The organism is Paenisporosarcina sp. OV554 (assembly GCF_003058165.1).
Lineage (GTDB): Bacteria > Bacillota > Bacilli > Bacillales_A > Planococcaceae > Paenisporosarcina.
Genome location: NZ_QBUC01000013.1, coordinates 1 through 57,671, shown reverse-complemented (window position 1 = coordinate 57,671; position 57,671 = coordinate 1). Strand labels below are relative to the sequence as shown.

Below are 57,671 nucleotides of genomic sequence, written 5' to 3'. Positions count from 1 at the left end.
GACGGTAGGGTCTGTCTGTAGTTTTGAGCAGTTTGATGATGTTCTGATTCACGAATAGCAGCATCAACATGTTCAAAATCCGCTAGGTCTCGGTATGCCCACATTGCCATAATTTCCGTTCTGCTTTCATTTACCCAACGGCCGACAAGGCTTGCACCATGTGTCAGTTGATTTGGTAATAGAAAGGTGTGAAAAAAATGGTTAAACGTATCGTACATGTCCGGATTTATAGTGTAGGATTTTCTTCGAAATAACATTAATTCTCCACCTTCATTTTCAATAAATGTTCTATTATGTAGCGTTAGTCTTTTTTGGATGTTGATTCTTCATCTTCTATTTCGTGTTTTGTATCATGGAGAAGTGTAGTTTTGCTTTCCTCTTTTTTCCCTTTAAAATCATCCTCAACTTGCGAGAAATAATCTAAAGGCAATCGACGATTAGTAGCTAATCGCCACAACGACCAAATAATAACAACCACTAATAACATAAAAATGATTTTACCCAAATCATATTCACTCCTTTTCTTTAATTGTACCTTAAGCCGTGTTAGAAAGTAGTTGGCGCATAGTTATTGCTATCTTTTACCTTTCTCTAATCCATTTTGAAAACCCTTTATTTCATTTGCCCATCTTTACCAGTATTTATTCCCATTCAGTTTGATTTATTCCTTTTCACGAGGGGTTTAATCCCGTTCGCGACTGTTTTATTCCTATTCATCCCCGTTTATTCCTTTTCAATCGATGTTTTTTCCCGTTCACCCAATTTCCCCATAAAAAAGCCGTCATCTCACAAGTTTTCACTCGGAAAAATGACGGCTTTTCGTAACTCTTAGTTTGAATTTGCTTGAATTTCTTTATTCTCTTCAGCCGTGAAGGCGCGCGATCTGGTTAAGAATCGTTTACCTTCTACACCTTCTAAAGAAAACATACCGCCACGACCGTCTATCACGTCGATAATCAGTTGTGTATGTTTCCAATAGTCATATTGGCTTTTGTGCATATAGAAAGGACTGTCGCCGATTGAACCGAGCAGCACATCTTGATCCCCAACCATCAAATCGCCTTCTGGGTAGCACATTGGTGCAGACCCGTCACAGCAACCTCCTGATTGGTGGAACATGACAGGACCGTGCTTGCTTTTCAATAACTCGATCAGTTCAAGCGTGGCGTCCGTTGCAGTAACGCGTTCAATCATTGGTCCATTCCCCTTTCGATCAAAAGAATCCTAATTTGTTTTCGTTGTAACTAACAAGTAGGTTTTTAGTTTGTTGGTAGTGATTCAACATCATTAAGTGGTTTTCGCGACCGATACCTGACATTTTGTATCCACCGAACGCAGCATGTGCTGGGTAAGCATGGTAACAGTTTGTCCAAACGCGACCAGCATGAATCGCACGCCCGAAACGGTATGCTGTATTCATGTTACGTGACCATACACCTGCTCCAAGTCCATATAAAGTATCATTGGCAATTTCAAGTGCCTCTTCTTGAGTTTTGAACGTTGTTACTGAGACAACTGGACCAAAGATTTCTTCTTGGAAAATACGCATTTTGTTATTCCCTTTGAAGACAGTCGGTTTCACATAATATCCTCCCGCGAAATCGCCGTCAATATTATTACGTTCTCCACCAATTAAGCATTCTGCTCCCTCTTGTTTCCCGATATCCAGGTAAGACAAGATTTTTTCTAATTGTTCGTTAGAAGCTTGAGCACCCATCATCGTATTTGGATCAAGAGGGTTTCCAGTTATAATTGCTTCAACGCGTGCTAATACTTTTTCCATAAATTTATCGTAAATAGACTCTTGAACTAATGCACGTGAAGGGCATGTACATACTTCCCCTTGGTTCAATGCAAATAATACAAATCCTTCAACTGCTTTATCTAAGAACGCATCATCATGATCCATTACATCTTCGAAGAAAATGTTTGGTGACTTGCCGCCTAATTCTAAAGTAACTGGAATTAAGTTTTGAGAAGCGTATTGCATAATCATACGACCTGTAGTCGTTTCACCAGTGAAGGCAATTTTTCCGATACGCGGGTTCGATGCAAGTGGCTTCCCGGCTTCTAATCCAAAACCATTGACAATGTTCAACACACCTGGTGGTAATAAATCTCCAACTAGTTCAGCAAATACTAGAATACTAGCTGGTGTTTGCTCAGCAGGTTTTAACACTACACAGTTTCCTGCAGCTAGGGCTGGAGCAAGCTTCCATACCGCCATTAATAGTGGGAAGTTCCAAGGAATGATTTGTCCTACTACTCCAATAGGTTCATGGAAATGATAAGCAACTGTATCATCATCAATTTGACTTAATGAGCCTTCTTGCGCACGGATAGCCCCTGCAAAGTAGCGGAAGTGGTCGATAGCAAGAGGTAAATCTGCATTTAATGTTTCACGTACTGCTTTCCCGTTATCCCAAGTTTCTGCAACAGCTAACATTTCTAAGTTTTCTTCCATACGATCAGCAATTTTATTTAAAATATTAGCACGTGCAGCTACAGACGTTTTTCCCCAATCGTCTTTTGCTGCATGGGCTGCATCAAGAGCTAGTTCAATGTCTTCTGAAGTTGAGCGAGCAATTTGAGTGAAATTTTGACCCGTTACAGGTGTTACGTTATCAAAATATTGACCATTTACTGGAGCAGTCCACTCACCATTAATATAATTATCATATTTTTCTTTAAAAGTTATGATAGAACCATCTGTGTTTGGAAATGCATATACCATTCTCAAGTTCCTCCTATTTGTACAAGTAGTAATTTCCATTGTATGCGCTTTTATCTATTAAAATGATAGAATCCTAAACTTTGGAAATCCTTCTATTTTATATTGTCAGATTACATCGAAAATTACAATATATTTGTTGTTAGAATATGCTAATAGATTTGTTGGCAGAAATTAAATAATCGTTTAAGGTAATTATAGAGAGGAGGTGTGATTTTGAACCTTATCGACTTAAATCAATCGGTGCCATCCCATATTTTCAAACGTGGTAAATCTTATTTTCAAAATGGGCAAGTCCAACATATAAAGCTAAGTAAAAGCAATACTTCTACTTTTCACGCAGAAGTGTTGGGGACAGAGCTATATTTAGTTCAGCTGGAAGTGAATGATCAACATGACATTCTTTCCTCCAACTGTGACTGTCCATATACAATAACAGATTTTTGCAAACATCAAGTTGCACTGTGTCTGGCTATTCTTGATACTGTTACCGCTCTTCCGACTCAAGCTGAATCGAAGGTATCTTCTATCCACATAGTTCGTTACGAAGATGTGCTGGATAACAATGAACTGAGCCAATCCAAAATCATTGTCCAGTCTTCAATTAATTGTGCTAAACAGAGGGGATTTATTACTTACAGTCAGTCATTTATGGCACTCCATGGAGCAGAAAAGTTAATACTTCTTATTGATCAGTACATCGAAACGAGTCGTTATCAGATGGCCGTTAAGACAGGACTTCAAACGTTGCAACCCGTCGTCAAAGCACTACAGTTCACCGACGATTCATCTGGGAATTTTGGTGATGTGATTCAACAATTGCAATCTCAAATTCACTATGCTATTTCCAATGGCGTCTTCTCATGGTCAAGTCAAGAGAAGACCTCGATGCTTAAACAAATTATAAAAGCTTCTGAAAATAAAATTTACACGGATTGGTCCGATTGGAAATTCGAATTGCTTAGGGCTGGGATGACGCTATGTGAAGATGAGAAATTGTTCAACTTAATGTCACTTCATTTGCAATTTCTTGAAACTTTTATCCAATCCGAATCCGGCTATAGGAGCAGATATGAGCTCAGTCAATTGAAAATTCTCCAATTCAACTTGTTGTCCATTCGACAAGATGATCAAGCTATTGAAAATTTTTTACAAAATAATAGACATCTAGATGACATTAAAGAAATAGCCATTGAACGGGCCATTGCTTTACAGAATTTGGACGATGCTATGGATATCGCATTAGCAGGTGAATTCGAGCATTCTGAATATCCAGGATTGGTAAATAAATGGCGAATTCACCAATATAAGTTGCATAAAATGCAAAATCACTTGGCACATCAGAAAGAACTTGCTTTTCAACTAGTTTCACATGGTAATATCGAATTTTTCAACGATTTAAAAGAGCTTTATAGCCTAGACGAATGGCCTGATGTGCTTGATAAACTTTTATCAATCTTGAACTCCAAACATCAGTACTCAGTAGTGTATACAACCATTTTGAAACAAGAGAATTTATTTAGCCAGCTGCTTCACTATTGTCAGGTGAATTTGTATAATCTACCTGAACACGTACAATGGCTTAAGGCAGAGTATCCGCAAGAAACAAAAGAATTGTACCTTCTATGGTTGTATGAAAAAGCAAGTAGTGCATCCAACCGCTCGAATTATCGTCAAGTATGTCGGGAAATCAAGGCGTTTAAGAAATTGTTCGGCGAGGAGGTCACCGCATTACTAGTGGATGCCTTACAAAAAAAATATCCTTTGCGCACTGCATTCCTAGATGAGCTCGATAAAATGAACACTAAAAAAGGTTTGTAGCGAAAACTCTCGCCACAAACCTTTTTTGTTTCAATTATTCATCTAAACTATTTAAATCAATTATCATACCCGTCACCAAAGTAATGACGACGAATAAACAAATTAACATTAAGACTACCATTTTACTCAACTCCTACCATGTTTTAAAACCTTCTGAACCTGGAGGTGCATGGTGAATCATACCGCTTAATGGAATCGCATATGCGATGATAATGAGGACGAAGGCGATACCAATCCAAATCCACCAGTTTTCCAAGAATTTCGGTGTGTTCTCAACATCACTTTCAGCCATTGGGAAGTCAACAAAATCTCTTTCCTTAACGGCTTTTGGAGAAATGAACATGGTCATAACAACAATATATATTAGTATCATTGCTGATAAAAATAATATACTTCCGCCGATTGCCATGGTTACATGATTGCTTAAAATTCCATCAAACCATTCCATTGCGGATGGGTGATTATTGTAACCAGAATACGCAGTACGTCTTGGTGCGCCAAGCAAACCTAAAATGTGCTGTGATGTCGACATTAACAACATCCCGATAGCCCATGTAATAATTTGGATGAACCCTAATTTTTGCATAGATTTTGAAAATTTACGACCCGTTAAATAAGGAATGATCCAGAATGTCAGCCCCATAAATGTCATAGCTACAGGTGTTCCGACTGTAATGTGGAAATGTCCAACGATCCATAATGTATTGTGAACTATCTCATTTAATTGGAAACTAGCATTAATAATCCCGCCCGCTCCACCAGGGATGAAGAACGCCATCGCTACAAATATGGATGTAAAACGCACATCTTTCCAAGGAAGTTTTGTAAACCATCCGAAAAGTCCTTTGCCGCCTTTTTTACGACCTGCAATTTCAAAAGTTGCAAACATCGAGAATGCAGTCATCAATGATGGAATGATTACCATAAACGTTAAAACAACTTGAAGGAATTTCCAAAAATTAGAGATCCCAGGTTCAGTTAACTGATGGTGGAATCCAACTGGGATAGAAAAGAGAATAAATAATACAAATGATAAACGTGCAAGGGAATCACTAAATACTTTTGTTCCAATTAACTTCGGTACAATGACATACCATGCCATGTATGCAGGTAGTAGCCAGAAATATACCAAAGGATGCCCGAAATACCAGAATAATGAGCGGCTTAATTCAACATTTATCGTATCAACCCAACCAAATGCCCAAGGAATAAATTGGAATAATACGGTTGCCACAACGCCTAAACACGCTATAATCCACATGACAATTGTCGCAATCGTCATGAATGCAAATAATGGACTTAATTGACCTTTATGCTTTTTTCGCCAAATCATATAGTGACCGACTAAAGCAAAACTACTAATCCATGTACCTACTACGAATAAAGCAAGACCTACGTAATACCAACCGCTCGCTTTCAATGGAGCATAGAACGTATATAAAACCGAAGCTTCTCCCGAAACAATCATGGCGGTAGCTAATACGGTTCCTATTGTTGTTACCAGAAAACCAATCCAAGAGAATAGATAGACTTTCGGACCGAAACTTCCAAGACTTTTACTCATACCTGTAATAAAGAAACCAAAAATAAAGAATGTAGTAAAAATAAGTGCAAGCAGCACGCCATGTGCCGTTAATATTTGATAATAATCTAACCAACTCGGTAATTTGAGTGCATCATTTCGAATAAATACTTGTAATAATCCGCATAACGTACCAATTAAGAAGGCGATGTATGCTACTCCAATATTCCATAATGCTAACTTACGATCTCTTATAGCGATCATGACTAGTACACCTCAATTTCTGTAGACATTAAGTGGTGGCCAGATCCGCAATATTCATTACAAAGAATTAAATACTTTCCGGGTTTGTCGAATGTGTATGACTTAGTTGTAATTTGACCAGGGACGACCATCATGTTGACTTTTGTGTTATCAATTGTAAAACTATGAACGACATCTGTACTTGTTAGTTTAAAAATGATTTCTTTTCCAACCGGAACTTTTAAATCTGGTGCAGTGTAACCAAACGCCATTGCTACAATTGCCACTTGGTAAGTGTCATCATTTATTTGGGTGACGCCTGGCTTGTCAAACGGCGCGGTTTCATTTACTTTCTTCGGATCAATTGTCGTCATTCCCCCAGCCGGTGTATGACCATGAGAAAATGCACTAACTCCTACGATACTTAAAAATACAACTAGTGAAACGAGTCCAAATATGAGCCAAATTTTTTCGTATTTATGTAAATGCATTGTAATCCTCTCCTTTTATCTTGCTACGTACATTAAATAAACAGCTAACCACATGACGATGATAAGAATTCCAACGATAAAAACACTAACCAATGTTCCTTTTAAATTTACTTCTGGATTGTGTTTTGGTTTGCTCACTTATTCTCACTCCTTAAATGTAATTAGGTTACGTTCAGCGTAATGCATTCTCCTGTTAAACACTGTGACTTTTATCACACTTGGAGATTTATTAACAAAGAATTCACCTATTTGTCGATAAATATATATTTGCTTTTCTTTCAGCTACGCTCTGGATTTATTCAGCTTTGTCACCCGGATATTCCACACAACCGTGTCCATTTGGTTTCACCTGATTTTTCCCACAAAAAAAGGCCACCCTATTAATGGGTAACCATTTAATCAGTCAATTCTACAAAAGGCTATCGGGCAGTCTTCGCATTTTATTTCATTCTTTAAGTGAGCTAAATCATGAATGATGATTTTGCCTTCCCACATAGAAATATGGCCTTCTTTTTTTAATTCACCTAGCAAACGGTTGACTACTTCCCTAGCCATACCACAAAAGTTTGCGAGCTCTTGATTCGTGAATAATTGATCGATGAGAATGCCATTTGCATGCTCAACTCCATAACTATTGGACATTCGAATTAGCGTAGAATACAGTGCTCCTCTTTTCCCATGCAAAAGGAGGTCACGGAATCGAGTTTGTGTTTTCTGGTGATTGAGCCCCATCCATTTCATCAAGGTAATCGCTAACTCTGGTTTATAAGGGAGTGCATCTTCTATTGCTTCAGCGGTGATTTTGACGCATTGTACTGTTTCAAGTGCTTTGGCATCCAACATGTATTTTGCGGTCGGTGAAAAAAGAGTAATTTCTCCCACGAGCTGATGCGGACCACAAATCCGAAGCGTTAGTTCCCTGCCATCTGGCGTTACTTTACCAATTTGAACTTTGCCAGACTGTACAAGATAAATACCTTTGATTGTATCTCCTTCTCTAAACAAGTAAGCATTTTTCTCGTATTCTTTTATCGTATGTTGAATCGTTAGCAATTCCTTCAAATCAGATGACAATTCATTTATATTGCTCATTTCGTTCCCTCCTTTTCTTCATGGATGTCCGAATGATTATTATAGTAAGATTAACATAATTTAATCTTAGACTGCATTGATGTTGCGAACTCCTTCAAATACTTATCACCACGCATTTTGCGTTATAATAGAGGTATTAAATAAAGCAGGTGATGATATGCGTATTAATAAATTTCTAAGTGAAGCTGGCATTGTCTCAAGACGCGGTGCTGATAAATGGATTGAAGATGGACGGATTACAATTAACGGAGTAAAAGCAGAACTAGGAAGTAAAGTAGCACCTGGTGACGATGTGCGTGCGGATGGAAACCCGGTAAAACATGAAGATCCATATGTTTATATCGCTCTCAACAAACCAGTTGGAATAACGAGTACAACTGAACGTCATATAAAAGGAAATATTGTGGATTACATTAATCATCCACTCCGCATTTTCCATATTGGTCGATTAGATAAAGACTCTCACGGGCTTATTTTATTAACAAATGATGGGGATATTGTGAATGAAATTTTGCGAGCTGAAAATGAGCATGAAAAGGAATATATCGTTAAAGTAAACCAACCAATTACAGAAGATTTTATTAAAGACATGTCCGAAGGTGTAGAAATTTTAGATACGAAGACGTTACCTTGTAAGGTAGAGCAACTCTCAACTCATATCTTTAAAATCACCTTAACGCAAGGATTAAATCGTCAAATACGCCGCATGTGTTCTGCACTTGGTTATGAAATTAAGAGCTTGCAACGAGTTCGTATTATGAATATTCAAGTTGATGGCTTACCTGTCGGAGAATGGCGTGATTTATCTAAATCTGAGTTAGACGTATTATTTAAAAAGCTTAACTATACGCCAAAAAGGAAATAGAGTATTAGGAGACGATAACATGTTATCAATTACTCATACTGAAAATTTTTACAGGCGCGCTAATTAGTGGAGACTTTTGGGATTTAGATGAAATTAACCATGCTATTTTTATTTATACAATCACTGGCGATGAAAATAAGTATTATGACTGGGAAGGTTCGCGTAAACGAATACTAAGCGTCCTTTCTGAAATTAAGAATGCCTCGAAAGCGAACCGTCATGTCAGATTTCATGTCAATAGAACACCATGATCAATTAATGAATTTATTGAGTGAAAACAAAACGAATGTCCAAGAGTATGCTATTCAATTTATTGATGTTCTTAATTTAAATCATATTAACGCGACGAAAGAACAACTTGAAAAAAGTCTAGGAATGATTGCATTAACACTAGCCATTCAAGACAAAGTCTACTATCTATTTCGAAATCAAGTCCTCAAATCTGCCAATGAAACGAAAAGTGACATTCATGATTTATCGATTACAAAGGACAATCCTAAAGAAATTGAATGGTAATAAAAAGCGCCTCAAGAGTACAAACATATAAAAACAAACGATAAGGGACTACAAACCTAACTTGTTAGGGTCCCTATTTTCATTGTTATGTCAAATTAACCTGACCCGTAAGCGCAATCAGAAAAAAATTTTCACTCCGCTTCATATACCAACCATTCGGAAATTTTCCCACCCATTTTATTGTATAACGCAAAGATGGCTCCACTTTCTGTTTAACTTTGCCGAAAACAACCTAAGAAGCGAACCTACTCAGTAGGATCGCTTTTTTTCATCATCATGACATCTTCAGTTTGCTCGGTAAAACCTAGTCTCTCTAATGAATCTTTTAGAGGTACATGTAATGAGGCAATACTGACTAATTTTACGTCTCTTTTTTTACATTCTCCAATGACTATCTCAACCATATTAGAAAAGTTCTGTGCGTTTGGATGACAAGCTACAGCTAGTATTTCAGCATATCCTGTATCTTGTCGAATCGTCACTCCGACATACCCTCCGCCAGCAAATGCTATAGAGAAATCGAAATCAACTGAACCGTAGTATTCACGCATCATGGCAAATTGTTCATCAGATGTATCATCATATTTTTTCACATTTGTCTTCCAGACGTCAAAATCAAAACCTTCTTCTACTTCTACATCATGCGTTTTAACCTTTTTGCCAAGACTGCTTGCAAGTAAAGCTGAACGTCTTGTAACAGTAAATCCTTTTGATAAGAAATACTCAATTTGTTGTGTCCAGTCAAATCGCTGGGCAAACATCTTTGCTCCAAATGTTTCGCTTACAGCGAAACCATAGATCCGATTGTAAAGTTCATCTTGAACCTTACCTTCATATCCTGATATAACCCACGGATAACCTAATGACACGAACTCACTACTCCCCGTGAAGCTCATATAACCGATGAGTTGATCACCGTCAAAAGCAAAGCATCTGGACTTCGGGTGAAATTGTTGCTGTTCAATAAATTGATTTGGTGACAATGTTGGCTTCCAAGCAAAAGGAAGTTTTTTGGTGGCTGTAATCCAGAAGTTGATTTGACTTTGTAAGTCTTCAGGTCCCTCATAAAAACGATAGGTAATCGTCATAGGTGAGTTTCTCCCACTATTTTTTGATAAGCCATTTTCCCAATCATTTCTTTATGTTGAGGATATGATTTTACCAGTTCCTCTTGTGTAAACAATTCGAAGTCTTCGAAATCAAATCCTGGGGAAACCATACATCCTACAAGTAAAAATGACCCTTCTTGATCAACTGACGTCCCGAAAATAGCTCCTTTTGGAACAAGTACTTGTGGTGATTCCCCTTTTTCGAAATTCAACCCTAATTGATGTGCCTTATACTCCCCATTAGGATGAATCACATGAACAGTCAATGAACTCCCATCATGAAAAAACCACAATTCATCTGATTGTAGCCGGTGTAAATGAGAAACCTCTTCACTCTTTAAACAAAAGTAGATTGTCGTATAGAGGTTTCTGATTTTATTCTCTGAAGTATTCATTTTTTCTTCCGAATAAAAACTGCGTGTAAAGTGTCCACCTTCTGGGTGTGGTTCCATGTTTAAATGGTCTATGTAGTAAGCAGCGTCCCGATTTTTTCAAATTGAAACCTCCTTCTATTTAAACTTATCTTCCACTATATAAGAGTAGGATTCAATGCTTTCCGACAAAATGTGCCACGTGAAACATTTTTATGCTGAAATGTGACAATATATTTGACTTCGAAAAGAAGTTTTACGTGCTTCAGATGTGAGGTATGGACTTGGGAGATCATACGGAGAATCGATATTACAAATTTTCTCAATTACTAAGACGACTTTTGTAACGATATTAAGTTGATTTTTGTTTGACAACATTCGATTAAGAGAGAAGAGATAATTTTTTTCATTATTAAAGTCATTAGGTCTTGCCCATACGTCTTGGAAGACTTGTCGTAAGATTTCCTCACAGATAGCATTATCAGCAACAGTTCGGTACGAAATTTCCACAAAAGCAAATAGTAGCGGTCATATAACTCCACCAAAGACTGTTGTTCCTGGTTACACAGTCTGATAATCAAACGCTCATCTGTAGTCATCTTGTCACACTCCTCTTCCTCAAGTTACCCGACAAAAATTTAACGAAACATTTGAATGTGCTAATTCTAGTTTTTTTTATATGTTTGAAACTTTGCATAGAAAATGTTGTCTTTCTCAAGAGGAATGGTGTCCTTCTCCAAGCGAATGGTTGAAAACTCATGATAAGTGGTCGGAAACCTAAGTTGAATGGTCGGAAATCCAATCTATAATAAAAAAAGACTTGAGTGAGACACCTCAAGTCCTTTAGCATGTTAATTATTTTGAATATATTAATGTTTTTTTCTGTATTATCGTAAAAAATCCAGTTCCTAACATTATTAAAGCCGACAAATAAAAGGCGCTCGTAATCCCATATGTTTCAGCGATCCAACCAAAAAGAAACGTCGCAATGCCGAAAGCTCCCATTACTAAAACAGATTGAACGGAAAATACATGGCCCAGTTGTTCGGTTTCCGTATGTGTTTGCAAAATAGTCAATTGAGCAATCAATTGTATTTGACCAAATATACCAAGAAAAAGCGAGATAACTAGAGCCACAACTGCTGCATGAGGGTAAATAAACCACACCGTTAAAAGACTCGTGACAAAACAACCAACCATTATCATATGTTGACCAGAAATTTTTAAGAGTTTCGCAAATAAGTAACCACCAATAATAAATCCACCTGAATAAAAGGCGTTAATGTATCCCCACCAAGCTTCGTTTTTATCAAGGACTTCGTCGACGTACACATATAAAATGGCGGAAATCCATACGGCACCTGCAAATGCCGTTAACATATCTAATATAAGTACATTGCGAATGGATTTATTAGAAAAACTATACCTCCATCCTCCTGAAAGTTGTTCCTTCAAAGGGGGTATTTCTTTTCTCACAAATACGATGGACTTAATTCCATATGTCAGTAACCATCCTAATATATACAAAAATATTGTTACTAAAATAAGCAACCCACCATCAAATTGAGCTACAAAAAAAGCTCCTAGGGGCCAGCTAACTAAGTTCACAGTGTTATCGGATATGGCTACTAAACTATTGGCTTGTGGCAATGCAGATTTACCTACTAATTCAGGAAGCATGGCTTGTCTGGTTGGAGTTGACCAACCATCTAAAAAGGCAATGATACTGACTAGCAATAGAATCCACAAGATGGCTTCGTCTTTAAGTAAAAAAACCGCACTTAGTACAACGATTTTACTAAACATCGAAAACAATAAGATTCGACGCAATGGAAAGCGGTGCAAAAGGAGCGGTGTTAAAAAACTCCCAATCAAACGGGAAAACGTAATCGTCAACGGAATGAGAGTTAGTGTTAATACAGAACCACTGGATAAATAAACAAGTTGAATAAGCCCTACAATGTACAAGACATCCCCTGCGTTTGCTATCATTTGGCTAACCCAGAGAAAATAAAAAGAACGACGATCGTTCATGTTATACCACTCCTTCACTCTATTCAGTTCATAAAATATAAAGAGGAATGATTACACTCGTTTCGTCCTTTCTTCCATTTAATTTTAATTACACCCTATTGTAAGGTAACAAAAACCCATCTGCAATAAATGATTTGAAAAGCCGTTTCCAAACCCTCTTAATCCGCATTTATTAATAGATATAGACTGGAGGTGAATTTATTATGTATCGTCATATGAAACATTCAAAATGTCAATGCTCGAATAATCAACCTATTGCGTATCCTGCTGCTCAACCCAATGCGTATCCTGCTGCTCAACCTAATGCGCGCCCTGCTGTCCAACCTATCGCACAGCCAGGTATTCCACCAATTGTCTGCCCACCTTTGTGCCGTTATACGGACTCTTATGTCAAACGGGAAGTTCCTTATATTCAACCTTTGATTACATGTAACAGACAACACATTATCGATGTACCTAGAACTTATTACAGAGAAATCACTCAAAACGTTGTTGTTCCGCCGACACGCATGCCTTATGGACGTAGATATTAAAAACTTCCTTTTGTTCATTTTATTTTCAGACTATTCCCTTTATAATAGCCACATTGTAAAATGAATTTCCTCTCAAATGATTCACAAAAAACCCCAATGTCAGTTATCAACTGACATCGGGGTTTTCTATGTTAGTCAACTAACTTAATAAATTGCTTCGTTCGTTCATGACTTGGATTTTGAAAGAATGTAACTGGATCCGCAGACTCAATGATTCGTCCTTCGTCCAACATGATTACTCGATCCGCTACTTCACGTGCGAATTTCATTTCATGCGTCACCACAACCATTGTCATGCCCTCTTGTGCGAGTTGTTGCATGACGCTTAGGACTTCTCCTACAAGCTCAGGATCAAGTGCTGATGTTGGTTCATCAAACAAAAGCACTTTAGGTTCCATCGCTAGTGAACGAGCAATTGCAACACGCTGTTTTTGTCCACCAGACAATTTGCTTGGATATACATCCGCTTTGTCAGACAAACCTACTTTTTCAAGTAAGCCTTTTGCCAATGCAACAGCGTCTTCTTTTTTCATTTTCTTTACAGTCATTGGTGCTTCAATAACATTTTCAAGCACTGTCATATGCGGGAAAAGGTTGAAATGTTGAAATACCATACCTACTTCGGCACGGATATTTGATAATTTATGTTTCTTGGAATCCACTACTTGTCCATCCACTTCAATGGTCCCTTTATTGATACGTTCAAGAAAATTAAAACAACGTAAAAGCGTACTTTTACCGGATCCACTGACCCCGACCAGGACGACCACTTCCGAAGGAGCGACTTCCAGATCAATGCCTTTCAACACTTCCAAATCGCCGAACGATTTATGGATATTTGTTCCTTTTAACATATGATCCCCTCCTTCTTATTTGTCGACATTAAGTTTATTTTCATTAAGTTTCAGTAATTAGGTAAAGATCATAACCAAAACCAGGTAGTAAACCCCAACCACTAGAAATGTTTCCAGGGATTGATGGGACTGTGCTGCTTCTCGGTTAGCCATGGCGAATAGTTCTGGCACGCTGATGATATAGACCAATGAAGAGTCTTTCAACGTGATGATGAATTGATTGCAAAGGGGCGGAATTGAGCGTTTCAATGTCTGAGGGAAAATGATGCGACGCATGCTTTGCGCCCTGGTCATCCCAAGGGAGCTACTAGCATCGCGTTGCCCACGATCAATTTCTTGAATGGAGCCACGGAATATTTCCGCAATGTATGCACCATTATGAATAGCTAGTGCTATGGCTCCTGCCCAAAAACCAGAAAGGACAATTAGTTGAGTAATCCCGAAATACAAGAACATGATTTGTACAATCAAAGGCTTACCTCGAATGATGGTAATGTAGAGATTAGCAATTGTTTGCAAAATTTTTGAGCGTGATATTTTCATCAGTGCAAAAACCAATCCCAAGTTCGTCCAAGATAAGTGCGACAACCGTGATTTTCAAGGTCATGAGCGTCGCTTCAAGGAAGCCGATTAATCGAACTTTTTAACAAGTTAATCATAACTATATGCAGGTTTTCCTGCAAGTTACTGTAACATTTACGCAATAATTGATAAAATTGTGTTCAAAGTATAATTTCGGCTGAAAATATGGTAGTTCACAGTTCAAAACGGAGTAGAAGCCGAAATGGCATCTTCTGCTGCTTGTCTCTGTTGTAAATAGAGATTTGTCATGTCTATGCGCGCATTCGTGTCGTCTATGAGCGGATCTTTGTCGTCTATGAGCGAAACTATAAAAAACAGCCTCAAAGTTTATTCTTATCTTTCAAAAAAGCCCACTTACCAAATTAGGTAAGTGGGCTTTCGTTATAAGTTATCGTAAGATTTTAATTTTCACTGTTTTACGTCCCCATTTTAAAGCACTTGAATGGTTTGGCATAAAGACATCAATTTTATTTCCTTTTATCGCACTACCAGTATCACCAGCGATGGCATATCCGTAACCTTCTACATATACTTTTGAGCCAAGTTTAATTACGCTTGGATCAACAGCAATTACTTTTAAGTTTGGATTCTTTCTTAAATTGATTCCTGTTTTCGTAATGCCTGAACAACCGCGACAATAAGCAGTGTATGCTGTGGTAGATACCATCAATTCTTTGACCACTTTGTCATTAGATCGAGATACTGATTTTTTAGCGGATTTTTTAGAAACTTTTTTTACTGTAGCTTTACCTTTTAATTGAAGTTTTTGTTTCGGTTTAATTAAATCTGACTTTAAATGGTTTATAGATTTAATAGTTGAGACAGAGACATGGTACTGTTTTGATATTTTATATAATGTGTCACCATTTTTAACTGTGTGGACAGAAGCAGCGGCTTCCGAGTCATTGGCAAATGCGACGAGGAAAATTAGTACGAAACTTAACACGAAACTGAATTTTTTCAAGTTGTTTTCTCCTTTATTTCTCGTTTGTAGAAATAAAAATAACACTTAAACATTACAGTTCCGTGACAAAACATAAGATTTTTCTTTACAATTTGGGGTTTTTTATATTACGCGATAGAAATAAGTACCATTTTAAGAAAGCGCAGGAAGCTAAAAAAGCTTATTTTTCACTTCCTAATATGCCTTCATGTATTAATTCGACATTAACAGCCATTGCCGTTTTCACTCCACATGCAGCAGCGATAATCAATTGAGCAGGATACACATTTGATGCTTCTCCCGCGACAAAAAGTCCTGTTATCTTAGTTTTTCCCACTTCATCAGAGTGATGGCCCCCCGTTTCGTTTAATTTAACTCCTAGCAAGGTCCCAAGATCAGATGCTTGTACGAGTTCAGGCGTGACGAATCCCCCTACTCTTTCAATCACAAGACCATTTTCAAGTTCAACTTTTTGTAGCATTCCATCCTTACCAGTGAGGAGACGTATCCCACTCGTCTCTACTCTTATGTCGAGTTTTTTCATTTTTTTCTCATGGCTTATTGTTAGTTCTTTTCCATTTGTGAAGATCACTAAATCTAGCGACCAGTTCCGCACTATTTCTGCTGTATGGAACGTATAATCAACCTCACCAAATAAAGCTAAAGGTTTATCTCTAAGTTCCCAACCATCACAATATGGGCAGTTAAAAATACTTTTCCCATAAAAGTTTCGTAAGTTTGGTATATTCGGGAATTTCTCTTTCACACCGGTTGCAAGAATTACTTTTCTCGTCGCCCATTCTCTCCCCATTTCTGTTCTGATAGTAAATCCATCAGCTTTTTTTATAATTTCAACGACTTTGTCTTCCAACGTGGAAATCGAAGGGTATTGACTGAATTCTTGATGCGCAAACTCTCGAAATTCTGATGGTGTAATTCCATCTCGTGTAATGAATCCGTGAGAGGCAGATGTCACTTTATTACGAGCTTCATTGCTATCCACCAAGATGACATTTCTTCTCGCCCTTCCTAATACCAAGGTTGCATTTAATCCTGCAGGACCTCCCCCTATAACCGTGCAATCTTTCATCTTATTTCCTCCTATTGACCCTTACTAGCGTCTTCTATGCCAATAACTTAGTATGTATGATTAGTTGTATAAAAGTACTCTTTCCTTCTTTAGATCCATTCAAACGAGAAGATTACTTATTTGCTAGAACGGGTAGTTTTACTGTTAAGACCATAAAGGAGGAAAAGTGTGATGAGTTTTACTTACAAACTATTTATGTTCGAAGACGATGGCACCATTCCAAACAATCCGGATTTGCCAGCTATTTTATATCCTGGTGTCTTCAAAAAACATCCACATGAAATTGAAGCAACTTTCAAATTGAATAATTGGCGAAATAGTTGGGTGAATGGTGTACTAGATTATCACCATTACCATAGCATTACGCATGAAGTCCTAGGGGTTCGAGCAGGCTCAGCTAAATTAATACTTGGCGGTACAAAAGGAGAAACGATTGAGGTCAATACAGGTGATGTGCTTGTATTGCCTGCCGGAACTGGCCATAAAAAATTAACAAGTAGTCCGGATTTCGAAATTGTAGGAGCCTATCCTGATGGCAAAGACTACAATATTCAAACTGGGAATCAAATTGAAAGACCTCAAGCACTTGCAGACATCAAACAAGTTAAAGTTCCTACTACAGACCCTGTTTATGGAAATCGTGGACAAGTAGTCGATCGATGGCGATAATCATCCTTTACTTGACTGCACATAAAAACGCATTCTTCACGATGATTGAACGTGATGAATGCGTTTTTATTTTTATTCGTTCATGTTACTTCTTAAAGCGATAAGGTACTGTAGTAACAACCACATCTCTTCGGTAAAGCAAGATCGCTCTAATTAATAAACTGGACTGGTTATGAAGAATGTTTTGCCAGCCTTTTTTAGGAATAAATTGAGGGATTAAGACGGTTACACGATAGTTAGATTCATTCGCCTTATTTTCTACCTTACTAATAAATTTCGATAAAGGGTGAGTGATACTTCTATATTGTGAATGTAAAGTTACCAGTCGAATATCAGGCTGCCATTTATTCCACTTTTCTTCGAAAGTATGTTCATCTTTTCTCTCAAAAGCTACATATACAGCAATGATTTGTTGTGGATTTAGCGATTTAGCATAGTTCAAAGAGTTCTCTACTACATGCGTAATACCTGCGACAGGTACAATAATCACGTTCCCTTCGATTTTCATACAAGGTTCACTAGTAGATATACTTAATTGTTCACCAACAGCCACATAATGACTTTTTATTTTATGGAAAATAAAAACGAGTAATGGCAAAAAGATGAGAACGGCCCATACTTGCCCAAATTTTGTAATAAAGAAAATCATCATAACCGTAAAACTAATGAATGCCCCAATAAAGTTAATAATGAGTTTGGTCATCCAACCTTTCGGCTTTTCTCTCATCCATTTTACGAGCATCCCTGTCTGAGATAACGTGAATGGGATAAATACACCAACTGCGTATAGGGGGATAAGTTGTTCCGTTTGCCCGTTAAAGATGATAATGAGAAGGATAGATGTAAAACCAAGTGTAATGATTCCATTAGAGTATCCCAATCGATCTCCTCTCATTTTAAACATACTCGGGATGTATTTATCATTTGAAAGGCTAAATGCTAGCAGTGGAAATGCCGAATATCCTGTATTCGCTGCGAGAACAAGAATCAAAGCCGTCGTTCCTTGTATGAAATAATACATATAGTTTCGTCCGAAAATTTCTGATCCAATTTGGGAAATAACTGTTTCTTCTACTTTAGGTGTAATTCCATAGAAGTAAGCCAACCCAACTACGCCCACAAATAACACAGCAAGCAAAGAACCCATAATCGTTAAGGTTTTAGCGGCATTTTTAGCAGCAGGATATTTAAAGTTAGGGATTGAATTAGAAATAGCTTCAACTCCCGTTAATGCAGAACTACCTGAAGCGAAAGCTCTAAGTAATAAAAACAAGCTGATACCAGCCACTGGAGTACCAAGTGGTGTATGCAAATCAGGTGAAACATTTCCAGTTAAAATATTGAAAAACCCAACGCCAATTAAGATAAATAACGCCAGTACGAATAAATAGACTGGATAAGCTAAAATGGAAGCAGACTCAGTTATTCCTCTTAAATTTAAAATAGTAATCAATATAACCAGAACACTTGCAATGGCCACATTATGATCGTGTAGGGTCGGCACCGCAGAAGTGATGGCATCAGTACCAGCCGAGACACTAACTGCAACGGTCAGAATGTAATCTACTAATAATGAACCTCCTGCAATCAATCCTGCATTTTCTCCAAGGTTTTCTTTCGCAACAATATAAGCACCACCTCCACGTGGATAGGCAAATATAATTTGTCTATAAGACAAAATAAGTGCTGATAACAGGATAAGGACACCTACTGCAATAGGAATTGAGTACCAAAAAGCGATTGTACCTAACGTAATTAAAACCAGTAAAATTTGCTCCGGTCCATATGCAACCGAAGATAATGCATCTGAAGAAAGAATAGCTAAAGCTTTTGTTTTATTAAGCTTTTGTTCACCTAATTCAGATGACTTTAATGGACGACCGATTAAAAACCTTTTCACTGCCGATAACATTTTTTCCACTTCTTTCTTTATTGAGTCATCTTTCCTCATTCCGAAAAGATAACCCTTAATACAGTGATTAACGACAAAAAAGCCCACAAGGCATAGGGAAATAGCCTAGTGGACATTATTTCATTCTCACTAGCTCCAATTCCTCTCTCATAACGCTTACGGGGTTAGCTGTCGGGTTTGGGCTAAAAGAGTAGCCCTACCTAAATTCGTAGGATTCACCCCACGCGGCTGTAAAAGCCACGATAAAATGGTTCCCCCGTTCCAAATGGATTAAGCGATTTAGAAATATGAAACTGCACACAATACTACTCCTATGTTTTCAACATGTAAACATAAATTTTGATGCATTATGAAACGACATTACGTGACCTATTATTAGTAGTTTATGCACTATAAGAATCATGCACATTGATATTAGTCTACTTTCACTTTAAATAATTGAAGTCTTTCTTTTTTCTATCTTTAACAACAAGTTCGGGCCTACTATAGAAATATGTATTGTGAAGCCTTTTCAACATAAAAACAACCAGATCCGAAGACCTGGTCCCTTTTTTAATGGCTTGCCGTATTATGTTGGATGTTAGATGGTGCATAAGAATTCACAATGGCCATTGTATCTTGCTGTGCGAGCTGTGGCACTTGATAATAATGATGTTTGTTTTGATAAATAGAAACTTCATATGCCATTTCAATACAGTTTGGAACTGAATCTGCTAGCACACGTCGTACAACTGGATTCGTTGTTTCGAGTGCAGACATAGCTTTAAGAGATGCTCCAGACTTATGCACACCAAGCATAAACCCTGAAATGATTTCATCTGTTAATTCAGCAGCTGACTGAATTGGCTTTTTCGGTTGTGAAGGTTTTAATCCAAAAACGAAATCATTATCTTGTTTCATCATATATTTTTGTGTTGGTTTTGAAGGGTCTAAACCTGTACTAAAACATTCTACTGTAATGTTATATTCTTCCTGCATAAATCGGAACTGACGATCCAACATAGTAAGTAATTCTTGATCTTTGACATGTGGACGTAATAAAGTGTACTGGTTTAATCCCCCAACAGAAGCTGATAACACTTCATGAACGTCGAATAATTCATGGCCACCATGGTTCATTTGTGGTGGTACAGGACCTGTATGCATATTTTCGTGCATTTGACCTTGTGGGTTTTGCGTCATATAATATTTTCCTCCTCTTCATCAGAATTGTGCATCTGAATTAGTATGAATTAAAAAGGAAAAGTTATTCAAAACGTTTTTTTGTTAAGTTATCTGGATTTCAAAAAAAAAATTTTTATTTTTTTTATTGAATAGTCTTTCACACTTTACTCACCCATCATATTGGAAATGAATAGGTTATTGGTAATTCATAAAACATGGTGGTGTTTTTAATGGAATTACCATTTATCTTAGCTGGGCCGATATTAAGAAGAGTAGACACTCACAATATTAACGTTTGGATTGCAACAAGCCGACCTTTTCAAATGGGAGCGGAACTCTATATGTTGGACGAAGAACTGACTCCCGTAAGTATTCGTTGTAAAACAAGGTCAGTTCAACTTGGAAAAAGCCTTTATATTTATTTGGTTAGCATGTTACCAGAAAGCGAAAAGTTTCCTACTGATTCTCTTCTAGGCTACAATTTACTATTTAATCAAGGATCAGAGATGTTAGATTTAAGTAGTTTTGGATTACTCAATCCAAATAATACTCATTCGATTGTTTATGGAGATTTACCATTTCCTTCATTTTTTATACATCACCAATTAGAATCCCATATTTTATACGGTTCCTGTCGAAAGCTACATGGTAAAAGAGATGATGCTTTAGCTGCAGGAGATATGGAACTTCAGTCGACATATCGAGACCTTACGAAGCGGCCTAACTCCTTATTTCTTTTAGGAGATCAAATCTATGCGGATGATGTAGCCGATCCCCTTTTCCCCGTCATAACCTCCATAGCCAATCGAATAATGGGACGGGATGAAGCACTCACAAAGTTAGACAAACGATTAGATGAAACACCTTTTCACAAATCGCTCCACCAGATTAATGGAAGGCAATTTATCATGGAGCAATTCTGCCACTTCACTTCTAATCATTCACAGAACCATTTGATGAAATTTGGTGAGTATGCAGCCATGTATTTGCTCTCATGGGGACCAGAACTATGGGAAACCATTCAAGAGCAAGGAGGACTACCTACATTTGAAGATGAAGATGGAAATAAACGAATATATTACGCATTTCCACAATCAACTCAATTTGAAAAAGAACATCAAATGGAACATTCTTTACTTCAGAAGCGTTTTGAGGAACAATCAGATGACCTCAGACAAACCCTCTCTTCACTTCATCGTATTAGACGACTTCTCGCAAACATTCCTACTTATATGATTTTCGATGATCACGATGTGACGGATGATTGGAACCTTTCAAGTGACTGGAAAGAGAATGTCTCAAATTCTCCACTTGGTAAGCATGTGGTTGCAAATGGTCTTGGAGCTTATTGGGCATTTCAGGGTTGGGGGAATGCCCCTGACTCTTTTGATCAACAGTTTATTAATAAAATGAACATGCATTTTACTAAACTCACTTTTGAATCTACTACCTATCAAAGCTGGGTAGATTGCTTATGGAACTATACAAATTGGTATTTTGTCGCGCCTACTGAACCGAAGACTGTTTTTTTGGATACGAGAACACAACGGACGTTTGATAATTTTCCTCAACCAGTCAAACTCGGGATGCTCATTCAAGAAAACCTACGAAGTCCTCAACTTATTAGTCATAAAGGCTGGCAACTAGTCTCCCAATCTTTATTAAACACAGGTTGGCGTAGCGGTGAACCTTTAATTATTGCCTCGCCTGCCCCCTTATATGGGGTGGGTCTCATTGAATCTTTTTTACACTCATATGTGTATCCGTTAAGAGCGATTGGGTTTCCAGTTCATCAAGCAATAGATTTTGAAGCCTGGAAGTATAATGGAAAAGGGTTTAGTGAATTCCTCGAATGGATTTTTAAGTGGAATCCTAGTATCTGTGTAATCGTCTCAGGGGATGTTCACTATGCCTCTTCCGTCAAGACTTCCATTCAATCCACGGATGGCAAGGTAGCCGAAATAATTCAGTTTACAAGCAGTCCGATGAATAACATGAGTTTCTCTGGTCTCTGGGGAATGCTGTTAAAATCAACGATTTGGTTAAATAGTATAAAAAGGAAAAAGCAAAGCATCGTCCGGTATTGTGACAATGCTTACAACATTCGGTCTGAATCCTCAAATACACCTTGCCCTTCTGACTACATTTGGAGGGAAAACCTTCGCTATCTTTCAACAGACAATGGGACCATCATTAAAACAGACAATAACTTAGGCCTGTTTTCAATTTCACCGGAGATTATCCAAAACAAATTGCTTCAAATGAAGAATCTTGAAAAAGAAGATTTGTCTTTTGAACCTATCCAAATGCCAAATGAGCCTTAATAGATTTTCGATTATTCATATAAAAAGGTGCAGAAGGATAGTCGTTCTCCTTCTGCACCTTTTGGCTTTAATCGGCCTTTAACCTATCTTTATACTAGGCCCTGTTAACTTTTACTGTTGATTTTTTATAAAAAAGAGAGAATCTGCTCCCTTTCCGCAGGAAAGATAAGAGCAAAAGTAGTTTGGCCCTTATCTTTGAGATGAAGCTAGCGCAGTGATGCAACGTACTTTCATGTTTCGAAGCTAGCGCAGTGATGCAGAAACAGAAAGAGAAACAGGAGCAGAGGTTTTCAGCAGAATCGCTTACTATCAACAACATCATTTAACAGAGCCTTATACAAAAAGCCCCACAAGATGAGGTATCAACTTGTAGGGCTAATCTCATTAGTTTTCTTCTACTTCTTTACGATTTTTTTTGAATAGCTTAGATAATACTTCATAAACGATTGGAACAACAATTAATGTTAATAACGTTGAACTTGTTAAACCACCGATTACTGTAATACCAAGACCTTTCGAGATTAAACCACCACCACCTGATCCAATTGCTAATGGAATTAACGCACCGATAGTTGCCAATGCTGTCATTAGGATTGGACGTAGACGTGTAGCTCCTGCTTCTAGAATCGCTTCACGCATAGTCATACCATCACGTTCCATATGAATAATACGGTCTACAAGTACGATGGCGTTCGTTACAACGATACCAATTAACATTAATAACCCCATCATGACCGATACAGAAATTGTTTCACCAGCGATCCATAGACCGACGAATGAACCGATTACCGCAAATGGCAACGAGAACAGGATCGCGAATGGTGCTACACCTTCACGGAACGTTACAACAAGGATGAAATACACGATTGCGATTGCCGCAAGCATTGCCAAACCAAGTTGCGTGAACGTTTCAGTCATATCAGCTGCTGCACCAGCAACATCGATTGTAACTCCTTTAGGTAAATCCAATTTATCAATTGCTTTATCGACTTCAGATGTCGCTTTTGAAATATCTTCGCCAAGAATTGTTCCTGAAACGGTTGCGTAGTATTCACCTTTACTACGTGCGAGGGTGTTCATCGTTGTCCCTTTTTCAACTGTTACTAGTTCTGAAAGTGGCACTGTTGTACCAAGTGCTGTCGGTACTTCGGTAGCCAGGATATCATCGATTGATTTCGGTTGTGCAGCTTTTTCCTGCTGAACGATTACATCTAATGAGTCCCCGTCTTTTTCAACCGTTGTCAATACTTCCTGTGTCGTCGTCGGGCTTAACATCATGACGATTTGGCCCGTTGTCAATCCATACTGCAATAATTCATCTTGTTCTACTTTGAACGTATGTTCAACATATGCATCCTCTGAGCTTGAGGAAACTTCTTCCAGTCCGTCATTTTCTTTCATGACTTCTTCCACCATAACAACAGCTTCATTCAGTTTATCTAAATCTTCACTGTTAAATGTGTAACTCACTTCATTTGAAGCCATCGACGTGGACGTGAAGCTTTGGCTCTTCCATTCGCCCGTCTGACCGATGTTAAACACATATTCCTCAATTTTTTCGCGTGCTCCAGGGAAGTCATCCATTTCAGGGTCGAAGATTAGGTACATTAATGCACCGCCTCCACCGCCACCCATCATCGCGGACATTTGATCGCCGCTTTCGGTTAGTGATAACTGAACGATATCAATATCTGCATGTTTCAGCATTTCTTCTTCCACGACTTCAATGTTTGCCAAGGTATCATCCATCAGCTCACCAGCTTCAGGCGTGTAGGTCAAGTACATCACTTTTTCTTCTTCACTACCCATGAAGCTGAAGCCGATCAATGGCGTCAACGCCAAGCTCCCCCCTAATAGAGCAATGGCAAGGATGGAAGTGATGATTTTGTGGTTAAGTGTCCATCCAAGGACGCCTTTATACCAGTGGGATAGTTTCCCAGACTCTTTATGACTGCTTGCATTCTTTTCACTATATAATTTCTTCTTGAACAAGAAGTGCGATAATGCAGGAACGATCGTAATCGCAACAATCAATGAGGCCACAAGCGCAAACGTCATTGTTAATGCGAACGGCATGAACAACTCGCCAACCATTCCACCAACGAAGATAAGTGGTGCGAATACCGCAACTGTTACCAATGTCGATGAAAGGATTGGTTTGAACATTTCAATTGTTGCTTCACGAACAAGGGCACGACCCGTCAATTTCTCATCTTTCAGATGTAAACGTCGATAAATATTTTCAACGACCACAATGGAGTCATCAATAACACGACCGATGGCGACCGTTATCGCACCGAGTGTCATGATATTGAGCGTAATATTCATCCAGTTCAACACCATTAATGCCATGAAAATCGAGACTGGAATCGATACGATTGAAATGATGGTTGATTTGAAATCACGCAGGAATAAAAGGATGATCAATACGGCAATCAAACCACCGAATAACGCTTTTTCAATCATCGTTGTAACCGAGGCTTCAATTGGTGCACCTTGGTCAAGTGATACATCTATAACAAGACCATCGATACTTTTCTCTTCTTCTTCCATTAACTCTTTCACAGCGTTTACGACATCAACCGTATTAGCTTGTTGCCCTTTTACAATTTGTATTGAAATGGCTTCTTCGCCGTTTGTACGTGAAACTGATTGAACTTTCCCGACTTCTTCAATCGTCGCGATTTCGCTCAGTTTCACAAATGGTGATGTATTTTTTTCCGATGGTGTTAAAGGAATAAGCATTTCCTTCAATTCATCGGCTGTCATGAATTTGCCGTCTACAGCTACCGCTTCTTCACCTTCTTCAAACTCGTAAAGACCAAGGGAAACTGATAGGTCACTTACCTGAATCACTTGCTTAACAGAGTCTTCAGTCAAGCCAAGTTCAGCCATCTTAGCTTTATTGTAAGTAAGTTGTACTTCTTTAATATGCTGTCCCGCAATGGTTGCAGAAGCTACACCATTAATCTTTTCGATTTTCGGAAGTATGATTTCTTCTACTGTTGACGTTAATTCAACAATATCCTCTGTCGTACTGGCTATACTCAACGCAGCAACTGGCATCATGTTCATGCTAATTGCCGTAACTGTCGGCTTTTGTGCCCCTTCAGGCAAAGTCACTGCTTCCAGCGCAGATTTCAATTCACGATTCGCCTCGTCCATATTTACACCGTACTCGTATTCCACTTGAAGATTTGCCATATTTGAATATGAATTCGAAAAGACGGCTTTCACACCTTCAAGGTTTTCCACCGCTTTTTCCAAAGGCATGGACACGTCTTCCATTACTTTCTCGGGAGTTGCGCCAGGATATACGTCCATTACCATTAAGTAAGGAATCGAAATATCTGGAATTGTCTCCATGTTCATACGTGTACCCGAATAAATACCTGTTACAGTGATGATAATGGTTAGTAACCATACTGCCAGTTTATTATGAAGAACAAAATTAACTAAACCTTTCACTCTTACACCTACCCCTAATTGACTTTACTATCTTATTTATTTATAATAATGACCAATCGGTCAATTGTCAACAATAGGAACTAGGAGCGATAAAAATATAATGAATAAAAAACAGCTAATTATGGAAAAATCACTGGAACTCTTTGCAAAACAGGGTTTTGAAGCGACTTCCATACAACAGATAACAGATTATTGCAGCATTTCAAAAGGGGCTTTTTACTTATCTTTTAAGTCCAAGGACGAATTAATTTTAGCATTGATTGACCATTTCATGATACAGTTCACAGCGGATGCTGACTATGTAGTCACAAACACGGAAGACGATGAAAAACTGTTCTATGAGTTTTATTACTCGACGTTCCATTCCTTTCAAAAACACTCAGATTTCACCAAGGTTCTAATGAAAGAGCAAACCCATTCATTCAATAAGGACTTCATCATTAAAATGCGGGCCTATGACAAATTGTTCGAGAAGACCATTTTGTCAATGATTGAACGTGTATATGGGGAAGAGGTCGAACATACCAAATATGATCTGGTGTATTGCATTAAAGGATTTATCAGCATTTATTCACAATTATTTTTACTTCAGAAGGCACCGGTGGATTTGAATTTACTTTCCCGATCGCTCGTGGAAAAAACAAATTTACTTGCGAGACATACGACCATCCCGTTCATTTCACAAGAGATGATCCAAATAGGCAATGAACCGTTGAATGAAGAAGTGACAAAGGAACAAATCCTCGACATCATGGAACAGAAAATTGAGGAAATTGAAGAATCTATTGAAAAAGAATCGTTAATCCTGCTAAAGCAACATTTAATTGAACCAACGCTGAGTCAAGCCATCGTGAAAGGGTTATTAGAAAATATCCGAAATCATCCTCATTGCAAATGGATTTCTTATTTGCTTCGTGGTTATTATAAGTTTTAATAAGGAAAACCCGGAAAAAATGCTATCATTCAGCTGAAATTGTTTGAATTCCACTTAAAAACCTATGTTATCGACATAATAAAAAGACTTGTCTCGCGACAAGTCTTTTTGAATTTCATTTATAAATTTTATCCTAATAAATCACCGAGAATGTCGGTCATTGATTTTTTTCGCTTGTGTTTTGGTGGATATCCGTCTTTTGAATACTTAGAATCGTATCCTCTATCATAATCATTTCTTTTATCTCGATCGTCTCTATATGGACGATTATCATTTTCGTATGACTGACTAAAAGATTTTTGATCTTCTTTTAAACCTTGTGTAATTTTTTCTAGTTCTCCACGATCAAGCCAAACACCTTTACAATCTGGACAAACATCAATCATCACATTTTCTTTTTCGACTTCTCTCATTCGAACATTATCACATACTGGACAATTCAACTAAATCACTCCTTCTGTATCAATGAACATGGTTTCTCCCATAAGCATAACACGATGTTCAGAAAATTGACCTGCCTCATCCCTCAGGAACTATTACTTAGTATCTGTTTCCAATTCAAAAACATTAGTATGCCACTAATAAAAACAATGGCAGCCCCTACTGTAAAAATTAACATGGCGGATGTTCCAAGAAGTCCAGCTATAAACGACCCCGAAATGACACCTAATGAAAAACAAGCGTAATAAATGCCGAATGCTTTCCCTCGATTTTGAGAGTTTGTACCTTTCATAATCGTTGCACTCGTGGAAGGAAATAATAAGGCAAAACCAATCCCATAGAAAATCATGGATATAAATAATTCACTTGAAGATGTTGAAAGACCCAAACCGAAAACAGATAAAGAAACGATGAACAATCCACTAAACATTAATTTACGATTATTGATTCGATCAAACATCCGATTAGAAGGCAGTATGAAAAAGAGAATAGCCACAATGCCAAATACACTTAAGAATATACCTGTCATTTCTTGCGCTAGATTAAGCTCTTCCACTTTCAAAGGCATAGCATAAGTAAGTAAACCTTGCATAAGAAGCAACAAGAAAATAGCGATATAAGCAAATTGAATATCAGGTTTTTTTATAAAAGCAAATCCCGACACTTCTTGTATGTTTGATTCCTTCACCCCAGGTGGTTTAGATGTAATCAATACGAGAGAAATGAATCCAACTAAAATCAAGGCTACAGAAATGAAGTAAAATAACCATTCAATACCAAATCTACTGCTAATGATTGCTCCCATTGCAGGACCAATTATTGCTGCTATTCCGATGGCAGCTCCTGAATGAGACATCTTTTTGCCATTAGATTCTGTATCGTCATTTCGTCCAATCGCAGCAAATGCGGCGGGCACGATAAACCCAGCCGCAAATCCATGAAAAAACCGTATGGCTAATAGTTGAGATGGATTAGTAACGTATGTATAAAAGAAAACGAGTCCACCAGCTAGAATCAAACTGCTAGCTAAAATACGCTTTGACCCAAACTTATCTACCCAAATTCCCGACAACACATTTCCTAACATATTGGAGAATGAATATACCGCGATTACCGAGCCTACTATTATCGGTGCAGCACCTAAACTTGTAGCAAAAGGCGCAATTACGGGTAGCTGTGAAAACATATCGATAAATGCCACTACCAGTAAAACATACATAAAAATCAAAGGAATTCCTTCTTTCTAAACAGAGCAATTTCTTTCTGAATCCCAAGCCTTACGTAGAACGGAAGAATTTGAGAAATAGTCGAAAAAATAAACGAATGGTCGAAAACCATCGATGAGAAAATATTAAATTGGTAAAAGCATCTTCTCGGTATGAGAAGATGCCCTATTATCCTGCTTACATCAACCAACCGTGCAAGGCACCTAGCAAAGTAAAGATAATTAGATGATCACCGACTGCAATCATGAATGATTGCTTTGTCATAAGACCAAATAATCTATTTTTCAAGTACACAAGAGTAATAATGAGACCTACCATAAATCCAATGAGCATACCTGCTCCAATTCCTTTAGACCCAGTAGCTTGTACAAAAACAGCCATAATAAATGAGCTTATAAATGCAACTACCACAGAAATAACGTATTTCATTGGTCCTTCTACTTCATTTTGTTTCTTCTCTGGATGTTTATCTCCTCCTAGTCTCACAGAGTAGTAAATCCCCCCATATACCATGTACAATAAGCCACCAACGATTATGGCGATTATATTAAATTCATTCCAATCGATTAACATGTAACTCCTCCTTTCCTAGATAGTTCAATTGTTAAAAGAATTACCCCTGCACAAAACCTAATTTTTTATATAAATGTAGGGCATCCGAATTTTCAGCTGTTACATTTAGAATCAATTCATCATACCCCATGAGTTTTAGCGTATTCATGCTCTTTGTAATTAACGTACTCGCCATTCCTTGATGAAGAAATTTTTTTCCTGTGTAAATTTCCGTTATTAACGGTTTTTTGTCCCACAGATTGATGCAAATCACAGCAGCCGCTTCGTTATTCATTTCAATCCAATAAGAAGCTTCGGCTATAAACGGACCATAACCGTCTTTTATTATTTTGTTCACCTCAAGAATGGCTTCTTGCAACGTGTCCTCTTGTTGATCGACCGTACCTTCATAAGCTTCTAACATCGTAGCAGCTACTTTCATGATGTCTTGTTGTGTAATGGGTTTAAGGTGAAAAGTAGTGGAAATCAGTTGTTTTTCAAGTTTACACTTCATTTTAATTCTACTTTTCCCCAATGTCATCACCTTTTCATATTTAATCAACTGAAAAGACTCCCAGTTTCTATATCAAGATGAGTTACTTACACACAAGAATTTCTCTCGAAAATATCCCTTTTTTCGCAACACATCTGTCGATTATGTTAAACCCTGCTTCTATAATCATATGGTCAATATTATCAATCGTAACCACGACTAATTTCTTCGAAAAGGGTCGAGCGTTCTTGAGAATCGAAAGCTGATCTTCGGGGGTAGCATGCGTGTAGAGATTGTAAGGCATATCAATAATTGTCGCATCATAGTTCTTCGTCACTTCCGCTATTGGACCAAGGTCTACTTCTCCAGTCAATCCAAAATGGGCAATATTTTCACGCGAACCTAACACCACGAGCGGATTAATATCACGGCCTACTATATCAATTCCCATTGAAAGGGCTTCAACTAATACCGTGCCTATCCCGCAACAAGGGTCGATTGCTTTAACACCTTCAGGGATAGGGACTGCAATATTTGCTACTGCTCGAGCGACACGCGTACTAAGTGCGGTTGAATATTCACGAGGCTTTTTCAAATGACGCAACCATACTGGTTCACTTTTCATATATTTCCCGAAATACCATCGACCATCGAACGGTACTAGACCAAATGTGACATCCGGATGATGAACATCTGCTTCCCCTTCAATGATCATGCCAATGTCACGCTCAATATCACGTTTTTGTTGGTATTCCACTTTTTTCGCAGTTGCCAAATCATTAATTTTGACAAAAATCACTTTAAATGTTGTGTTATTCATCTTAATTACTTCCACTTGCTTTACAATATCCGTTAGCTCATCGCCGTCAAATAGTACTTCAATCCGCTCTTTCATAAATGGGCTTCTGCTTGGATTAATGTCTATTGAGCTTTTGAGTATTTTTGAATGAGTATCTATTCCAAAAAAAGAACGCATTTCTAGGTGACATAAAGATTCTTCGTCTGGGGTATAAGCGTATGTATAAATAAACTCACCTGTTTGAGCTAGTTGATTCAAGTCATTCCCATCCTTTTTTCAAGCTCTTCTATTATTAATTGAGCTGCTACTTGTAAGTATAACAATTGGTGAGTATTCGTAACGGACTTTTTCACAAATACTCAATTTCCATCTTTTATTTAAGATATTGAAATAAACATTAATTTGAATTCAGTTGAAGGAGGTTTGAAGATAGCTATTCAAATCCATACTACGTTAAGACGGACATTTTGAAAGGGGATCTAATCATGAAAAATAATAATCAAAAGTCTTCAAGTAACAATCAAAAGCCTAAAACACAAACACCTAAAACGGAAAAGCCACGCACAGACAATGGCCGAGACGAATTTTCTCGGGATTTAACGGAAATAATTAATAACAATATTCAACCAGAGAAAAACAAAGACAAGCCAAATTATCGACGCTATAAATAAGAAATATTTTGTTTTAGTACTCTCATATTTAACACCATTTACCTTCAATAAACCATGTTTAAGAGCCAACATTTCTGCGTGTTTCAACACTTCGTAAATGCCGCCGCGCGCTTTAATGGAATCTGAAATGGGAAGGTGGCTGTCACATTTCAATAAAAACCCCTTCTAATGGGTTTGTACATGTGTGATAACTGTTGATGCATCGCCGGGATGGGTACAATAGGAGATTCAATGATTCCATTTAGGTTTCTTGTTTCAGGAAAAACTTTAGCAATGTAAGGAGCAAAACGCTTGAGCCTTTCCTCAGCATCTTTAACATATTTTTCATTAAGTGGAATTTTTTTAACCTCAGTTTGAAATGGTTCATATTTAGGATTTGACCAAAACACTGAAACGATTAGCTCCATATAGTAAAAAGGGGAGAAATGCTTTCGCATTCCTCCCCTTTTATCAACATCCCTCTTGTTATTGTTTCGGCTCAAGACCGACAAGACGCAGGAAGTATTCCAGCCCTTTTTTGCCAATCTTTTCTTTCGGCTGTTTATTGGCAGGTGCGTCAGGTCCCTTCGTTAAGAAATTTTTCTCAACGAAGCGAATGTCTGTCTCGTTCACCAAACCATCTTGATCGATATCTTGCTGCACGATGGATGTATCCTTCGTACCATATGCATCCACGACACTCTGGATATCGAGGATATCAATCATTTTGTCGCCATTCACATCCCCTGCAAGACTTTTCAGGCTCATTGTAATACTTTGGCCAATTAGCTCACCTTTCCCATTATGATATCCAGGAATGAACTGCCGCATTACTTTGAGATGCCCCGGAACATCGGCAACAATTGTATATTCTTGATCGCTAGCCGGTATATCACTAATCTTGTAATATCCTTTACTATCAATTGTTCCTTTATACTTTTTGCCACTTCTGGAGAGAGCATATACTTGTGCACCTATTTTTGTATAATCCCCTTTCTTCAAATATTGAGAACCTGGTTCCCCTAACACAAATGCTTCCGGCAGTATGGCTCCCGGCACCTGTGTATTTTTTGGAATTATATTAATATATTCAGTGCTGTAATAAGGAATGGCAGTGTCTGCTATTTGTCCCGATTTTTTATAAGACGCCTTGTCTACATTAAATTTAAGAGGAATTTGATAAAATTCATCGTCCGTTACTTTAAACGTTACATCGAGGAACGGTATATCTCCGTTCAGTCCTCTGAATACATTTCCTGTAATAGACGCACCGATTTTCAAATTATCGTAGCCTGTACCCTCCGTCACAATAGGCTCATGGAGTGATACCTGTAAACCTCTATCCTTTGCATACTGTTTTACCGTATTGTTCAGCTTCACATTCGCAAATTTAAAAAAGTCTTTACGGACCGATACATTAAATTCTCCAGATACAAGCTGCTTCACATTATTAAGACTGAGTGTCATCGTAACATTGTCGCCGAGTTTCAACTCTTTCTTATCAAAACTCGAAGTCGTATATTCCGTCCCTTCCTTCAGGAAGACATAGTTTTGCCTTCCAACAGTCGTTGCAATATCAGATGTTCTCAATAAAAAATCTAAAGGCTTTGTTGCAATATCACTTTCCTCGATTCCGAATTTTACATCCCCATTCGCTTGAATCGGGAAGTACCCCGTTATATATGGAGAGTTTGCGTTGTATGCCATTTTGTTGGACGATTGATCGAAGTCCAACCCTTTAGATTGTAATAGATTCACTGTCGCATCCTTAGCTGTTCCATGCAGCCACACTGCTTTTTGGCCATCTTCTACTGTGTACATCGAATCATTGATTTCGATAATACCCGGTTTAATATCCATATTCACTTCTGGTACTGTATTGTCCACGATAAGCGGATTGCTAAAAACATAAGTTCCCCCATCCTCATCATGTGCAACCAATTCTACTAGATAATCGCCTTCCGTAAGCTTCACAACAGCGTCACCGATCGGCTTGGAAGAATCATTTGTAAATGGATGGACCTTGCCGTTGAACACACCAAAAAAAGCAAATTCCACATCTGTAGGTGCTGTACTCACGTCCGCTGTTCCTATGAACCCTACTGCTTTTCCTGTTTTACTTTCTTTTACAAGCACATCTATGGTTTTCATTGGGCTATTCAACTTTACTTTGGCATTGATTGATGTATCATTAAATTGCCAGAAAGGCGTCGTATTTGTCACGGACGGTCTAGTCGTTTTGACTTGAGCAATTCCCTTTTCCGTCGCCATGACAGCAAATGGAACTTGATAGGTTTCATCTGGGTTGTTGGCATTGGTCACATGAATATACCCTTCATATCTTCCGACCGCAGCGCTGGTTGGTATCGTTATTTTTGGCTGAAGCGCTTGTACTTGGCCGCCTCCCACTGTAATCGTTGAAGGCACATCCACTGTAACACCGTTACTCTCTGCATCTTGAATCCCTGTGCGCTCACCGTGATACTCCACTTCTAGTGTAAAAGATTTTTTTTCCTGGCTGTTGTTTTGAACCGTCACCTTTTTACTTGCTTCAATGGGCTGATCATCTTTTTTATAATATCTGCCGAATACAATGGAACCTGTTTCTTCATCAATTTCTACAACTTTTCCATTCTCGATATTTTGTGTCTTATCCCATACTTTGATCGATGTATCTGCATGAACTGCTTGATAGGCATCGATTCGTCCTGAGCCCACTTCATATACGGAATTATCCCCTTGTAAATCATCTGATGTATTCATGAGTGCCAATTTCACATCGAAAGGCGTGTATTCCGGATGCTCCTGTAAAATCAATGCGGCTGTACCTGCCACATGTGGCGTAGCCATCGATGTGCCCGACATTCGCACATAGGCATTTCCGTAATTAATGCCGTCCTGCGGATCATTAATGTATTCCGGTGTCGTAGAGAAAATCGAAACACCAGGAGCAACCACATCCGGCTTGATATCGTAGTTCCCGTTTACCGGTCCACGCGAGCTGAAATCAGCCAAGTGATCGCCTTCCGTTTTAGTATTACCTAACGTTTCAAATGTGAAAGAACCTTCTTCTAACTCCTTTAACCGCTCACCATCCGCTTTTGATAGGCGGAAAGACGGGATTAAACCAACGACCTCGCCCAAGTAGCTAGGTATTTGTCCGTCGACATTGTTGAACACAATCACAGCTTTAGCCCCGGCGTTTTTGGCATTTTTGATTTTTTCATCAAAGGCTAGTTCCCCGCGCTGAATTAAGGCGATTTTTCCGCTGACGTCTTTTCCTGTAAAATCACTTGTTTTACCAAGTCCCGCAAATACAATGGGTAGAGATTGTCCTTGTAAATCTTCTAATTGGTCAGAAAAGTCTTTGCCGAGAAGTTGCAAATCTTCTAATTGGTGAGACAAGCCCTTCTTCTTATCTTCTAATTTAGGAGAAAGGTCCTCGCTGTTAAGATTTGAATCTTCTAATTGATGAGATAGGTCTTCACCGAGACGTTGCAAATTATCAAATTCATTCGTATAAACGCTTCCACTAAATGTAGGAATGGTCATGGAAACATCGCTTGCTCCTACTGAAATACCGAGAGCCGCTGTTCCTGGAGAACCAAGCGTTTTTTCGTTAGGTCCGGAGTTCCCTGCAGCAACGACGGCCACTACGCCTGAAAGCATGGCATTATTTATCGCGATAGAAGTAGCGTATAAAGGATTGTTCGTCGCGGCCCCGAGCGATAAATTAATGACGTCCATGCTATCTGTAATCGCTTGATCGATTCCAGCAAGGATTCCTGCAGTAGATCCTGAACCCCAAGGTCCCAATACTCGATAAGCATATAAATCTACTTCCGGCGCTACCCCTTTTACAGCGTAATCCACATCGTTTTTCTGTTGGGCTGCAATCGTCCCTGCGACATGTGTTCCATGATTCGTGTAATACACACGACCAGGGACTGTTGGCTTACCGGCTTTTATCCAATCCTCGTATGTTGTTTCCATCGGATCTGCATCGTTATTTACAAAATCATATCCGCCTTTATAAACATCTTTTAAGTCCGGATGATTATAGTCAATCCCTGTATCCAGCACACCGACTTTAATGCCTTTACCCTTAATATTCTCGGCATGAAGCTTGTCCACGCCAATTTGCGGAATACTATCTGCCATTTTCGGTTCAATGGCTACTTGCGTTTCTGCCTGTGGATCTACTTTTACCTCGTAGTCTTTAAAGACATGTTTAACTACGCCGGATTGCAGCAAATCTTGTACGGCCGTACCAGGCAACGTCATCGCTACCCCGTTGATGGCCTTTTTATATTCTCTTGTGATGGTGACGTCTTCCGCTTTGTATGCGGTCGAGTTCTTCTGCACTTTCAATGATTGCACATGCGCTTTAAAAGCTTTGTGAGATTGTTCCACTTTTTCATTTGCAGCAGAGGAAGATAGTTTTTTTCCTTTCGCCGCTTGTTTCATCACTTCAATTTGCACTGGTGCCTGATTGAATTCCACGATGACTTTGACTAATTCAGTGCTTTTCGCATCAATATCCGGTGAAATGGTAAAGGTTGTATTTGTTTCTAATTGCTCTAATGCCTTTCTTTGTTCTGCAGACAGGCTCGCTAAAATCTCTTCCGCATTTTCAACTGGATTCAGCTCAAACGGGCTTTTCGCCAATACGTTATATGGAGTACCTTGAGATAATAACATGCCAACCACTAACGATCCTGTCATGATTTTACTGAATTTTTTCCTCTTCATACCGCATCCCCTTGTCCTTTTGTAATTGTTTTTTTCTAGCTTAACTTATATTACAAACAAGTCTTTTAAAGAAGAATCCCTGAAACTAGTTAACTCGATTCTGTCTTACATCATCCCATATTTCTACTTTTCAGAAAATTAAACATAGGATGTAAATTTAGCAACCATTGGTTTTACTACCCGATAAAACAAAAGCACTATTCTAATCACTAGTATTCAAGCGGAATAGTAAAGTACAGGACATTTTCTTACGTTCAGTCAAGTGTTTTACCGAACTTTATTTACGCATAATTTTTATGTAAGTCGGGACGAGTAGAAATCTAACGATTTTGACGCAACCTATGTCGAAGCCCGTAACCGTGCACCATTTAAGAAAGAAAATGTGATAACGGAACTGAAAAAGAAGCCACTCATCCATTGTTTGAAAAATAGATTGCTGATCAACTAGATATACCACTATTAGAACTTCGTTCTTCTGTACCCATTCATCCTAAATGGAGGAAAAAGAATGGTGAAGAGAAGAACGTCTTCTGGTTTGGCTTCAAATGTCATCTCGCCGTCGGAACAAAAGGTCAATATATTGTTTACTCCCTATTTTCTTCAGGGCTGGAACACAACTTAAAGGTGCTCCAGTAATCATTTCGTGATCGAACACAGTGTGTTTGATCGATATCAGTTTACGTAACAGAAACAAGTGGAGCATGCGGTGAAGCGCTATATTTGGTTCTACAATAACAAACGGCTCCAGAAGATATTAAAAAACCTTAGCCCCCAAGAATACAGGGCTAAGGCTGCTTAATAATCATTTTTTTATTAATGTCTACTTGAGAGGGGTAAGTCCAACGTACAGAAACCATCTTCTTTATGTGGCCACCCTTTTAGTTCTTTTATGAACTTCCTAATGAGATTATGTTTATTGCTTCGGCTCAAGACCGATAAGACGCAGGAAGTATTCCAGCCCTTTCTTGCCAATTTTTTCTTTTGGCTGTTTATCGGCAGGTGCATCCGGTCCCTTCGTTAAGAAATTTTTCTCAACGAAGCGAATGTCTGTCTCGTTCACCACACCATCTTGATTGAGATCTTGCGGCACGATGGATGAATCCTTCATGCCATATGCATCCACGACACTCTGGATATCGAGGATATCAATCATTTTGTCGCCATTCACATCCCCTGCAAGACTCCTCTGGCCAATTCTAAGAAATTGCCCACGTAGCTCACCTTTTGCATCATGATATCCAGGAATGAACTTCTTCATCGCTTTCAGATGCCCCGGAACATCGAAAACAGCTGTATATACTTGATCGGAAGCCGGAATATCATTGATCGTGAAAGATCCATTTTTATTAATTGTTCCTTTATATTTTTTACCACTTCTGGAGAGAGCATATACTTGCGCTCCTATTTTTGAATAATCCACTTTTCTCATAGTTTCACCCTGCCCTGGATTACTTATCACAAATGCTTCCGGCGTGATGGATCCCAGCAACTGTGTATGTGTAGAAATTACTTTAAGATTCTCATTACCGTAAAAAGGAATGGCAGTGCCTGCTATTTGTCCCGATTTCTTATATGACCCCTTCTGTACTTTAAATCCAGGAACAATATCGTAAACTTCATCATTCATTACTTTAAACGTTACATCGAGGAACGGCATATCTCCGTTCAGTCCTTTAAATGCATTTCCAGTAATGGAAGCACCGATGTTCAAACTATTAAGGAATCTACCTTCTTCCGTCACAACCGGCTTATGGAGTGATACCTGTAAGCCTTTTTCATTTCCATATTGTTTGACTGCCTTGTTCAGCTTCACATTCGTATACGTGAAGAAGTCTTTGTCGAACTCTACATTAAATTCTCCGGAAACAAGCTGTTTCACATTATTAAGGCTGAGTGTCATCGTAAAGTTATCGCCGACTTTCAACTCTTTCTTGTCATAACTGGTAGTCGTATATTCGGTTCCTTCTTTCAAGAAGACATACTTTTGCATATTATCTACCGTGGCAATATCCCACGTTCTCAACCACAAATTTAAAGGTTGTGTTGCAATATCACCTTCCTCAACTCCCAATTTTACATCACCATTTGACTGAATCGGGAAGGTCCCGGCTATCCATGGAGAGTTTGCATAGTAAGCCATAGTGTTGGACGATTGATTGACGTCCACCCCTTTAGATTGTAATAGATTCACTGTCGCATCCTTCGCTGTTCCATGCAGCCACACTGCTTTTTTGCCATCTTCTACTGTGTACATAGAATCATTGATCTCGATTACACCCGGTTTTATATTCATGTTCACTTCTGGTACTGTATTGTCCACGATAAGCGGATTGTCTACCACATATGATCCACCTTCCTCATCGTGTGCAATCATTTCCAGTATATAATCGCCTTCTGGAAGCTTCACAGGAAGATCACTGATTGGCTTGGAAGAATCATTTGTAAATGGAAAGACCGTACCGTTGAACACACCAAGAAGAAAAGTTTCTGCATCTAATTGTAATTTACTCGTGTTCGCTGTTCCTATGAACCCTACAGCTTTTCCTGTTTTACTGTCTTTTACAAGCACATCGATGGTTTTCATTGGGCTATTTAACTTCATGATGCCATGGATCACTGTGTCATTATGTTCCCAGAAAGGCGTTGTATTTGTCACGGATGGTCTAGTCGTTTTCAGATAAGCAAATCCTTTTTCCGTCACCATGACAGCAAATGGAATTTGATAGGTTTCGGCCGGATTGTTGGCATTGGTCACATGGATATATCCTTCATATCTGCCTTCCGCAGCGCTGGCTGGTATCGTCATTTTTGGCTGAAGCGCTTGTATTTGGCCGCCTCCCACTGTAATCGATAAAGGCACATCCACTGTAACACCGTTACTCACTGCATCTTGAATCCCTTTACGCTCACCGTGATACTCCACTTCTAGTGTAAAAGATTTTTCTTCCTGGCTGTTGTTTTGAACCGTCACTTTTTTACTTGCTTCAATGGGTTGATCATCTTTTTTATAATGTTTGCCGAATACAATGGAACCTGTTTCTTCATCAATTTCTATGACGTTTCCATTCTCGATATTTTGTGTCTTATCCCATACTTTGATGGATGTATCTGTATGAACCGCTTGATAGGCATCGATTCGTCCTGCGCCCACTTCGTATACAGAATTATTCCCTTTTAAATCATCCGAAGTATTCATGAGTGCCAATTTTACATCGAAAGGAGTATATTCAGGATGCTCCTGCAAAATCAATGCTGCTGCACCTGCCACGTGTGGCGTAGCCATCGATGTGCCCGACATTCGCACATAGGCATTTCCGTAATTAATGCCGTCCTGCGGATCGTTGATGAATTCCGGTGTTGTAGAGAATATAGACACACCTGGAGCGACTACATCCGGCTTGATATCGTAGTTCCCGTTTACCGGTCCACGTGAGCTGAAATCAGCCAAGTGATCGCCTTCTGTTTTTGTATTGCTCAACGTTTCGAATTTGAAAGATACTTCCCCTAGCCCCTTTAACCGTTCGCCATCTGCTTTTGACACGCGGAAAGATGGAATGAAACCTACACCCTCACCTAAATAAGCAGATATTTGTCCGTCTACATTGTTATACACGATAACAGCTTTTGCTCCAGCATTTTTGGCGTTTTTGATTTTTTCATCAAACGCAATTTCCCCGCGCTGAATCAACGCAATTTTCCCGCTGACATCTTTTCCGGTAAAATCAGTTGCTTTACCAAGTCCCGCAAATACAATTGGTAAGGATTGTCCTTGTAAATCTTCTAATTGGTCAGAAAAGTCTTTGCCTAGTAGCTGCATATTTTCAAATTTCTCGGCGGAAGCGCTTCCACTAAATGTAGGAATGGTCATGGAAACATCGCTTGCCCCTACTGAAATACCGAGAGCCGCTGTTCCTGGAGAACCAAGCGTTTTTTCGTTCGGTCCGGCGTTACCTGCAGCAACGACGGTCACCACACCTGAAAGCATGGCATTATTTACTGCGACAGAAGTGGCGTATAAAGGATTGTTCGTCGCGGCGCCGAGCGACATATTGATGACGTCCATGCCATCTGTAATCGCTTGATCGATTCCAGCAAGGATTCCCGCTGTATCTCCTCCACCCCAAACTCCCAATACTCGATAAGCATATAAATCTACTTCCGGTGCTACCCCTTTCACAGCATAATCCACACCGTTTTTCTGTTGGGCTGCAATTGTCCCTGCGACATGTGTTCCATGGTTTGTATAATACACTAAACCAGGATATGTTGGCTTGCCAGCATTAATCCAATCCTCGTAGGTTGTTTCCATCGGATCTGCATCATCATCTACAAAATCATATCCACCCTTATAAACATCTTTTAAGTCTGGATGATTGTAGTCAATCCCTGTATCCAGCACACCGACTTTAATGCCTTTACCCTTAATATTCTCGGCATGCAGCTTGTCCACGCCAATTTGCGGAATACTGTCTGCCATTTTAGGATCGATGGCTACTTTCGTTTTTACCGGCGTTTCCACTTTTACCTCGTAATCTTTAAAGATACGATTAACTACTCCGGATTGCAGTAAATCTTGTACGGCTATACCAGGCAACGTCATCGCTACACCGTTAATGGCGTTTTTATACTCTCTTGTGATGTTTACATCTTCCACTTTGTAATTAGTGACGTTGTTCTGTGATTTTAAAGATTGCACATGCGCTTTAAAATCTTTATGAGCTTTTTCCACTTTCTCATTCGCATCAGCAGAAGATAGTTTCTTTCCTTTCGCTGCTTGTTTCATCACTTCAATTTTCGCTGGTGCCTGTTCAAATTCGACGATGACTTTGACTAATTCAGTGCTATTTTCATCAATATCTGGTGAAATGGTAAAGGTTGTATTTGTTTCTAATTGCTCTAATGCCTTTCTTTGTTCCGTAGTCAGGTTCTTTAGAATTTCTTCCGCATGATCAACCGATTTCAGCTCAAACGGGCTTTTCGCCAATACGTTATATGGAGCACCTTGAGATAATAACATGCCAACAGCTAGCGTTCCTGTAAGAATCTTACTGATTTTTTCCCTCTTCATACCGCATCCCCTTGTCCTTTTGTAATTGTTTTTTCTCTCTTAACTTATATTTTTTACAACCAAGTCTTTTAAAGAAGAACCCAAGAAACTAGTTAACTCGATTCCGTCTTTCATCATCCCATATTTCCACTTTTCTGAAAATTAAACATAGGATGTAAATGTTGCTGTTATTGGTTCTATACCAGTATAAAACAAAAGCACTACTCCACGACTTTTTATTTAATCATTCATCTTTTGCGTATAAAAATGGCACCATGCATCGGGCATGAAAAACCCCAAGTGAATCATTCTCACTTGGGGCGCAATCGGTTTATTGTTGGAGAACCGTTACTTGTTTAGGCGTTGTTGTTACTTTAAAACCGTCTTTTGTCTCGACATCAATTGATATAGAATACGTTCCATTTTGAAGGTCCGTATTAGGTAGCCATTGTGTTTTCAGTGAATGTTCATTTTCCACTTTAAACGAATCGACTATCTTTCCACTTGCATCTTTAACATTAATCGTCCAGTCTACTCTGGCATAAGCCCAGGCACTAACTTTTGCAGGTTTGCTTTTGTTAATATTTGCAGTCGGAGTTATACTGACCGTTTGAACGGCCATAGTATCTTTAATATAGCTCGGATCTCCCCAAACTTTGTAGGATTGATTTCCTGCATAATCAATGGCTAGAATAATAATACTTTTCGGTTCTGTATTAACTAAGAAAGATTTTTGCTCAAGACTTAGTGAATGAACTTGTCCATTCACCCATACAACAGCAGAATTAAAGTCACTTGCATTGTCTTGCGGATTGAAGGAAATTTCATATTTTTCGTTCTTTGGCGTTACTGTAATATTTGAAACGGTCGGAGCGACAGAATCTATCGTAATTGGCATTTTAACAATCTGTGGTTTTGCGTTTGAATAATCTAATGTTGTTTTGACAACATATTGGTAAACACCATCAGGCACATATTGTCCGGATGAGTCTTTCATATCCCATTTATATCCGCCATACTTTGTATCCCCATATGACATTATATTTTTTCTGAATTTCCATGGAGTACCAGTATATTCACTAAAATCGCCTAAATTTTTAATGAGATTTCCAGATTGATCTTCAACATACATTTCAACTTTTTCTAAATTACGTAATGCTTGGAATGACGGAAAGATTCCATCATTAATATAGTTTGGTGAGAAGGCAATATGGTTAAGAGAGAAAGTATCAGAATATGGGTTATATCCTAATGGATATCTTTCTGCACTTTCATCCCAAAGTGCCGTATATCCTACAAATGCATCCTTCTCCCATGCAGGTGCGTCGATATTTCGTGGTTCATCCCATTTTCCATAGAAGCCCATATAAGGGACAGTTAAAGGCACTGCTTTATCTTGGTCCTTGGCTACTGGAACTAGACGAACAAATCCTTCTACAAAACTATTTTTCTTTAAGGAATCTGGTAAATTCACACTAACAGTTAGCATTTTTGTTTGACCTGGTTTAATTTTAACTAATACTCCAGTTTTATCTGTTACTACATTATCATTTACAGTGACAGTCGCACCATTAATACGTTCACTAGTTAATGTTAAATACTCTTTTGAATCCAATTGCCCATCACTATCTAAATCGAATTCCTTCATTTCAGTCTTATCTTTCAATAGATCTACATAAACATTGTATTCAATATCATCACTATTATTTTTACCCTTAGGAAGGTCGAAAGCTTCCAAGTTTAATTTAAAACTTGTATTTTGACCTATTTTCTTTAAAGCAACCGATCCTGCTTGTTCTAAAGACGTGTCTTTTCTTGTTACAATGGCAGGTGTGTTAATGGCATGTTGAATTTTCATTAAACCAGACCCTTGTACACGTGGTGAATATGGAACTTCACCGTTCGTTTTTGGATCCATAACCACATTAGCTGTATTCATTAAAGCAATTTTTGCCTTTAAAACAGTATCTTCTGAATGTGTTAATCCTTTTTGATAAAGTGCCTGTAATAACAATGCAGAACCGCCTGCAACATGTGGCGTTGCCATGGATGTTCCACTCATCATTTCATAGTCATTTCCTGGTACAGTCGAATAAATATTTCCACCAGGAGCAGAAATCTCAGGTTTAAAATCTAATGTACTAGGTGAACCAATAGATGAAAAATGGGACATTGTGTCTTTCGCTGGGTTATCTACTGAAGTATCGCTTGATAATTTCATACTTAGATATTGGCCAATTGGTAGATTATTCATTTTTTCCAGTAATGCTTCACCTACAGCTTTACTTGTTGAAGCCGTTGGTGTTGCAGTTGGGGTTACTGGTAGAGCAGTATAATCATTCCATACTGCAGGTGGTATCATAATAATAGCCTTTGCTCCTGCACTCTTTGCAGTAAACTGAATAGATGAAACAGTACTATATGGATTTAATAGTTTAACTACCGCAATGTAGTCCGTTTTTCCTTTTGGATAATTAGTTGCTTTACTTCCTTCCCCTACGTATACCAAATCATAAGGTACATCTGGTGAAAGAACCTTAGAGACTTTAAAATTATAGGCTGCAGGGAATTGTGTTTGATTTCGGAACGGCAGTGAAAAACCATCTGCTGTAGTTAGTGTATTCAAATGATATTTAGTATTTTCATAGGAAGCAACCGATAGAGCATATGGACTTACACCCGGTGCACCAACTGTTCCGATATCAGGATTTTCTGCATATGGTCTTAATGAAGACATGATGATATTATTTTTCGTACTATAAGCTGAATTACCAGCTGCCACGACAACAAGGGTACCTTGTTCAGTCGCAACTCGGATAGCTTTTTGAATCGGATCAAATACTTCATCTACATAACCTGCATCAACACCTAGACTCATGTTGATTACATCTGCACCCATAGTGATGGCATGCTCAATACCAGCAATAATATCATCTTCATAGGCTCCGCCACCATTATCTGAAAATACTTTCTCAGCTAATAGCTGCACACCTGGTGCAATTCCTTCGACTCCACCCTTCGTTTCGTCTCCACCTGCCCCAATAGTACCAGCTACGTGTGTACCATGTGGACTACCTTTTACACCTCTAGGAATGACATCGGTATCGTTATCTGCCCAATCATAGCCTGTTGGAACTTTATCAGAATACCAAATTTCGTTTGCGGCTGTCTCTGCCATTTTTTGATTCATTTTATCTTGAGTCCATTTTTCTTTTACTTTTGCATCAGCAGATAGTTTCATATCATTGTGCGAATGATCAATTCCTGAATCAACGACCGCGACTACTAAACCTTCACCTTTATATCCGTATTGTTCCCATACTTTTTGAGCTTGTACTAATTCTTTACTTGCACCCATGGTTTCCTGGAATGTTCTAGCAATATGTACATTCGTAACCCCTGGAATAGATTTGATTTCTTTCATATCTTGGAACTCTGTTTCGACACTGAATCCGTTAAACCCTTCATAATAACGGTGTTTTACTTTAGTCGGTGAATTTGATTTTGAAGATTTCGTGTTAGCGATTTGATCGATTACTTTGTCTTGCTTTTGCTTCATTAATGTTTTTTTATTTTTAGATGTGTTGTCTGTATTGTCCACATCTGTTGGTTGTTCTACTTCTACAATTAGACGAACAATATCATTTGGATTATAGGCTTTATTCGAACCTTCTTTTTTAATGTCTTTATTATATAAATCATTACTTCCAGGCTCTAACTTGTCATTATCAAAAAATAAATTTCCTCCTTGTTCCTCAATTTCTTCAACCATTTGCGACTTAGCTTGCGTAACATCACCTTCTGCAGAAACGGTAAGTGATGAAAATAATAAGGAAGTCATCGCTGCTGTGGTCATGACTTTCCATGCCTTCATTTTTCTTTTTTTCATGAACCTATCTCCTTTTCCTAATAAAATAATAAATAGATGAAACTAGTAAATTTCAAATCTATCTTTATTATTTCACTTTTTCACTTTTCTGAAAATTAACCAAAAGGTATAATTGCTACAGCTTTTGGTTCTATACCAACATAAAACAAAAGAACTATCCGCACCTTGTCTAGGCGCAGGATAGTTCTTTAAGAAAAAGGAACAAGTTGATTTTGAACGGCATAAATGACTGCTTGTGTACGGCTTTTCACATTCAGCTTTTTGAAAATCTTATTGATGTGAATTTTAACTGTCTTGTCACTGATAAATAGGACTTCAGCAATTTCTTTATTGCTAAGACCTTTGACCAATTCAAACAGTACTTCTTTTTCACGCTCTGATAGCACATTTTCGTTACGTTCTGAGTTTTTTTGATGATACGTTATCAACTTTTGGGTCATGCGAGGATGAATAACCGAATCCCCTTGTGATACCTTTCGAATAGCTTCTACCACTTGTTCAGATGACGAATCCTTCAATAAATAGCCATCTGCACCCGCCCGAAGTGCTTCCATTAAGTATTCATCATGTTCAAACATCGTTAATATAAGAACGCGGCAATTCGGATACTGACTTTTCACGAGGGACGTGACCTCAATGCCATTTTTTCCAGGGAGATTGATGTCCATCAATATAAAATCAGGTCTATACTCCTCTACTTTCTTCAATACCTCCTCCCCGGAAACGGCTTCTCCTACGACTCGGATATCGGATTCGAGATCCAATATGCTCCGAAGTCCATCACGCAAGACAGCATGATCATCCACTAGTAATATTTGAATCATGATACTCATCCCCCGTTTCTGAATCTGGAATTGACAATGTAATTTCTGTACCTTTTCCTACTGAACTATCAATCTGAAGGGTAGCTCCCAGCTGTTCAGCTTGTTCATTTATATACAAAATGCCATAATGAGGCTCATGTTTCGATTTAATCATGGCTTCAAAAAGGGAAAAGCCAACCCCGTTATCCTTCACCTTTAAAAGTGTATGTTCACGTTGATAGCTTAGGAGAATGTCAACCTTGTCCGCTTTTGCATGTTTTACAATGTTCTGCAAGCTTTCCTGTAAAGTATCAAAAATAACTCGTTCTTTTGAAAAACTGAGTGTACGAGAACGGCCTCTTTCATGATAAGTAATGGCCAGATCATATTCTTGTTTTATAGATTCAATTTTATTAGCAATTGCTTGTTTTAGCCCTAGCCTTTGGGTAGGATATGGCTTTAAAGCATAGATAGAATACCGAACTTCACTTAAACTATTCCGTAATTTTTTTATGCTTTTGTCTACCACTTGCTGCATGTTTCCTGATTGATCTTCGGATTTCTTCTGAGCTGATTCCAGCTGAAATATGACCCCAGCTAAAACTTGTGCAATTCCATCGTGGATTTCACGGGCTAGTCGATTTCTTTCTTCCAAAATAACTCTCTTTTCCTGTTCGGAGACGAGCGACCGTGTTTTAAGCAAGCTACCCAAATGATTGGCAAACGTAGCTAAAGACTGTATATCTTCGGTAATAAAACTTGCCCCCCTGCTTTTGCCTGCAACAAACATTCCAACCAACTCATTATTGACTTTAAGAGGTAAGTAGACGAGGGAGCGTATGACATCTTCAAATACTTCATCTCCTGGAGCCATACCCGTCTTCCAATCAGTAACAACAAAGGTTTGGGCTATCTCCTCAAAATTCGGATGCAGATCAAACGAACTTGAAATATTGGAATGTACTTTTCCATCCATTAACAGAATCTGCCAGTTCCCTTCATCTTTTGCCCATAAAGCATATGCTTGTATTCCCAAGAATCCTTTAAGTGATTGTTTCATCTGATGTAAGTTTCCGGCAGATAGCCCCTGACTCAACTCCGTCGTAATAGAAAAAAGTTTATATAATCGTTCTTTTTCAATCCGTATTTGCCGGGAGAAAGAACTAATGATGCAAATGGCTACAAGCGGGAAAAAGAAGAACAGAACAGTAATTCCATCCATCTCTCCGCGATATCGATGTTCTAAGATATATATAAGAAAGGCGTAGAATAAACAAAAACTTGCACTCAAAAATACTAACATATTTTTCTTGTGCCATTGTTCTCGCGTGTATGGCTGAGGAAGAAGCACCATTAAAAGATCGAAAAAAAGGGTGTTGATAGAGCAAAAGAATACGGTAAATAAAAGCAAGCTTATTAATTCTTCAGATAAAACAGGCAGGTTCATCTCCGTAATAAAAAAAGAAATACATTGTTTGGACAACCATTCTGCTAGAATGATACTTAAAGCAAATTGAGTAGTATTAAATAGTGTTCTTTGCATGGGTAAACGGCGAATGGACTGGGTAAATACCATTACACACACACAAGCAATGACAGTTATATGTATCCCAAACTCCCAAATCATTGGGTAAATGAGCGTAAGGCTGAGCGTGATTCCTCCTCTCCCAATGCGGATAGGAAAATACTCAATAATCCCCATAAACACCGCTAACAGCAAAAGGATTATTAATTCAGAAGGCATTTCACTTTTAAATAGGGAACTTATAACAGCAATCATACCAAGAAAAGAAATAGAATAAAGATAAAAACTCACTATTTTTTCTCTCATAGAAATAGAGTCTATCTTTTTCAAAACGATCCCTTCCTTTATCTCAAAGAAATATAAGATTACTATTATTATGCATCAAAAAACCGGCACTGGCAAAATGAAGAAATTCCCCACTAGTCAATCACCGGCTGTGCTCCAAGACACAGTACTAGTATAAAGCTTAAATCTTCATTTGCCTGTTCATCAAATGTTATAATTTTAACCGCACTTTTTCACTAGACACTATAGTACAAAAGATATATGTTGATTCCCGTCACATGCCATCAAGAGTTCTGGATCTGTTCTACTTTTGTCTATTTCAGCGAAAAATCCATACTTTTGAATTTCTTTTCTTACTTTCTCTAAATACTCGGGTTCAACGATTCTAAAGTACCCCATCCTGATAACTACTCTGGCCATGGGACAATATTTATCATGAATCCGGCTAATCCCAATTCGGCTGGGTTCCTTGTGATAACGTTACTCCTTTTTTATAATATTCGTTTTTCGTTTCTTTAGGAACCATACTTCCACCGGTAGCCCACATGATATGTGTAGCATTTTTCATTTTATCTGTTAAGTTATGATTTTGTATGTATTCTTTTCCTTCTTTTTCAGTCCATAACTTTACCGGCCCTATTACACCGGCTAATGCGGAAGGCTCCAGGTGAATATTTTCTGTATCGACCAATGCGCTTAATAGTTTAAATAATTCATTATCGCTTACCGTATAACTTCCGCTTAATAAAGGCTCCATGGTTTGACCAACGAATCCTGATGGTCTTCCTACCGCAAGGCCGTCTGCTGATGTGATGTTGTCAATTCCAAAATCTTGTACAGAGACTTTATCATGCAGACCTGTTACTAGCCCAAGTAACATACATGGAGAATGTGTAGGCTCTGCAAAGAAGCAATGTACTCGATGTTGATACATTAGTTTTAAACCAAAAGCCACTCCTCCCGGCCCACCGCCCACTCCGCATGGAAGGTAAACAAATAGTGGATGGTTTTCATCTACAGTTACATTTAAATCTTCTAATTGTTTTTTTAGTCTAATTGCTGCCACTGCATATCCTAAAAACAAATCGCGAGAGTTCTCGTCATCAATGAAGTGGCAATTCGGATCACTATCAGCCTGTTTGCGCCCCTCTTCGACCGCTTTGCTGTAATCTTCCTTATATTCAATCACCGTTACTCCTTTGCTTTTAAGGAGATCTTTCTTCCATTTCTTTGCATCCGCAGACATATGGACCGATACTTTAAAACCTAATTTGGCACTCATTATGCCTATACTTAACCCTAAATTGCCTGTAGATCCGACGGCAATGGAGTAATCGGAAAAGAAGTTTCTAAATTTATCGCTATCAAGGATCGAATAATCATCCTCTACTGATAATAAACCATATTGAATCGCCAACGTTTCTGCGTGTTTCAACACTTCGTAAATGCCGCCGCGTGCTTTAATGGAACCTGAAATGGGAAGGTGGCTGTCACATTTCAACAAAAATGTCCCTTCTAATGGATGCTCATAGGTGTGTGATAACTGTTGATGCATCGCCGGGATGGGTACAATCGGAGATTCAATGATTCCGTTTAGGTTTCTTGTTTCAGGAAAAACCTTAGCAATGTAAGGAGCAAAACGCTTGAGCCTTTCCTCAGCATCTTTTACATCTTTATCATTAAGCGGAAGTTTCTTACCCTCTGTTTGAAATGGTTCATATTTAGGATTTGACCAAAACACTTCCTTTGTAGCAACTAACTCGTTTATTAAAGGATATTCTTTTATCCAATCTTGAATAGTTTTCATCTCTCTTCTCCTCCTAAGGTTCGTACCTTTTTCTGCATCTAGCTTATCGCCATTTAAAACCCTGATATTAATGTCCAGAAGTCATTTTAATACCTACTGCCCCTGTAATTATACACATAATCAATAGGGTTAATCTTAAACTTCTAGGTTCATTAAAGAATATCATTCCTGCTAAAACACTTCCAACTGTGCCGATAGCGGTCCATATTGCATAATGAAGGAATCAGAATAAGTAATACAAAGAAAAAGGCGTTATTTCGTTCGATTTCGAACGAAATGACGCCTTTTAAAGTTAAATCACACTTACAAAATTAAAAACGTAAGTTTTTCAGTGGCCTCGTAAAAGGCAGCCGGTTCTTCAACTAACGCACATGTTTGTTTAAGTGATTTCATTCACAATATTCCAGTGAAAAATTGAAATTCTTGTTTATTACTACCTCACAAAAAATCCTATAATCACTGCAATAATTAAGATAATTCCACCCAAAAATTGTCCTATTCCTGAAGCTTCTCCCATTAACAGTAAATTGAATAAGTTTTTGTTTTTTTGATTTTTTCCAAATAAGCCATCATCTGTTCTCATACGATAAATACCCCAAACTACTAAAACTATCCCTAAAATAAATCCTATAATATACATTTAAATTCCTCCGTTGTTTATGTTATATGTGCATCTTTATGAAATGTATTATTTGTCATCCTCATCAAAAATAAAAGTTTCTTCAATTGATAAATTAAAAACTGAAGCTATTTTATATGCAAGTAGTACAGATGGATTATACTTTTGTTTTTCCAATGAGATGATTGTTCTAGAAGATACACTTACTTTATCAGCTAATTCTTGTTGCGTTATTCCATATTCTATTCGCAATTCTTTTACTCTATTTTTCATAAATCCTCCGAATTAAAGGACAAGATTGTAATACTTTCTAGACCCAATTTCAATAATTATTAATGATACTAAGACAACAAATAATGCAGTATTTGTTGGGATAACGACAAAATTAGTTATAAACATAAGAATAAAAATTTCGCACATCAGAATATGCAAGGAAAAGTGAGCAACTTTCCCATCAATTAAAGCATCTCTTTCGTCATACTCCTTCGATAATTCCTTTTCTAGTGATTTATTCTTACGGGAAGTAATGTAAGAAATTGTTGAGTACAACAAAATTATTCCACCTATGAATACTATGATATAGCCAAAATTAAAGCTTAGTGATGTATCGAGAATTATTTGAATGATTCCCAATATAATTATCACAGTTGAGACTAAAAAACGCTGTATGAATAGATTTTTCAATCATACCTCTCCTAACCAACTTATTCTCCTTTAGTGAAGTTAACTTCACGTGAAGTTGATTTCATGTTAATCTATTTCAAAAAAAAGTCAATAGTAAATAATGGTGCTAGAAGTAACGAAATATTTCATCATTTGAATAATTTTAGTTTTAATAGTGTTCAACTAACCTGCCCCGATAGTTCCATTAGAAAAAGGCTGCCGCAGCAACCCCTGTTATTGAAGTAAAGCACCTGTTAGTTGATTAATAATCAGAAGCGATGATAGCGTTTAAAGTTTGTTCTAATCCGATAATATAACTTGGATCCATTAAAAATCCCAATTCAAATTTTATTTTAATCAATCGTTTATTTGCTTGTATCTATTTTAATCTATTTTTTTCCAATTACAAATGTACTCGAAAATCCTCAGAGTAAATGTTCCGCTAAACATCGATTCACTTACTCAAATGGCTTGTATCACGTATACATCATAGGTTGACATAATATAGGAAATGCCCGATGTTAATATAGAAAAAGACAAATGATCTTCAACTAACATATTGCTTAACTTCAATAAGAAGGAATTCTTTAAAACCGAAGGCGAGACAACGTCAATGGTTTCATAAGTAATGAACTAAATAGTACGACTGCCACTACGAATAAAATTAGATAAAGGTAAGGATTTGAAATCAAATTCATCCAATGGAAGGTCGCCTTATGAGCAAATATAACTTTTGCATATTTTTCCTTTTTCACTTCAACAGCAATAGCTGTATCTGTTGATATACCACTTATCTCAAAATACTGTGTTCCTTTGGATAGAAGCAAAAATAGACCGAATTTCCGCCTTACCGTAGGAAAATTTGGTATTTTTATTCCAAAAATTGTATTATCGTAAGTTTTACGTCAAAATATTGGCTTTACATCAGTCCCTATATAAAGAAAACGAGTTCCGCTTTCGAACGTAAAAGTTAAATAAACAACATGGCCATGTCGGGCTCTTTTATAATGAAGGAATAATAATTGAAAAACATGTTCCCTTCCCTTTTTCACTTTTTATTTCTATATCCCCGTTTAATTCTTTAATAATACCATATGCAATCATAGTGCCGAGCCCAGTCCCCTCCTCTTTTAATGAATAAAACGGCATGGCGATCCGCTTTATCTCATTAGGAGACATTCCAATGCCTGAATCGATAATCTCAATCACAATACTATTCTTTCCCTTTTTCACATTAATTCGTAGCATCCCACCATTAGCCATGGCTTCAATCCCATTTTTTATTATGTTAATTAAACACTGTTTTATTTTATCGGCATTTGCATTTATAGAAAGTGAGTCATTAATACTGCTTTTGATTTCAATATTATGTAAGCTTGCTAGCGGTGAAATGTTATTTATTACTTGATTGACAATTAGCCTAATATCTAACGAGTCTTTTGTAACATTATTTTGTGGTTTTCCTAATGATAAATAATCGTCAATAATAAGCTGTGCCCTTTCTAACTCCTGCAGCGTGACTTGTAAATACTCATCCTTATGTGTTTCCGAGATTTCATTTTTATGAAACAACTGAATAAATCCATATATAGTAGTTAGTGGATTTCGAATCTCGTGAGCAAAAGAGGCGGCCAATTCACTTATCACATAAAATTTTTCTGCCCTTTGAATTTTTTCTTTCATTTTAAACTTTTCAATCATTCCTTCAATTAAATAAATAGATAATAATCCCGTAAGGATATTGATTACTATAAAACTGCATAAAAATTGCATACGAACAGAGCCGGCCGTTCCATCTATCTTTATTTCGTTCATTATAGCAAAAACAGAAAAAGAACTAGTGCAAATAAGAATTAGCAGTGTGCCGAAGAATTTTCTCCTTTTCTCTAAATCAGCTGGTCGAACAAAATAAAATATTACAATAATAGAACCGAACAAAATAACCATAATAATAACTGATGGGAAAAAGCCGTTTCCTCCTAAGCAAAAACGGTAAGAAAGATAAACAAAGGTGACAAAAATAAAGCTTCTTAAACCGCCATATAGAAAGGCTAAAATGATAGGAATAAGCCGAAAATCATAAATATATCCCAAATGAAAACTGAAGGGGAACGTCATACAAAGAATAGTAGAAATTGATGAAAGAAAGGAAATTAATACATTATTACGCACTTTATTTCCATCTTTATCTAACCAAAATATTTGATAGCAAAAAATACAAAGGATAATAATGAATGCATTTAATAACAGTGTATGTATCCACATACTCTACTCCCCTCCTTTCTATTAATATACATGTCTATCAAGTATAATAAACGAAATATTATTATGATTATACATGATTTATCCAGAAGAAAAGTTTGAATATTACGAAATTTTTAATAAATTTTATTAAAAATTTTGAAAGGAGGAAATAAATACATAAATCCGTTATTGTTTCAAGCGATAGCAGTTGGAACAGAAGAACTTTTCACCCCCCCTCTCTCAAAAGGTACGTTGTGAGGGGGGTGATTTTATGGTTGGGGATATTACTGACATCTTTTGTTTTGTTAATCATCTATTTTATATTTTATCTACACAAAAATGGAGAGATAACTATTTTACAGAAATTTATCCCGCTTGTCTTACAGGAGTAGCGTCATGGAAATGCGGAAAATAAGAATTTATCCTTATCCATTTAATTAATAAAAATGAATGTTGGCATTGGAGGATTTTTTGTACTACTGTTAGATAATACTGAAAACTTAAATGGAGGTTAAATTGTGGAGAAAACACAATTTTTATACCAACTCAAATTAATTCCCGCGCTATTAGATGAAAGTAATTGGACGGATAAAGAAAATAACATCGTCCAACACCATTTTGAGGTGTTACAAAATTTGCAACAAGAAGGCACACTGATTCTTGGATCCATCAGGATTTGGAATTGTTATTTTGGAAGTAAATTCAGAAGAAGAAGCAATTACGTTAATGGAAAACGATCCGGCAGTTAAAGAAGGCATTATGACAGCAACATTATTCCCATATCGAGTTGCTTTAATAAAAAATTAATTCAAAATTTTTTCTACCTTCATACCACATAAAAAACCCTTTTTTAAGCCATACTTTTCAAGAACAAAATACTTTGGAAAGAAGGCGAACAAATGGGTAGAGACAATCACAATTCATCTAGCAACAACAAAAATTCATTGCCACAAACACCAAAAACGATGAAAACGTCTCCTGAAAAAGCAAGACAAGAGTTTTCTCGGGAATTCACGGATTTAATCAATAAAAACGTAAATGGCAAAGCATCAAACCAACGTAATAAAAACAACAAGAAGTAAACAAGCTTTAACCATTGGAGTGAAGACTTTTGAGCCTCAATCGTGAAAAAGAACTCTTTTCCGATCCTAGCAATATTATTGTCAGTGTTAACGGAGTTCAAGTATTTCTTGATAATAAATTTGAGGATCAAGCTTTAAATGAAGACCCACCTCGTCAATCATTCGAAGAGAATCTCAAAAAACCCACTTCATAAAAATTTTAAAAAATAAAACAGCCACCTTTTTCGTCTAGGTGGCTGTTTTATTTACAATAATCGTTCCATCTGCAAATCCAACGGTTCTTTATGCATTTATTTCACTTGCTAAGGTACAACCCATTTGTTTATAAAGGCGTTGCGTTTCAACAGATGGATGAGCAGCTATGTACAATTTTTCAGCACCTAATAATTTGGCTTTTTCACAACAAACTTCAAATAATTTTTCCCTATCCCTCTTCCTCGCAAATCATAGGAGACGTGAATATATGGGAGTTCGACATACACATTGTGTTTGCCAAACCGTGTGCTTTCCACGTTAGCAAATGCAATTAAATCCGTTTGATAATAAACGCCAATCCCAGTCGTCGATAAAAATTCGGTTTTCCTTCAAAACAGAAGGTGAGCATTAGTATCTTTTGCAGACAAAATAAGCCAGATAAACACCTAACGATTAGGTCCTATCTCCGACATGGCAATACATTGTCGAATTGGTTTTTTAGTATATTTTGCTTCCAGGGGATTTCAGGCTTCTTTTTTAAATTGGTTTTTGCGTAACGCATATATAACTACTAACAAAAGAGGTAAAAATAATCCTATTAATAATGAATATGAAACAAGCGTTGTACTGTCCCAATTTTTTTGGTAGATAACGTTTGGATAAATCACAAGAGAAAGGGCAATGGTAATCATGCCTAACGGTATAGTTAAGGGACGATAATCTTTTAAATTTAAAATTTGTGCAATCCCTAAAACGGAAGCGTAAAAATAAAGGGTCACCTTAAAGTAGAGCGCAATGATCCAAAGGGTGGCCATTAACGCCTCGATACGCTGTACAAAATCCCCGACATTTATCCTTTTAGCCAATTCATAGCCAGGATATATCTGTCTTGTAGTATTCTCAGCACCTAATACCGCAACACACAAAAATGTAATGATGATGATGACGATTCCACCTATTAAGTTTCCAATTAAAAAGGATTTTTTACCTTGTTTAGTTCTGTTTATAAATGCAGGAAAAATCATTAACAAAATAACAGCATTGACAGAAGAATAAACGACAAAATTCAGGGATGATTGAATGATTTTTTTTGTACCAGCCTCATACACAGGCTGTATGTTTTCAAACTTGATTTCTGGTGAAATAAACACCACTAAAATGAGAAATAGGAAGAAGAAAACAACAATTAAGATTTCGGCCGACCTAGCGATTGTCTCTAACCCAAGACGGACACCCATCACGATAATCATTCCCATAAGTATATTAAGCGCTACCATTGGAGTACTTGGCAGCATATGGATATTTAGAAAAGTTCCAGAATGAGCTAGAAGAGTAGAGGTATAAAGAAAAGAAATCGACACAAATAAAAGAGAAAATATTGTCCCTATCCATTTCCCAAAGAGTTTATTATTGATTTCAATAAAAGTGAGATGAGGAAACCATTGCGCTATCGTGCAAAAAAGCCAAATGATTAATAACCCAATCCCCGTCCCGAATATAGCGGCAATCCAAGCGTCTTGCTTCGCATTTTGGGCTAAGCCTGATGGTACAAGCAAGATGCTCGAACCAATGGTAAATAAGGTGACTAGAACTAGAAATTGGTACGAATTTATTTTTACATCCTTCATCATTTCATATCATATCTTCCTCTCCACACCACTAGAACTCCCGGGTACCCGTCACTGACTTGGCAATGCATTGTCGAATTGGCTTTTAGCATATTTTGTTCCTAGGGATTTCAAGCTTTTTTTTTTATTGTTTTTTTTCGTATGGCATATACGACTACCAGCAAAAGAGGTAAAAAAAGTCCGTATGACAATGATAAGGAATTACCCGTTGTACCGTCCCAATATTGTTGGTAGATGACGTTAGGATAAATCACAAGAGAAAGGACAACAGCAAACATGCCTAAGGGGAATGTTAAAGGGCGGTAATCTTTCAAATTTAGAATTTGTGCAATACCTAAAACGGAAGCGTAAAAATAAAGTACCGTCTTAAAGTAGAGCGCAATAATCCAAAGTGCGGCCATTAACCCCTCGATACGCTGTACAAAATCCCCAACATTTATCCTTTTAGCCAATTCATAGCTAGGATAAGACTGTCTTGCAGTGTTCTCAGGACCTAATACAGAAACAGTCAAAAATGTAATAATAATAATGATGATTCCACCTATTATGTTTCCGAATAAAAAGGATTTTTTACCTTGTTTCACTTTGTTAATAAAGGAAGGAAAAATCATTAATAAAATAACGGCATTAACTGAAGATACTACGAAATAAAATAAGGATGATTGAACGATCTTTTTTGTACCCACCTCAAATACAGGCTGTATGTTTTCAAACTTGATTTCAGGTGAAATAAACAACACTAAAATGAGAAAAAGGACGAAGAAAACGGCAATTAAGATTTCTGCAGAACGAGCGATGGTTTCCAATCCAAGACGGACTCCCATCACCACTACCCCCGCCATAAGAATATTTAGGACTACCATTGGAGTACTTGGCAGCGCATGGATGTTTAGGAATGTTCCACAATAAAACAAAAGTTCTGAAGTATAAAGTAAAGTCGTGAGTACAAAGAAAACAGAAAAGGCTTTACCTATCCATTTTCCAAATACTTTTTCATTGATTTGGATAATGGTGAGGTGAGGGAACCAAAGAGCTATAGTGATGAATAGCCATATGAACAATAACCCGATTCCCGTACCAATTATAGCGGCAATCCAAGCGTCTTGTTTCGCGTCGGCCGCTAATACTGATGGTACAGTTAAGAGACTTGTACCAATCGTAAAAAAAATAACTAAAATTAGAAATTGGTACGAGTTTATTTTAACGTCTTGCATCATTTCATATCATACCTTCCGCTCCACACTGTTCTTTTACTTTAACAAATGAGCAATAACATCATTAAGAGGTTTAAACACAAAAGTGAGTAAATCTAGTGGAGTTGGAATAGATTTTCCAAATCCTAGTGTAATACTACTCAATCCTACGGCAATAGCAAGAAGAATAGCAAACACAAGTAACTCTTTTTTATACTTTTTTTCCAATAGGGGTGGAACTTCAATCCACAGAATGGTAGCCGCAATCAGGAGTATTCCTATACATTTCAACATAATTATTTAACTTCCTTTACATCTTTTAGGAAGGAATTACCTACCGTACCCGTATGCTGAAGTTTCACGTCAACTTTAACATTCGCTGTCAACTCAGAAAATCCTTCATCCCTCCACTGCCCTTTAATCTTTTTCCATTCTTTCGGATTGGATCGATGAATGGCTTCACCAAATCCAAATATGTCTGATTCATATTGTTTTTGTACCGATTCAATG

At 37.7% G+C, this 57,671-nt stretch carries 51 protein-coding genes, 3 pseudogenes and 1 riboswitch (1 of these 55 running past the window's edge); of the genes and pseudogenes, 14 read left to right on the top strand and 40 right to left on the bottom strand.

Annotation, left to right across the window (positions count from 1 at the left end):
- From C8K15_RS12310 to adh, 4 genes are all read right to left on the bottom strand, one after another.
- On the bottom strand, positions 1-257 hold the beginning of the coding sequence (locus C8K15_RS12310; protein ID WP_108586697.1) for an NUDIX hydrolase. The gene continues 505 nt to the left of window position 1, outside the view; only the first 257 of its 762 coding nucleotides appear in the window; the start codon lies at positions 255-257; its stop codon lies off the left edge, out of view.
- 44 nt (positions 258-301) lie between these two features.
- A complete protein-coding gene (locus C8K15_RS12305) occupies positions 302-505 on the bottom strand; it encodes a hypothetical protein (RefSeq protein WP_108586696.1) in 204 nt (67 codons plus the stop codon).
- Between the two features lie 323 nt (positions 506-828).
- Positions 829-1,194 carry a DUF779 domain-containing protein gene (locus C8K15_RS12300; RefSeq protein WP_108586695.1) on the bottom strand — a complete coding sequence of 122 codons (366 nt, stop codon included), beginning with the start codon at positions 1,192-1,194 and terminating at the stop codon, positions 829-831.
- 19 nt (positions 1,195-1,213) lie between these two features.
- A complete protein-coding gene (gene adh / locus C8K15_RS12295; protein ID WP_108586694.1) occupies positions 1,214-2,734 on the bottom strand; it encodes an aldehyde dehydrogenase in 1,521 nt (506 codons plus the stop codon).
- Positions 2,735-2,947: 213 nt separating this feature from the next.
- Between adh and C8K15_RS12290 the strand changes: the two genes are divergently transcribed.
- Positions 2,948-4,552: an SWIM zinc finger family protein gene (locus tag C8K15_RS12290; protein ID WP_108586693.1), complete on the top strand. Its 1,605-nt coding sequence runs from the start codon at positions 2,948-2,950 to the stop codon at positions 4,550-4,552.
- A gap of 133 nt (positions 4,553-4,685) precedes the next feature.
- Here C8K15_RS12290 and C8K15_RS12285 read toward each other — a convergent pair whose 3' ends face one another.
- The 4 genes from C8K15_RS12285 to C8K15_RS12270 all read right to left on the bottom strand — a co-directional run bounded on the left by C8K15_RS12285 (position 4,686) and on the right by C8K15_RS12270 (position 7,900).
- Entirely contained in the window at positions 4,686-6,338 is a 1,653-nt protein-coding gene (locus C8K15_RS12285; RefSeq protein ID WP_108586692.1) for a b(o/a)3-type cytochrome-c oxidase subunit 1, read from the bottom strand.
- Between the two features lie 2 nt (positions 6,339-6,340).
- Positions 6,341-6,808, bottom strand: a complete 468-nt coding sequence (locus C8K15_RS12280; protein WP_108586691.1) for a cytochrome c oxidase subunit II — start codon at positions 6,806-6,808, stop codon at positions 6,341-6,343.
- A gap of 15 nt (positions 6,809-6,823) precedes the next feature.
- Positions 6,824-6,946 (bottom strand): cytochrome C oxidase subunit II, encoded by a 123-nt coding sequence (locus tag C8K15_RS12275; protein WP_108586690.1) that lies wholly within the window; start codon positions 6,944-6,946, stop codon positions 6,824-6,826.
- A 261-nt stretch (positions 6,947-7,207) separates the two neighbouring features.
- Positions 7,208-7,900, bottom strand: coding sequence for a Crp/Fnr family transcriptional regulator (locus C8K15_RS12270; RefSeq protein ID WP_108586689.1), 693 nt, complete (start codon positions 7,898-7,900; stop codon positions 7,208-7,210).
- Positions 7,901-8,057: 157 nt separating this feature from the next.
- On the opposite strand from C8K15_RS12270, the gene rluF reads away from it, so the two are divergent.
- From rluF to C8K15_RS20835, 3 genes are read left to right on the top strand one after another with little or no spacing between them, the layout of a single operon-like run.
- The gene (rluF, locus tag C8K15_RS12265; RefSeq protein WP_108586688.1) at positions 8,058-8,765 is read left to right on the top strand and encodes a 23S rRNA pseudouridine(2604) synthase RluF; all 708 of its coding nucleotides are present in this window, start codon (positions 8,058-8,060) and stop codon (positions 8,763-8,765) included.
- A gap of 14 nt (positions 8,766-8,779) precedes the next feature.
- Positions 8,780-9,016, top strand: a complete 237-nt coding sequence (locus C8K15_RS21505; protein ID WP_483310846.1) for a DUF6904 family protein — start codon at positions 8,780-8,782, stop codon at positions 9,014-9,016.
- Positions 8,997-9,281 carry a DUF6904 family protein gene (locus tag C8K15_RS20835; RefSeq protein WP_233260475.1) on the top strand — a complete coding sequence of 95 codons (285 nt, stop codon included), beginning with the start codon at positions 8,997-8,999 and terminating at the stop codon, positions 9,279-9,281. Before C8K15_RS21505 ends, C8K15_RS20835 begins: the two co-directional genes overlap by 20 nt.
- A gap of 245 nt (positions 9,282-9,526) precedes the next feature.
- On the opposite strand, the gene C8K15_RS12255 is transcribed toward C8K15_RS20835, so the two are convergent.
- The 4 genes from C8K15_RS12255 to C8K15_RS12240 all read right to left on the bottom strand — a co-directional run bounded on the left by C8K15_RS12255 (position 9,527) and on the right by C8K15_RS12240 (position 12,795).
- Positions 9,527-10,369, bottom strand: coding sequence for an N-acetyltransferase (locus C8K15_RS12255; protein ID WP_108586687.1), 843 nt, complete (start codon positions 10,367-10,369; stop codon positions 9,527-9,529).
- Positions 10,366-10,857 (bottom strand): cupin domain-containing protein, encoded by a 492-nt coding sequence (locus C8K15_RS12250; RefSeq protein ID WP_255421111.1) that lies wholly within the window; start codon positions 10,855-10,857, stop codon positions 10,366-10,368. Before C8K15_RS12250 ends, C8K15_RS12255 begins: the two co-directional genes overlap by 4 nt.
- A 117-nt stretch (positions 10,858-10,974) precedes the next feature.
- A complete protein-coding gene (locus tag C8K15_RS20830; RefSeq protein WP_233260474.1) occupies positions 10,975-11,271 on the bottom strand; it encodes a hypothetical protein in 297 nt (98 codons plus the stop codon).
- Between the two features lie 345 nt (positions 11,272-11,616).
- A complete protein-coding gene (locus C8K15_RS12240; RefSeq protein ID WP_108586685.1) occupies positions 11,617-12,795 on the bottom strand; it encodes an MFS transporter in 1,179 nt (392 codons plus the stop codon).
- Between the two features lie 203 nt (positions 12,796-12,998).
- Between C8K15_RS12240 and C8K15_RS20825 the strand changes: the two genes are divergently transcribed.
- Positions 12,999-13,328: a hypothetical protein gene (locus tag C8K15_RS20825; protein ID WP_233260473.1), complete on the top strand. Its 330-nt coding sequence runs from the start codon at positions 12,999-13,001 to the stop codon at positions 13,326-13,328.
- 131 nt (positions 13,329-13,459) lie between these two features.
- Here the strand turns inward: C8K15_RS20825 and C8K15_RS12230 are convergent, their stop codons facing one another.
- The 4 genes and pseudogenes from C8K15_RS12230 to C8K15_RS12215 form a co-directional block, all read right to left on the bottom strand.
- The gene (locus tag C8K15_RS12230) at positions 13,460-14,182 is read right to left on the bottom strand and encodes an amino acid ABC transporter ATP-binding protein (RefSeq protein ID WP_108586684.1); all 723 of its coding nucleotides are present in this window, start codon (positions 14,180-14,182) and stop codon (positions 13,460-13,462) included.
- Positions 14,183-14,239: 57 nt separating this feature from the next.
- Positions 14,240-14,789, bottom strand: a pseudogene (locus tag C8K15_RS12225) (amino acid ABC transporter permease).
- A 363-nt stretch (positions 14,790-15,152) separates the two neighbouring features.
- Positions 15,153-15,728: a 3D domain-containing protein gene (locus C8K15_RS12220; RefSeq protein ID WP_108586683.1), complete on the bottom strand. Its 576-nt coding sequence runs from the start codon at positions 15,726-15,728 to the stop codon at positions 15,153-15,155.
- A gap of 160 nt (positions 15,729-15,888) precedes the next feature.
- Positions 15,889-16,797 (bottom strand): NAD(P)/FAD-dependent oxidoreductase, encoded by a 909-nt coding sequence (locus C8K15_RS12215; protein ID WP_108586682.1) that lies wholly within the window; start codon positions 16,795-16,797, stop codon positions 15,889-15,891.
- Positions 16,798-16,968: 171 nt separating this feature from the next.
- Here C8K15_RS12215 and C8K15_RS12210 point away from each other — a divergent pair, with 171 nt between their 5' ends.
- Positions 16,969-17,466 carry a hypothetical protein gene (locus C8K15_RS12210; RefSeq protein WP_108586681.1) on the top strand — a complete coding sequence of 166 codons (498 nt, stop codon included), beginning with the start codon at positions 16,969-16,971 and terminating at the stop codon, positions 17,464-17,466.
- 85 nt (positions 17,467-17,551) lie between these two features.
- Here C8K15_RS12210 and C8K15_RS12205 read toward each other — a convergent pair whose 3' ends face one another.
- Together C8K15_RS12205 and C8K15_RS12200 are read right to left on the bottom strand one after the other, a co-directional pair.
- Entirely contained in the window at positions 17,552-19,378 is a 1,827-nt protein-coding gene (locus C8K15_RS12205) for an APC family permease (RefSeq protein WP_108586741.1), read from the bottom strand.
- Positions 19,379-19,515: 137 nt separating this feature from the next.
- A riboswitch (cyclic di-AMP (ydaO/yuaA leader) is annotated at positions 19,516-19,665 on the bottom strand.
- Between the two features lie 265 nt (positions 19,666-19,930).
- Complete coding sequence (locus tag C8K15_RS12200) at positions 19,931-20,560, bottom strand: spore coat protein (RefSeq protein WP_108586680.1); 630 nt, start codon at positions 20,558-20,560, stop codon at positions 19,931-19,933.
- A 212-nt stretch (positions 20,561-20,772) separates the two neighbouring features.
- Here C8K15_RS12200 and C8K15_RS12195 point away from each other — a divergent pair, with 212 nt between their 5' ends.
- Positions 20,773-22,866 carry a metallophosphoesterase family protein gene (locus C8K15_RS12195; protein ID WP_108586679.1) on the top strand — a complete coding sequence of 698 codons (2,094 nt, stop codon included), beginning with the start codon at positions 20,773-20,775 and terminating at the stop codon, positions 22,864-22,866.
- Between the two features lie 384 nt (positions 22,867-23,250).
- Here C8K15_RS12195 and C8K15_RS12190 read toward each other — a convergent pair whose 3' ends face one another.
- On the bottom strand, positions 23,251-26,334 hold the full coding sequence (locus tag C8K15_RS12190) for an efflux RND transporter permease subunit (RefSeq protein ID WP_108586678.1): 3,084 nt from the start codon (positions 26,332-26,334) through the stop codon (positions 23,251-23,253).
- 100 nt (positions 26,335-26,434) lie between these two features.
- On the opposite strand from C8K15_RS12190, the gene C8K15_RS12185 reads away from it, so the two are divergent.
- Positions 26,435-27,268, top strand: coding sequence for a TetR/AcrR family transcriptional regulator (locus tag C8K15_RS12185; protein WP_108586677.1), 834 nt, complete (start codon positions 26,435-26,437; stop codon positions 27,266-27,268).
- A gap of 128 nt (positions 27,269-27,396) precedes the next feature.
- Here the strand turns inward: C8K15_RS12185 and C8K15_RS12180 are convergent, their stop codons facing one another.
- The 5 genes from C8K15_RS12180 to C8K15_RS12160 form a co-directional block, all read right to left on the bottom strand.
- Positions 27,397-27,711, bottom strand: a complete 315-nt coding sequence (locus C8K15_RS12180) for a TFIIB-type zinc ribbon-containing protein (protein ID WP_108586676.1) — start codon at positions 27,709-27,711, stop codon at positions 27,397-27,399.
- Positions 27,712-27,794: 83 nt separating this feature from the next.
- A complete protein-coding gene (locus tag C8K15_RS12175) occupies positions 27,795-28,928 on the bottom strand; it encodes an MFS transporter (RefSeq protein ID WP_233260477.1) in 1,134 nt (377 codons plus the stop codon).
- A gap of 184 nt (positions 28,929-29,112) precedes the next feature.
- Positions 29,113-29,508 carry a DUF1761 domain-containing protein gene (locus tag C8K15_RS12170; protein WP_108586674.1) on the bottom strand — a complete coding sequence of 132 codons (396 nt, stop codon included), beginning with the start codon at positions 29,506-29,508 and terminating at the stop codon, positions 29,113-29,115.
- Positions 29,509-29,548: 40 nt separating this feature from the next.
- A complete protein-coding gene (locus C8K15_RS12165) occupies positions 29,549-30,001 on the bottom strand; it encodes a GNAT family N-acetyltransferase (RefSeq protein WP_158268309.1) in 453 nt (150 codons plus the stop codon).
- A gap of 82 nt (positions 30,002-30,083) precedes the next feature.
- Positions 30,084-31,037, bottom strand: coding sequence for a TRM11 family SAM-dependent methyltransferase (locus C8K15_RS12160; RefSeq protein WP_108586672.1), 954 nt, complete (start codon positions 31,035-31,037; stop codon positions 30,084-30,086).
- 227 nt (positions 31,038-31,264) lie between these two features.
- Here C8K15_RS12160 and C8K15_RS20610 point away from each other — a divergent pair, with 227 nt between their 5' ends.
- On the top strand, positions 31,265-31,450 hold the full coding sequence (locus C8K15_RS20610) for a hypothetical protein (protein ID WP_199224111.1): 186 nt from the start codon (positions 31,265-31,267) through the stop codon (positions 31,448-31,450).
- 45 nt (positions 31,451-31,495) lie between these two features.
- On the opposite strand, the pseudogene C8K15_RS12155 reads toward C8K15_RS20610, so the two are convergent.
- Together C8K15_RS12155 and C8K15_RS12150 are read right to left on the bottom strand one after the other, a co-directional pair.
- Positions 31,496-31,887 (bottom strand): annotated as a pseudogene (locus C8K15_RS12155) (hypothetical protein); the annotation flags it as partial.
- Between the two features lie 28 nt (positions 31,888-31,915).
- Positions 31,916-36,181 carry a S8 family serine peptidase gene (locus tag C8K15_RS12150; protein ID WP_108586671.1) on the bottom strand — a complete coding sequence of 1,422 codons (4,266 nt, stop codon included), beginning with the start codon at positions 36,179-36,181 and terminating at the stop codon, positions 31,916-31,918.
- A gap of 393 nt (positions 36,182-36,574) precedes the next feature.
- On the opposite strand from C8K15_RS12150, the pseudogene C8K15_RS20820 reads away from it, so the two are divergent.
- Both C8K15_RS20820 and C8K15_RS21415 read left to right on the top strand, forming a co-directional pair.
- Positions 36,575-36,787 (top strand): annotated as a pseudogene (locus C8K15_RS20820) (IS5/IS1182 family transposase); the annotation flags it as partial.
- Positions 36,788-36,875: 88 nt separating this feature from the next.
- On the top strand, positions 36,876-36,980 hold the full coding sequence (locus C8K15_RS21415; RefSeq protein WP_108586670.1) for an IS3 family transposase: 105 nt from the start codon (positions 36,876-36,878) through the stop codon (positions 36,978-36,980).
- 114 nt (positions 36,981-37,094) lie between these two features.
- Here C8K15_RS21415 and C8K15_RS12140 read toward each other — a convergent pair whose 3' ends face one another.
- The 10 genes from C8K15_RS12140 to C8K15_RS12085 form a co-directional block, all read right to left on the bottom strand.
- Positions 37,095-41,249, bottom strand: a complete 4,155-nt coding sequence (locus tag C8K15_RS12140) for a S8 family serine peptidase (RefSeq protein ID WP_108586669.1) — start codon at positions 41,247-41,249, stop codon at positions 37,095-37,097.
- Between the two features lie 310 nt (positions 41,250-41,559).
- A complete protein-coding gene (locus tag C8K15_RS12135) occupies positions 41,560-45,117 on the bottom strand; it encodes a S8 family serine peptidase (protein WP_108586668.1) in 3,558 nt (1,185 codons plus the stop codon).
- Positions 45,118-45,305: 188 nt separating this feature from the next.
- Positions 45,306-45,941: a response regulator gene (locus tag C8K15_RS12130; protein ID WP_108586667.1), complete on the bottom strand. Its 636-nt coding sequence runs from the start codon at positions 45,939-45,941 to the stop codon at positions 45,306-45,308.
- Positions 45,916-47,775 (bottom strand): GAF domain-containing sensor histidine kinase, encoded by a 1,860-nt coding sequence (locus C8K15_RS12125; protein WP_108586666.1) that lies wholly within the window; start codon positions 47,773-47,775, stop codon positions 45,916-45,918. The genes C8K15_RS12130 and C8K15_RS12125 overlap by 26 nt, the downstream gene beginning before the upstream one ends.
- A 400-nt stretch (positions 47,776-48,175) precedes the next feature.
- Complete coding sequence (locus C8K15_RS12115; RefSeq protein ID WP_108586665.1) at positions 48,176-49,537, bottom strand: D-serine ammonia-lyase; 1,362 nt, start codon at positions 49,535-49,537, stop codon at positions 48,176-48,178.
- Between the two features lie 67 nt (positions 49,538-49,604).
- Positions 49,605-49,745, bottom strand: a complete 141-nt coding sequence (locus C8K15_RS12110) for a DMT family transporter (RefSeq protein WP_108586664.1) — start codon at positions 49,743-49,745, stop codon at positions 49,605-49,607.
- 225 nt (positions 49,746-49,970) lie between these two features.
- Positions 49,971-50,177, bottom strand: a complete 207-nt coding sequence (locus C8K15_RS12105; protein WP_108586663.1) for a hypothetical protein — start codon at positions 50,175-50,177, stop codon at positions 49,971-49,973.
- Positions 50,178-50,225: 48 nt separating this feature from the next.
- Positions 50,226-50,429, bottom strand: a complete 204-nt coding sequence (locus C8K15_RS12100) for a helix-turn-helix transcriptional regulator (protein WP_063235833.1) — start codon at positions 50,427-50,429, stop codon at positions 50,226-50,228.
- A gap of 12 nt (positions 50,430-50,441) precedes the next feature.
- Positions 50,442-50,840, bottom strand: a complete 399-nt coding sequence (locus tag C8K15_RS12095; protein WP_108586662.1) for a hypothetical protein — start codon at positions 50,838-50,840, stop codon at positions 50,442-50,444.
- Positions 50,841-51,821: 981 nt separating this feature from the next.
- The gene (locus tag C8K15_RS12085; RefSeq protein WP_108586660.1) at positions 51,822-53,084 is read right to left on the bottom strand and encodes an ATP-binding protein; all 1,263 of its coding nucleotides are present in this window, start codon (positions 53,082-53,084) and stop codon (positions 51,822-51,824) included.
- Positions 53,085-53,723: 639 nt separating this feature from the next.
- On the opposite strand from C8K15_RS12085, the gene C8K15_RS20815 reads away from it, so the two are divergent.
- From C8K15_RS20815 to C8K15_RS20605, 3 genes are all read left to right on the top strand, one after another.
- The gene (locus C8K15_RS20815) at positions 53,724-53,870 is read left to right on the top strand and encodes a YciI family protein (protein WP_233260471.1); all 147 of its coding nucleotides are present in this window, start codon (positions 53,724-53,726) and stop codon (positions 53,868-53,870) included.
- Positions 53,871-53,962: 92 nt separating this feature from the next.
- Positions 53,963-54,145, top strand: a complete 183-nt coding sequence (locus C8K15_RS12075) for a YfhD family protein (protein WP_108586659.1) — start codon at positions 53,963-53,965, stop codon at positions 54,143-54,145.
- A gap of 29 nt (positions 54,146-54,174) precedes the next feature.
- Positions 54,175-54,339, top strand: coding sequence for a hypothetical protein (locus C8K15_RS20605; RefSeq protein WP_199224110.1), 165 nt, complete (start codon positions 54,175-54,177; stop codon positions 54,337-54,339).
- A 525-nt stretch (positions 54,340-54,864) separates the two neighbouring features.
- Here C8K15_RS20605 and C8K15_RS12070 read toward each other — a convergent pair.
- The 4 genes from C8K15_RS12070 to C8K15_RS12055 form a co-directional block, all read right to left on the bottom strand.
- Positions 54,865-55,968, bottom strand: coding sequence for a GerAB/ArcD/ProY family transporter (locus C8K15_RS12070; RefSeq protein WP_233260470.1), 1,104 nt, complete (start codon positions 55,966-55,968; stop codon positions 54,865-54,867).
- Positions 55,969-56,078: 110 nt separating this feature from the next.
- Positions 56,079-57,185, bottom strand: coding sequence for a GerAB/ArcD/ProY family transporter (locus C8K15_RS12065; protein ID WP_108586657.1), 1,107 nt, complete (start codon positions 57,183-57,185; stop codon positions 56,079-56,081).
- 33 nt (positions 57,186-57,218) lie between these two features.
- Complete coding sequence (locus C8K15_RS12060; RefSeq protein WP_108586656.1) at positions 57,219-57,455, bottom strand: hypothetical protein; 237 nt, start codon at positions 57,453-57,455, stop codon at positions 57,219-57,221.
- A gap of 2 nt (positions 57,456-57,457) precedes the next feature.
- The coding region (locus C8K15_RS12055) for a Ger(x)C family spore germination C-terminal domain-containing protein (protein WP_199224109.1) at positions 57,458-57,671 on the bottom strand (214 nt) is incomplete at its 5' end.

Coding starts and splice junctions, on each gene's coding strand:
- C8K15_RS12300 (WP_108586695.1), bottom strand. CDS start 1,194: ATGATTGAACGCGTTACTGCAACGGACGCCACGCTTGAACTGATCGAG.
- C8K15_RS12115 (WP_108586665.1), bottom strand. CDS start 49,537: ATGAAAACTATTCAAGATTGGATAAAAGAATATCCTTTAATAAACGAG.
- C8K15_RS12105 (WP_108586663.1), bottom strand. CDS start 50,177: ATGTATATTATAGGATTTATTTTAGGGATAGTTTTAGTAGTTTGGGGT.
- rluF (WP_108586688.1), top strand. CDS start 8,058: ATGCGTATTAATAAATTTCTAAGTGAAGCTGGCATTGTCTCAAGACGC.
- C8K15_RS12285 (WP_108586692.1), bottom strand. CDS start 6,338: ATGATCGCTATAAGAGATCGTAAGTTAGCATTATGGAATATTGGAGTA.
- adh (WP_108586694.1), bottom strand. CDS start 2,734: ATGGTATATGCATTTCCAAACACAGATGGTTCTATCATAACTTTTAAA.
- C8K15_RS20825 (WP_233260473.1), top strand. CDS start 12,999: ATGTATCGTCATATGAAACATTCAAAATGTCAATGCTCGAATAATCAA.
- C8K15_RS12100 (WP_063235833.1), bottom strand. CDS start 50,429: ATGAAAAATAGAGTAAAAGAATTGCGAATAGAATATGGAATAACGCAA.
- C8K15_RS12070 (WP_233260470.1), bottom strand. CDS start 55,968: ATGAAGGATGTAAAAATAAATTCGTACCAATTTCTAGTTCTAGTCACC.
- C8K15_RS12150 (WP_108586671.1), bottom strand. CDS start 36,181: ATGAAGAGGAAAAAATTCAGTAAAATCATGACAGGATCGTTAGTGGTT.
- C8K15_RS12195 (WP_108586679.1), top strand. CDS start 20,773: ATGGAATTACCATTTATCTTAGCTGGGCCGATATTAAGAAGAGTAGAC.
- C8K15_RS12210 (WP_108586681.1), top strand. CDS start 16,969: ATGAGTTTTACTTACAAACTATTTATGTTCGAAGACGATGGCACCATT.
- C8K15_RS12215 (WP_108586682.1), bottom strand. CDS start 16,797: ATGAAAGATTGCACGGTTATAGGGGGAGGTCCTGCAGGATTAAATGCA.
- C8K15_RS12165 (WP_158268309.1), bottom strand. CDS start 30,001: ATGAAGTGTAAACTTGAAAAACAACTGATTTCCACTACTTTTCACCTT.
- C8K15_RS12135 (WP_108586668.1), bottom strand. CDS start 45,117: ATGAAAAAAAGAAAAATGAAGGCATGGAAAGTCATGACCACAGCAGCG.
- C8K15_RS12205 (WP_108586741.1), bottom strand. CDS start 19,378: ATGTTATCGGCAGTGAAAAGGTTTTTAATCGGTCGTCCATTAAAGTCA.
- C8K15_RS12170 (WP_108586674.1), bottom strand. CDS start 29,508: ATGTTAATCGATTGGAATGAATTTAATATAATCGCCATAATCGTTGGT.
- C8K15_RS20835 (WP_233260475.1), top strand. CDS start 8,997: ATGTCAATAGAACACCATGATCAATTAATGAATTTATTGAGTGAAAAC.
- C8K15_RS12270 (WP_108586689.1), bottom strand. CDS start 7,900: ATGAGCAATATAAATGAATTGTCATCTGATTTGAAGGAATTGCTAACG.
- C8K15_RS12230 (WP_108586684.1), bottom strand. CDS start 14,182: ATGTTAAAAGGAACAAATATCCATAAATCGTTCGGCGATTTGGAAGTG.
- C8K15_RS12140 (WP_108586669.1), bottom strand. CDS start 41,249: ATGAAGAGGGAAAAAATCAGTAAGATTCTTACAGGAACGCTAGCTGTT.
- C8K15_RS12085 (WP_108586660.1), bottom strand. CDS start 53,084: ATGTGGATACATACACTGTTATTAAATGCATTCATTATTATCCTTTGT.
- C8K15_RS12185 (WP_108586677.1), top strand. CDS start 26,435: ATGAATAAAAAACAGCTAATTATGGAAAAATCACTGGAACTCTTTGCA.
- C8K15_RS12075 (WP_108586659.1), top strand. CDS start 53,963: ATGGGTAGAGACAATCACAATTCATCTAGCAACAACAAAAATTCATTG.
- C8K15_RS12240 (WP_108586685.1), bottom strand. CDS start 12,795: ATGAACGATCGTCGTTCTTTTTATTTTCTCTGGGTTAGCCAAATGATA.
- C8K15_RS12060 (WP_108586656.1), bottom strand. CDS start 57,455: ATGTTGAAATGTATAGGAATACTCCTGATTGCGGCTACCATTCTGTGG.
- C8K15_RS12255 (WP_108586687.1), bottom strand. CDS start 10,369: ATGACGATTACCTATCGTTTTTATGAGGGACCTGAAGACTTACAAAGT.
- C8K15_RS12175 (WP_233260477.1), bottom strand. CDS start 28,928: ATGTATGTTTTACTGGTAGTGGCATTTATCGATATGTTTTCACAGCTA.
- C8K15_RS12280 (WP_108586691.1), bottom strand. CDS start 6,808: ATGCATTTACATAAATACGAAAAAATTTGGCTCATATTTGGACTCGTT.
- C8K15_RS12065 (WP_108586657.1), bottom strand. CDS start 57,185: ATGATGCAAGACGTTAAAATAAACTCGTACCAATTTCTAATTTTAGTT.
- C8K15_RS12130 (WP_108586667.1), bottom strand. CDS start 45,941: ATGATTCAAATATTACTAGTGGATGATCATGCTGTCTTGCGTGATGGA.
- C8K15_RS20610 (WP_199224111.1), top strand. CDS start 31,265: ATGAAAAATAATAATCAAAAGTCTTCAAGTAACAATCAAAAGCCTAAA.
- C8K15_RS12200 (WP_108586680.1), bottom strand. CDS start 20,560: ATGACGCAAAACCCACAAGGTCAAATGCACGAAAATATGCATACAGGT.